Source organism: Paenibacillus hemerocallicola (genome assembly GCF_006265175.1).
In the GTDB taxonomy this organism is placed as follows: Bacteria; Bacillota; Bacilli; order Paenibacillales; family NBRC-103111; genus Paenibacillus_AB; species Paenibacillus_AB hemerocallicola.
This window is the reverse complement of record NZ_VDCQ01000020.1, coordinates 1-57,671: the sequence shown is the minus strand read 5'-3', so window position 1 is coordinate 57,671 and position 57,671 is coordinate 1. Positions and strand designations below refer to the sequence as shown.

Below are 57,671 nucleotides of genomic sequence, written 5' to 3'. Positions count from 1 at the left end.
TCGAAATATCCGCCAGAATGTAGGGGTAATCCGCTGCGTTGCTCGGCAGATCGGTGGTGCGAATCAATCGGCCCCACGGATCGGTCTTGCCATCCAATGGTTTTGTGGAAAGCAGCACCGTATTCGTTTTGCCGTCCCACTCCACCGCCACGCCGAGAATCTCGCTGACAAACCGCAGCGGGACAAAGGTTCGACCGCCTTGCATCACCGCCTGGGTATCGAAAGCTACGTCTTCGCCATTCACCGTTGCAACCTTACTGCCAATGGTCAACCGAATACGTTGATCGTCCTTTTGAATCGGAACCGATTGGCTCTCCGCCTCCCAGCCGACCTTTGCGCCAAGCGCCTCCGCTACAAATCGGACCGGCACCAATGTCCGCTGGTTGTCATCCACGAACGCCTGCGCATCCGGGAACCAAAGCTTCATCCCATCCATCATGGCACCGACAAACGTGGGCGGTTTGGATGCCGCGCTCGCCGTCAGCGCAAAACCGTTCACCAGCACGGCCATCATTAAAACAAACAGGATTCGTTTTTTCAACCGCTTCACTCCTCGCGTATGAATCTTCTATTTGGTAAAACTTTCTTGTCCCTACATGATAGGGGATCACGTTGTAGCTTGTCCAGATTGCAACCGGAAAACGGCTCCCATTCTATTGAAGGAACAGGAGCCGTTCCGTGCGCCTTATACGCCCGAGCCGAGGGTGAAGGTCAGTGTTGCCGTATAGGTTGTCGCTACTGTGCCGACCGTATCGTTCACATGATAGCTGCTGGAGCCGCTGCTTACCGAAGCGACCGTAACGGATTTCGGCACTGCCAGCGAATAGGAGACGCCAGCGGTATACTCGCCCATGCCGTAGCCCGGAGCGGCCTGAAGCAGCTTGAGCGGCGTGGAGGACAGCGTACCGTTAAAGGCCAGCGGCCCGTGGGTCGGATCAACCGCTTGACCGCTCAGGGCCACGACCGGCGTGCCGACAATGATCGAAACGGCGCTGGCCGGAATTTTGACAGTATACGTCCCCGTGGTCGTCGGGTCGGGCAAGGAGCCGCTCACAAAATCAGTGGACGAAACGGATACCGACCAGCCGGCACCGCTGCCGCGGCTGTCTCGAACGGTAATCGCATTGGAGGCTGTCGAAATCTGATTTGCGGTTACGTCCAGCGTGACCGAGCTGAAGGAAACGGTCGTTTGCGACGATTGATTCGTGCCCGCGATGATAGACACCGTTTCGGCATGGGCGGCGGCAGGAAGCAAAAGCGCCGTTGCCAAGGCAAGGGGAAGCAGCTTACGCATCAATTTGAACATGGATCAGTTCTCCTTTACCAAATAAATGAGTGATCTATATGAACATGCCGCGTCCGGCCGCAGCATGGGATTTTAACGCGATTCCTTGGAACGCCCTCTGTCTGCTCGCCTGCGCCGCCACGTTACGATTCCCAGCAGGAGCAGCAGTCCGGCATACACATAGATGCGCGACGAGCCAAGCCACGGCGAAGGCAACGGAGAGCCGTCCTCCGCCACTTCAATGATCTCGCCGGAGGATGCCGTGCCCCAATGGGTACGCTGTGCCTCATCCGCCACCCCAAAGGGCAGTTCTTTTTGCTCCGTCCTTCCGTTGACCGTCGTGATGACCTCCGCCAGATAAGCGCCCGCAGCCAGCGGCCGACTAAGCTCGGCCCGGTGCTGCGCCACCGTCCCCGCATAAATGGAATCGAAGCGAGCTTCCAGCTCCAGCACCGACTTATCCTCGCCCTGGCGTTTGACCTGCACCGTCATTTCCGGCTTGGACAGGCTGCCTCCCTCGTTCATCAGCAGGATGGATAAAAAGCCGCGCCCATTCTCCAGCCCATATGTGACCGAATTCGGAATCGCCTGCGGCGGCTTTGCCTCGTCCAGCTTATAGCTCAGCACAACCTGCAAGCCGGTCTTGCGAACCATGCGGGTCACAAACTGCGTTTGTTCGTTGTCCGACGCTGCGAGCGTCGGCCCCTGATCGTCGTAAACGCCGATCACCGAAACGTATTGCCCCGGCTCGACATGCTCCGGGATACGCATGTTAACGGTATAGCTTTGCGTCTCGCCTGCCCGGAGCGTGATCGGACGATCTGGTGTCTTATACCAGGCCGACGAGCCAAGCTCCGGGTCATCCGGCAGCGTAAAATCCTTGCCTCCGCCCAGCGCAGGGACGGCATCGGCCGTGTAGAGCAGGGCTGTGATGTCCTTATCCGTTGGATTGGTGACCTCCACCGTATACTCGCGTTCGTCTCCGGGGACGATCTCTTCCATGTAAGCGCCGAGCTGCGGCTGGATGCGCGCCGGGTCGCCGCTTACGATTAATTGCTGTCCCTCCGCTGGGGCCGAAAATCCCGTTGCAACGCAAAAAACCGTTGCCAGCAGCAACAGTCGAATCCACATCATGCGTCATTCGCTCCTTCGGTTTAGAGTCCGCTGGTCATCGTCAGGGTGAACGTACATGTATACGTTCCGGCCAGCATGCCGATCATGTCGCCCTGCTTATAAAAAGAGGAACCCGCAGACTGCACAACCTGTACGGTCTCCGGCACCGCCAGAGCTAGTGATAGGGCCGTAGTATAGATTCCCGTGCCGTAACCGGCATCCGCCTGCATGATTGGGACTGCGGTCGCCCCCAGTGTATGTCCCGGCAGGTGCCTGGGGCCGTGAACGGCGTCGATCTCCATGCCGCTCGTCACCGTAATCGGCGCTTGCCCGCTTACGGTCAGGCTAGAGGCTGGAAAGCTGACGGTCAGAATGCCGTCTCCGGTCGTCGGATCAAGTCCCGACCTGTAAAACGGCGTGGCGGACAAGCTCAGCGTCCAGCCCACATTATAACCGCGCAAATCCGCAACCGTTATCGGCAAGGTGGCCGAGCTGTTCAAGGAGGGCGGCAAAACCACCGGCGAAAACGAACCGACGCCCTTGGCGTCCACAAGCAATCCTATCACCAAACCGGGGACGGATCGGGAACCACCGTTGTATCCAAGCACGCTGCCCGAGTTATTTCCCCAGCTATAGAGCAAATCGCCGGTTGTTCCGGCCAGCACAAAGTTGGATTTCGTGCTGCCGACAAATTGCACATCCTCCAACTGAACGCGGACCGGCGCGTGGCGGTCCGTGCCGGTCCCGTCTCCCAGCTTGCCGCCCCAATTCGAGCCCCAGCCCCACAACTCGCCATTCGCCAGCCTCGCATGGGTGTAATCGCCACCGGCATGAATCGAAGCGACATTCGATAACGCCGTAAACAGCGTCGGTTCATAGCGTCTGGCGGTATCGCCAAAGCCCAGTTGCCCATACGTATTCACGCCCCAGCACCAGATTTGACCGTTGCTATCCAAGGCAAAGGAGGAATCGTTTCCTGCCGACACGCTGACTATGTTGACCAGGGCGCTCTGCCAATACGGCGTCGTCACCGGCGGTCCGGCTCCGCCGTTGCCAATGCCGCCATAGCTGTTGCTCCCCCAGGCATACACCTGACCGCTCGTTGTCACGGCCAAGCTGTGAGCGCCGCCAGCCGCGACAGCCCGAACCGCAGCCAACCCCGATACCTGCACCGGGGACGTTTTGCCAATCGTTGTTCCGTCGCCAAGCTGCCCCTGCTGATTCTCTCCGGTTGCCCATAACGTCCCGTCCTGCCGGACAAACAGCGCAAACCGGATACCGGCGTCCACCTGAGTCACGCCGGAGAGCGAAAGCATTGTCGGCTCATTTCTTTGCTCCGTGTCGCCAAGGCCAAGCTGCCCCTCCGCGCCGCGTCCCCAAACCCACACGGTGCCACCGGTTTGCAGCGCATAGCCCGATGTCGCGCCGCAAGCAATACCTGTGATCTGATGCAAGGATTGAATGCGGGTTGGAAACGAAACGAATCCACCGCCGGAATCATAACCTAATTGTCGCTGCGGATTGCTGCCCCACGACCAAACCGTTCCATCCGATTTTAGCGCCAGGGCAAAATCGCTGCCGCCGCAAGCCTGGGTATATACAGGCCCGGCCGCTTGCGCGGCGGGCATTTTGACGGCAAGACACAGCAGAATCGCGATTAATACGCGGATATACACATCGGACAGCCTCCTTTCTTGAATACGAGCTATGATGTGCAGGGCAGCGGCATATACCCTTTGCGGGCCGCCGCTTGCTCGCTGGCAAAGACCTCCTCGCGCGGGTAGTCATAGCGGCAGGAGCTGCGGAAATACACCTTCATCGTGCCCTTGCGTGCGCCGATAATGGACTCCTGCTTGAGCACCCGGCTCCCTCCCAGCGCATAGTTGTTGTACTGTTTCGCGCCTATCGGAACGCCCTGCAAAAACGCGAGAACGCCTACGTCGTCGATGCTGTTGCTCCAGTCCTCGTCCGGGATCAGTGGCAGCGTAAACACGTATGAAAATCCGGATCGGGAGACGACCTCGTTGTATTGGTTAATCCGGTACGCCAGCTCGTCCTGCATGGCCCGGACAATCGTGCTGCGGCGAACCTGTTCAAAGCGTTCGGCATCCTGCAAAAGTGGAATCGACGTTTGTTGCCGAATGTCCTGCCGCAAGCCCTCGTGCCAGCTTCCGCTTGCCGCGTCGTAGGCCAACACCTCCTGATCCAGCGTAAACGACAGGCTGTTGCCCGCCGTATCCGCATAAGCATACGGCTGCTTCGCTCCCCAAACCGGCTTCATGATCGTTTTTCCGTCCGCTCCCGTCCATTCCTGCTCGCTGTAGACGTAGAAGCCGTCATACCCGATGATGACAAGAGCGGGAATGAAGCGATGCAGCGTCCCCCGTGCCACCGGATCGCCCGTAACGCCGAAGCCCGCATCAAGCGTTTGGTAAAACGCCGCAACCGCGTCTTCCTTATTGAGCGCCATCCGTTTGTCCGAGCCGTACTGCGCCTCTTTCTGCTGGCTGGCGTTGCCGATCAACTGGCTGGCTGCATCATCCACCGCCGCATCCAGCGCGGCGTCATACCGCAATTCGGCCAGCAGCGTCCGGCGCAGCGCATCCGTCTCGATGCGGTTGATCGTCGCAAACGGAAGAAACAGCAGCGCGCCGACAATGGCCCATTCAATCCATCGCATGGCGCACCGTCCCTCCGTAGGGAATGACGATCTTTTCATTCGGGCTTATCGTGTTGTTCAGCATGTCAAAGATCAGCGTCCCCGCCGTCCGGTTCGTGTTGCGCACCATAACCGAAAAGGAATCGCCTACCCGCATCCGGTATCGGCGGCTCGGATCATCCTTGGCCAGCGTATTGTTGGGGAACAGCACCGGCAAAATCTGCGCGTTGTAGAACGAATCGTAGTGAATCTCGTAGGTGCCGCGGAACGTTTCCGACCGGGTCGGGTCCTCGTAGACCGGCACATAGGTTTTGCCGCCATGCTCCATCTCGACGGCAAAGCTGTTGCCGGTTGCCGCCAACGCGGCCATAAAATCGTTGTACATCGCAGGCGTAATGCCTCCCTTGTCACGCACCGCATCCACAAACGAGGTCGTCGCCCGCATCGCCACCAGCTCGGAAATATCGTCCTGCTGGTCGAAGGCGGCGGAGAGGGGATACAGGTAAAGCAGCAGGAGCGCGATCAGCACCGCAAACAGCTTGAGCAGCGTGTTCATGGCACCCGCCTCAAGACCAGACGCAGCAAACGCCCCTCCGCATCGCGTTCGTATTCAGGCACATATTTCTTCTGCAAAGGAATGCCTGCCATGCGAAGCTGCTCACGTTCCAGCGGCGCTGCGTACCGGATACCGTCGACGAGCATTTCCGCATCGCCTTCCTCCAGCCGAGCAAGCACGTGGAGCACTTCCGCGCCGCTCATTGTGCCGTCGCCGACCGCGGGATTTGCGGTCTGGTGCAGGCTACGATCTTGGGCTTGGCCGGAAACGTAGGCTAACGTATTCAGCGAAGCCCCGTTTTGAAACAGCAGCAGGCCCGTTCCCACCGCCATCAGAAATGCCAAAAAAGCGACACTCATCTCCATCATCGTTCTCGGGGCGTAATCCATCCGGTTTTCCTCCTTTCAGACGGAAACGTCCGGTTTCCCCGGACGCTTCCGGTCCTTCCTCCAGTCTTACTGCTGCCGGAACACGATGCCGCGAATGACATTGCTGCTATCCAGCACCAAACTCGCGCGGAACTTGCCGCTCGGGTTCACGTAGTTGATGTCCGCCTCGTCTACCGTCTGTGCGATCAGGCCCGGAGCCACCCCGACGACGGTGCCGTAGGTCACGTTGTCGAGCGGCACGCTCGTATTGATCGTTTTGCCGTACCATTGCCCGGCGGGATTCTTGCCGGTGAAAATCTGAATGCCGAATTGATCGACATCGCGGAATTTGCGAAGCGCATTGACGACCTGGCTGCCCGACAGCGTCGTATTGTCGTACACGGTAAAGGCCGTTTGCGACAGCTCGGTTTGAATGTTGCTGAAATTGCTTTGCCCCGCCTTGGTGGAATCCTGGGCCGAAGCAAACAGCACCACGGCCAGGGTAATGAGAGCGATGGCGAGGAAAATGCCCGCCGCCATCACCAATGCTTTTTGTGCATTCGACATTGAGTTCGCTCCTTTAATTTGAATAGACAAAAAAGCCTTCCCCTAAGAAAAGGAAGGATGCCTGTACGGCTTACTGAAGGCGTTGAAGCTGTTCGTAATAAGACGTCATTTGATGCAGGCTGACGACAAGGAGCGGGATAACCAAATACCCGAAAATCAGCGTCATCAGGGGGGTAAAGCCGATCCAGCGCCCCCAGCCTGCCTTTTGTTCAATCAATTGCTCATACTCCTGCTTGCGCTGCTCCCGCGCATAGGCCTGCTCCGCTTCGAGATCGTCGAACGCCTGACGGATCGTCAAATGCTGCGATGCCAGCTCCAGCTTCTCCACGGTCCGCACGAACGGTACAAACGGCGCATCTTCCTTGAGCTGCGCCAGCGCCTGCTCCTCGCCCTGCTCAAAGTGGAGCAAGCATACTTGCAACGGCTCCTTGAACACACGGGCAAATTGCTCCATCCAGATCAGCAACTGCTCGACCGACATGCGTTCCATCCCGGCCAGCATGGCGATCACCGCCTGCAACTGATCGACCTCGTGCTTCATCTCCATCCGCCGCATGCGCCGTTCAAACCATCGGATGCCAACGGGCAGCGCAAACCCGCCCCAGCCTGCGGCGATAGCCAATAACACCTCCCACCACAGCAGCCGCGGCTGCTCCAATCGTTCCAGCTTGTCCATCACCCGTCGCGCGGTCAGACGAAGCTCTTCGTCCTGTTCGCCGTTTACCGCCTGCTGGCGAAGCAGGTTTAGAATGATGCGTTCGTTGCGCGGCCTCACCTCCTTTACTTGGTCGATGATACGACGATCCAGCGCTGCGGCTTCCCGCGCCTTGGCTTCTTCCTCGGCCGACAACTGCCCGAACAGCATCCCCGGCTTGACTGGCGCATACAGCAGTTGATGGCGCTCCGTGGCATGCAGGGATACGAACAGCCCCAGCACGGCGGCAAAGGCCAACGCGCCCGCGACCAGTCGCTGCACATAAAACCATTCCAGCCGCAGCGGGGATGCGGTATCCTTGAGTAGCCGGGTCACCCGCTGCTCTTCCCGCGAATCGGGAGTCGGCCCCAGCCGCTGCACGAGCCAGCGTATCCAGGGCCAGCCGTACACGTGTTTTTCCCAGCGACGGCGGCTCGAATGCCGAGCGGCTCCATCCAGTTCCGACAACGCGCGGAGTAGCACATAGGACAGCCAGACGACTACGAGCAGGCTCAGCTTCGCCAGCCAGCCGAGTGCTCCGGCGTAAAAGGCGTCCATCGGCGGAAAAAAGCGGCTTGCCCATGCTTCAATCGGGCGGGTAAAGAGCAGCGGCACCAGCGCAATCACCGTCAGCCCTTGCAGCAAATAACTGAGCCTCTCCCGCCGCAGCAGCTCCAGACTCAGCTCGCCAGACAACTTTTCCAGCCCCTTGAGATACACTGAGCCGCTTTCCGTTTGCCGGTCGCCATGCTCTTTAATGAGATAAGACAATCCGGCCAGCCCCTGCAAATAACGATTGGGGGCCAGCTCCACGTATTGCGCCAGCTTGTCCTCCGCATTGCTGTCCGTCAGCATGTCGTACAGCTCTTGTCCGTGCAGCGCCATTTCATAGGGCGCGCCGTCCGCCGCCTCATAGATCGCTTCCTCGACCATGCCATGGCGATGGTAGTGATGACGCACATCACCGAAGAACGTGCGAAGCTGCCGGAGCAGCCGCAGTTCCAGCCGTTGCACGCCCATATCCGCGAGCACGCCGTGGCCTACCCAAAGCCCAAGCAGCAGCATGCCCCAGGTGAACGGATCGCGCACCATGACGGCAAGCGGGATAACGAGCAAGAGAAGGATGCTCCACACCCGCAAAGCAGACTTGATCGTTTCCAGTCGCAGCTTCCACTCGTCGCCCAACCGAACGATCAGGAGCCGCTTGCGCAGATGATGCAAATAGGCACGCAGTATCGGCACCTGCTCGCACACGCTGTACAACTGTTGCAGGAAACTGTACATCGCTTGTCTGCGCGACGCCTGTCCAGGCTTGCGCAGCGATTCGTAGCGCCGAATGGCGGCAATATCCGAATCACGTCGGGACAGCCATAGGAACGCCGCCACCGCCATCAGGAACAGAACTGTCGATATGCCGAGGAGTGGAGAGAGCCATTCCCGCATCATGACTCCTCCTCCCAATGGCTGTCCAGAAAGGCATCGAAGACCGCCTGATCCGGGCCGTTCAAATAGGTTGCCATGTCCCGGCGGCTTTGCTCGGACAACGGATGAACAGCAACATACCGTCCTTCCCGGTATTCGATCAAGTTCCGGGCAGTGTACAGCGGACGATCCGTCGAGCGTCGGAAAAATTCCAGCACCGTTTCCATAAAGGCGGCCAGCCGCACATCCTTGGTCATCTTGCCGGTGAAGTCAGTCGGATAGTCCGCTTCCTGCGGCACCGGCATACATTCCGTAATCCGTTCAATGTATCTTCGCCCGTCCAAGTCGCGGCGCAGATGAATGTCGAAATTGACGACGCTGACGACCTGCTGCTCCGCCACGCGCTCGCTGCTGAACACGCCGGTCTTGAGCAGGGAATTGCGCAGAGACAGCACGAGATCGCGGAACGTTTTGGCGTGGTGGGTGAACAGCGTAAACAGGGATGCGACCTGCGCCATCTGCACCATCCAGGCCGCAACCGGGTCGGTCGCCACCTCGCCCAAAATGTTCACCGAGCCGTCCGTTTTCTTCTGAATGTCCAGTCCTTGCTGGCCAGTAATCGTTTCCGTTTCGCGCAGGCTGACGATGTTGCGGTTCGGGTAAATCTTGCGCAGTTGCAGCTCAAAGCTCATTTCCTGAACCCGGATCGGTAGCACGGCCGGAATATGGCGCACCATCGCCATCAGCAGGGTCGTCTTGCCGCTGCCCTGCGAACCGGTGATCGCCGTAATCCGCGCACCCGCGACCAAATAGCGGATGAGTCCGATCGGCAGCTCCGCATTTTCGTCTTGAATCAACTGCTCCAGCGTGGCACTCTGCACATCGAATTTGCGCACAAAAAAAGCCCACGATTCCGCAAACCGGGGGCGCAAGACGACGACGCGCGAGCCGTCGCCCATTTCATTGACCTTATAGCCGTTGGCCTCGGACAACTGGCCGGGAAAATTATGCTTGTAGATGATCTGACAGACGCGGCGCAGCTCCTGCTCCGAGCCGAACGAAAGGAAACTCAGATGAATGGACTTGCCCTTGTAAAACAGCCAGACGCTATCGTGCGAACGGGGCAATGCCTGCCATTGCACATCCTCCTCGAACGCCCATTCGCCCTCCCACATCAGCGGCGGCAAACCGGACACCCCGCCGGATACGCCGTCGATTCGCATATCGCGCAGCTCGTCGATGACGCTAAATCCCTTGTAGTGCTGGTAAATCCGCTGCACGACAATGCGCAGCTTATCCTCCACTGTCAACTGGGGAGCGCTTTGAGCATAGATGCTCTGAATGTCTTCCTCCGTGATCCGGTAAGCCTCAAGCTGCCCGTCGTCATCGAAACGTTGCCGATCCAGCTCATACGCCTGAAGCATCTGCTCCAGCGCCCGTAGCCCGAATTGCTGCCTGTAGCGATCCAGCAGGATGTCAAACTGATCTTGGGCAGTGAGGGCATCCGGCTGATGGAACGGCAGCAACAGGTTCAGGTGTTTATTGTCCAATTCGTATTGCTGCATCAGCAAATCGGCGATTACTTGCTTCACGTATTCCTTGTCCCGCAAATCGCCGGAGGTGCAGCCGCGCAGTGCCTTCTTTAGCTCTGCCCGCTTGTTCTTGCGGCGGCGGTATTCTTCCTCGGACAAACCGAAATCGCTGAGATGGCTCGTTGTCATTTCGTGCAAGGTGTCTTTGACGAACGCCGTCATCGCTTCCAGCGTGTACACGGTCTCACCATCTGTTCGCTCCGGCAGGCGGCGGCTCATGCGCATATACAAGAAAAATGCCGCCAGCAGCAGAAGCGCAAGCACAAGCAGGGTATTCAGCAGCGTCATCATGGCGTGTCCTCCTTGCCGCCGAACAGGGGCCGATTAGCGCCAGTCCCCTCCATCAGCGCATGCGCCAGAGCGCGCACCTGCCGAATAAAGCGATGGTTTTCGTGCTGGCGCGACAGGCTGCGATTGCGGAACCAATACTGGAGCCCCTCTCCTTGCTGCACCGCATCCAGCCAGCCGGTATTATGCACGACCGGAAAGGCCGGCTGCTGCCAGCGGAAACGGCGCTGGAGATTGTTTACAGTAAGAGCCGATGCCGGATCGAACTGTCCAAACACCAGCATCGCTTTCAGTCCGTTTAACCGCTCGCTTTCCGGCGATTGAAAAAAGCGTTCCAGCAGCAAGCGATTTTGCGGCAGGCAAACGACGACGAGATCCGCCCGATTCCGCAGCGTCTCTCGCCAGCCCGAAGCCCGCCCGCTGCCGCCGTCCAACAGCACCAGATCGTAAGCGCGCTTGGCCGTATCCAAAAGCGGCTCCAGCCATCGCTCCGCCAGCATGGCAAAGCCTTCGTTCGACTTTGCCGAGCCATGCAGCACGTCCAGCCGTTCCCGCAGCAGCGGCTGCGCATAATCCCGCAGCATCCTCGCTTCCAGCTTCCGGTTTTGCAACAGCCGCAGCAGCGCGTCGATGCCGCTATCCGGCAACCGGGACGGATTTTTTTCCGGCTGGTAAAAGGCCCGCTGCACCACCTCATCCTCCTCGCGAAGAAGGCCGAGGTGCAGCAGCCGGGCCGAGTATTCCAGCCCCAAACACGCAGCCGTTGCCAGCAGATTGGTTGTCGTTCCGGCCTGGCCGGGGAACGGACTCCAAAACACGACGATCATTCCCATGTGCGTTCTCCTTTCTACCAGACTCGCCATCGCTTTTGGGCCATCGCCCAAGCGCGCCGCGCGGCCTTGGCGTCGCATTCGGCAAGCTGTTGCAGCATCGAGAGCAGCCCCTGCCGAAACGCTCCGCTCACGCCGCGAAGGTCAAGGCGGTGTTGATGCTGGTTATGCACATCAACCGTGGCATCACGTTCATCCAGCGGGAAGTGAAAAGAAGGCTCCAGCCACTCCACATGGCGCAGCCGCGTTTCCGCCTGCCACGCGGGCAGTCTGCCCGGCAAGGCCGGAGACAGCCATTCATAAAAAGAGAGCGGCGCTTCCGCTTCGTGCAAGCACAAGCGCAGCAGCAGCTCCTCATTTTTTTGCAGCGACAGCCGCTTGCCGTCCCAGCACCATATCCGTTTGTCATAGCCGGGTAAATCGCGGCCCGTTACCATTTGCGTATGGTCGGTGTCGAGCAGCAGCACATCATAAGCGCCTGCGGTTCCCGCCTGTTCCAGGGCACGCTCCAGTTGCATGGATGTCACATAGCCATAGGCCACATCCATGTCCTCAAACTCCTGCACGGCGCTGCCGGTGAACGCAGGCGGCAGATATCCCTGGACGGCTTGGCCCATCGTGGAATCCACGAGCAGCACCTTCTTGCCCAGGCTGGTCCATAAACGACCGAGCGCCAGCAGCACATGGCTTTTGTCCGCCGAGCCGAGAAATACGATTTTTTTCATAGCCGTCTCCCTTACTGATTTAAGATATCCTCCCAACGGTCTTCTCCCGATGGGGCATTTGTTTCCGGGGTTGCTTCCTTTCCCGTTGAAGCCGGAGGGGGCGTAACGGAACCTGTCGGAACCGAAGGAACCGACGGTTGCTGCGGTGCCTCCTCGGAAGCCGGTGGCTGTCCCACCCCCGACGTGGTGTCGTTGGGTGCCGTCGTCTCCGAGTTCCCGCCCCCTAATGGCGTCTGCGTCTCAAACATGGCATTGCCTTGCCGGGTGGTCGCCCGCTCGTTTTGCAGTTGCTGCTGGACCGTGACATTGCCGCTGGACGCCCTCAGCTTGTCCGATTCGCTGACCGCCTTCAAATTGGTGTCCAAGGTTTGGCGCAGATTGCGAGCCAATTCCGTTTCGGCCGTCTCGAGCAGATTGGGGTCGATCTTCATTAAATCCAGAACCTTCGGATTGGCAGGGTAGTTGACGACAGCCGCCTCCTGCAAGCCCGGCTCGACGTAAGGCAGCGCGTAAAGCCGCGCGCCTTGCAGATACGCATCAATAATGGCGCTGGAGGCTTGCAGAATGTCCTTTTCGTTGATTTCCAGCCAGACCACATTGCCCGACAACTGCCGCACCTTCTTTTTGGACAGCAGCACAAAGTCTTCACCCGTGGGGAAGCCAATTCGCACGTCGATGAACTGCTCGGCCTTGAGATTGGAGGGAAGCTGAATCACCTGAAATTCCTTGAGCCGCACATCCTTTGGAACCGGCTGTCCCTCGTACAGAAAGGAAGCGAGCAGCGGCGTTCCCGGCTCCAGCGCCACCTTGGCATGCTTGCCGATAATCTCCTTCCGATTGGTCAGAATACCGGACGGAAGAAGCTCGGCGGGCATCGGAACCGCCTTGAGATCATCGGCTGTCAGCACAGCGCCAGCCGCAACAGTCCGGCTTGCTACCCACGCCTCCCGACTCTTCCTTTCCTGTTCCTGCTTCAACGTTTCAAGTTGCTGTTCATAGTATTCTTGCAGATGTTGCTGCTGTTGCTTCTGCTCGACATGCTGCACCAGCATGTAAACCGCCGCCGCTATCAGCAGCACCATACTAACCGCAATGGCCCCAATGACCAACGCCTTGCGGTTGCGAGAAGTCCACGACATCGAGAACGACTCCTTTCTTCATTGGAAGGGATGGGACTTTCCTTAGCGGGCTTCGTCTCGCGACCGCGGCTTCTGTTGCTTCTCTGCTTGAAGCAGCGCCAGCTTCTCGGCTGCCCACGTCGGTGTATGCTCCGGTTTCAGGAAGCCCAACAGGTCTTCGCGGTTATAGCGGCATTCATCGCCGGAATAGAGCCTCATCGCGAAAACTGCACGGCCGCGTGAATTTCCTGATGCGCCGAAGCCGCCCGTCACCCAGACCACTTGATGATCCGCCGTGCGAAACTCCGGTCTCAGCCTTTCCGGGCGAATCACAACCAACCTGCCGCTCAGTTCATCCTCGCCCTTGATGGGCAGGCAATGAGCAGATAGAACCGGAGCCATTGGCTCCGTAAGGGCCGAACGCTCGGTCTGGAGCTTCTCGATCTCCCACTGCATCAGCTTGGTAAATTCCTGCATCGCCTGCAGATAGTCCGCATATCCTTCTGCGCCATAATACTGGTCGATGCCAAACAAATTGTTCTGGTCGCAGTAGCAGACCAAATAGGGCTTCTCGGGATTCGTCGCGTCGATGCCCAAAATAACCTCGACCCGGCCAACGGGCAACGCCTGATAAACCTCGTAGTCGCCGGCCATTCGTTTCTCCTGCTCCATCGTCAGTCCCCCCGACTTCGTTTACGTTCAGGCTTCTTTGGCACCGTACCAACGCTTTGTGCCTGCTTGCGAGGCGGCCGTTCTTCCTCCTCAGACGGTTCGCTGTTTGTAAAGCCGGGCTTTTCCTTCATCAGCCGCTCATATTTCCGCCGTTTTCCTTCGGTAAAGTCCATCTTTAAAGCTCCCTTCTGTAAAATGGGCATAAAAAATCCCTCTGTCTGAGAGACAAAGGGCTGTATTAACGGTCGTGTTCCCGTTCTCGCTGTTTCCGGCGATACCAGTTTTCCAATAGTTGCACGAGCAGGTCTTCCTTTTGCTGCTCACTGAAATCTTGCGGAAAAAACTTGTCAATTCGTTCCTTGCGAATCGTCAGTTTTTCCTTCTGATTGGGTTTTTCCTCCGTCATAATGCCAAGGATAACGTCTCCGTTCAACTTACCATCCTGACTCAGCTTCTTCATGCGTTGTGCCTGCGCCAGCGAAGGCGTACAATCCTCGGCTTGCATCGTTTCCAGCAGGGCTTGCTGTTCTTTCTCGGCCAAGTAAGAGATTTCAACGGCAGGACTAAAAGCAATTTGCTTGTCGTCTACCATTTCGAGAATCTGTGGAACGAGTTCGGTTAAGCGGATATAGCGGGATATTTGATTTTTACTTTCTCCGACTTGTTCAGCCAGTAACTCTCTTGATTCTTTTCCGCCCAACTTCCGCCCAAGTTGGGCGGAAGTTATATCGGTACGTTGCCCCTGCCTTTTCATGGCTTCCAGTTTCATTTTGTATGCAAATGCTTTTTCGCTAGGTGAAACATACTCCCGCTGTAAATTACTGTCCACCATAATAATGGTCGCCTGATCGTCGTCCAGTTCGCGTATAATGCAGGGGATCGACTCCATACCGGCCAACTCGCTCGCCTTTTTCCGACGATGCCCGGCAACCATTTCAAAGCCGCCGTCCGTTTTGGGCCGTACCAGAACAGGCACCAGCACCCCGTATTGCTTCACGCTTTCCGCCATTTCCAGCATTACATCGTCCGTCTTTACCTTGAAGGGATGATCGAGAAAGTCGCTAATGTCCGACAACGGGATTTCCTTGATTTGTTCCTTCTGCTGGGCATTCCGGGCTTCTTCTGTTGTAAACAAATCATCGACTGTGGTCAGTTTTATGCTGGCGCGCCGGTCTTCTTTCGCCGTCAATGTCCTGCACCTCCTTCGTTAATGCCACATAAGCCTTGGCGACTTGCCCGTTTGGGTCATGCGCATAAATGCTCTTGCCGCGAGCGCTCGTTTCCGCCGCGCGAATGGAAAGGGGGATTTCCGTTTGAAACACCCGCAGCTTGTCCCCATAGTCCCGACGCAGGACGAACGAAATATCTTTCGCAAAATTGGTGCGACTGTCTACCATCGTGAGCAATACGCCATCCACCACGAGCTTTTTGTTGATCTGGCGGCGAACGCGGGCAACCGTCTGCAATAACTGCGTCATCCCCTTTGCGGGCAAATAATGGGCCTGGACGGGAATAATGACGCTATCTGCCGCTGCCAAAGCATTAATCGTCATCATGCCCATGCTCGGCATACAGTCGATCAAAATGTAATCGTAGTTATCCGTTACAGAGTCGATGTACGTGCGCAGGATGGTTTCTCTGCTCATCGTATTGACGAGCGCCACTTCAACGGCCGACAACTCGATATTTCCCGGCATCAGGTCAATCCCTTCGTGATGCTGTAAAATGCCTTCTTGCGGATCATAGCTTTCTTCCGCCATGCACTTTTGCAGCATCGTCGCCAGCGATACCGGAAGATTGTCAGGCTCCTGGAAACCGAGCGAATCCGTCAGATTTCCTTGCGCGTCGGCGTCCAGCAGCAGTACCTTTTTTCCTTCCGCCGCCAAACCAATACCCAGGTTGACCGCTGTAGTCGTTTTGCCTACACCGCCTTTCTGGTTGGCGAGAGCGATCACTTTGGCCATGTATTCAAGTCTCCTTTCAATAGAAGAAAGCCGGTCGCTCTGAGGAATCCGAGCACCGGCTTTTCAAGAGTATCTATATAAAAAGAGAACACCCCGCAAGGCTGGACTCTTGGATATTCGACCTTGGCGTTCTTCCATGTTTACCTGACAGAATCTCAATGTTTTTGGACAAGCTTGAACGATGTTGCTACGGCAAAGTATTCAATACATGAAAGGTTTCTTGCTTGTACGAAACGATTGCTCAACTCCAGTTCGATTGCAGTCTGTTCCAAGGTCTCGAATTGCTGAATGGTCGATTCGGGATTAAGCATAGAAAAATTTATCCAGCGGACAGCGGTTGACTGCCCTCATAGGCGCAAGATTGCACCTCCTCCAGGATCGCTGCAGGCCGCCCCCATTGCGATGAGCTGTGGCTGGACGGAAGTATCATTATCCCGCCATGCAGGTCATCGCCGAAAATGGAACCACCATTTAGCTATGCTTCACGGAATCGCTCTCATATTATTCTGCGTCTTGAATAGACGAACAGAAACAACATGGTCATGGCGCGTTTGCATACTGGCTTTCCTCTAAAGCTGCATGGGGAATGTACCGGATAAACCTATATTTTATTTTCAAGGAACAGAGCCGAGGGACAACGCTCCCTCTACAAGCCGTTTCATTTTTCGGGCAAAATCGGGTAGTCTGGAGAAAAAGAATTTTGAGGTAGGGTTTTCGAGGGCTTCTCTCTCATTTTCCATCATCATTATGCCAAGCAACGTGTATATGGATTCGGCAGTTTGTCCGGTTACCGACAACATCCTTCTGATCTCCTAACGCAACGACTTCGACCAGCAGCACTTTCTTTCTTGCCATCCCTAGTTAGGTTGATGCCCAGAATAATTGTGGTTGTGGTTTTATCAGTGCGGCCTTTCTGAATGGCAAGAGCGAATGCTTACGTCAAGATGGTTGTCTCTTTTAATGCAAAAAACCGGCTGCACTGATGGTCAGGCAACCGGCTTCAAGGTAGAGCATCTATATAAAAAAAGAGAACGCCGCACCGGGCCTTCTCTTGTGCATTCAAATACAGAGTAACTTCTCTCAATCATCGTTTCGTTGATATTTATTGCCGAAGGGACCGCCATTAACTTGAATAGTATAGTCTTTCTTCCTTAAAACTGACGAATTATTCTCCCTATATTCTTCAACCAACATAAATTTATTTTGGGAACAATACACTTGGCGTTCACATCCAATAATCTGCATGGAATTGTAGTATTTAATTACTTCAAGATCGTAAATAGGAAAGAATAAGTTTTCAACTGGCTCCACAACCTTATGATAGCTCCGCTCACAAAGCGTTATGATTAATTTATTTGAAACTGGAAAAGCAAGTTCTATGCCTTTAGAACCCAGTCCACTGTAACTCATTATATCCTCAGGCATGTGGGCTTTTCTAACCAAAGGCGCATCTGATGTGAAGAATGGCTGGTCGGTTTGATTGACGCCGACAAACCAGATATGCGAGTTGAGTACTGATGAAAATTCTAGCAATTTTTCTGGGTTTAACATGAAAGATAATTGATCAATAACCTCATGTTCCGGGTTCGGCTCTACGAAATATTCCCCAGGTTTATAATTTTTGTCTTCGTTGTACATGCTCAGATCAAATAGCATTTGCGTGATTGTTTTGTTTATTTGCGCGATTTGTCTTCTGGAGTCTCGAGTACGTAAATGCTGCAGAGCCAAGTGGACTGATAAATCTTCACGGTCATTACTAGTTAGGGCTTTTTTGAAGTGGGGTTCTGGAGTAAGCAAAAACTTAGCACACAAGTTATTCAGCAAAGAGTTAAACTTTTGCTCAAACTTGCTAAGTTCCTTTTCAACAAATTGAATATCACGATACTCCGGAGAAAATCGATCCTTTGTCTGATTAAAAATATCTTCAGGTATGTCATAAAAATATGATTCAGCAGCAACGTTCCTTATGTGTGTTTTGTAAGGAGTCTTATTAATTACTTTGTCGTAAACAAAGAGTTGCTCGTTGATTGAGAAACGCTTTAAATATGATTGAGGTACAAAATGCTGATTTTTGACTTTGGACACATGAATCACCACTCAAAGTTTGGGGTAATACCATTCAGTAATTGGCATTTCTCAACAGTATACATTTATCTATTGAGCACAACATCACTTCATTTTGACTAAGACACTCCGTTATAATCTAAATACTGAATCGAAACCGAAATTAGCGAAAGACATCTCTTGTAAAAATAATCATAGTGCCTATGATCTTCAATATCTGTTTTTGTTGTTTCATGGTGCCGAATTCTAAAGTTATTACCGATTTGTGTAAGTTCAAGAAACTCCTTCTCAAAGAGTTCTTGAAAATGGGCTTTTTGACCGCTCATATGATTAATAATCCTGCTTGTAGATTTCTTTTTATCTAATGTAGGGGAATAATAAGTTTTAAGCCTTTCAAAAGCATCCCACAGCTTTTCAACAGCAATTTTAAGGTTACCTTCATCATAATAAATAGCTGCTTCTTGAAGTAACTCTTTGAGACCTGCTTCCTGAATTGGAACTAATGTATTAGTTTTTATTTGAGAATTAAATGTACTTTCAATTTTACCATTATTCAGCTTTAGGGCAATATCATTCAGCCTTAATATTGCATTAACTTGAGCCTCGAAATCAGTATTCTGGTTATACTTCTCAAAAAACTCTATTGCATCGATTACACAATAGGGTGAATTATGGCATACAAAATCTTTTAGGTTATCTGTTTCCACATACTCTCTCTGACTGTTGTAACATTTAGGTATGTAAAATTGCCGAATGTTGTTGAACACTTCTTCGCTTGTCTTAACATTATAGTTCCAACCAGTTTCATCTGTTTTTTGAAAAACTTCATTATGTTTTTCTAGAAATTGATAAATTTGATTTCTTGCGCTTAGTTTGATTGACAGTGACATTCTTTTTTCTTTAATTGGCTTTTGATTTCGTTGAGAAAAAGGGATAAATAGTTTATTTTCTAGCGAATCAAAAAATCTCCAACTGTACACATCACGGTTAGATATTTTTTCTGCTGGATAAATTTCATATCCATCGTTTTGTAGCAATTTGTTAACCCCTACAAGAAACTCTTTCCAATATCCTTTTTCATCCCTTACTGTGGGATGAAATATTTCACAGATAAATTTTAAATATTTTTCATCACTTCCGTTTTTTAATTGGAAGCGCTCGTCCTCAAATACCCAACAAAATGGATAATCATCATTGTTTACTGTATGTTGCCAAATATCTTCCTCAGCATTGTGGTACCTTGTATCTAGACTTGGCATCCCCTTTATATCATATAGTCTCTGGAGAAACTCTATTTCCTCTAACCGTCCAAAGTAATTGTACTGCACTTTTCGCATTTCCCATAGATCAGGTATATCCATCCCGTATTTGAACAAATCGAAAATATCACGTTTGGTTATCTCACTTATGGAATTCATAAATTTGAATGCTACTCCTTTCTTACTCTTGTTGACAGCATAATCTAATCCCCATCATTTACAACTATTCGAGGGTTATATGAGCGCAATCGCCACTTGTCAATTTCATATATGAAGAACATCCCTGGAATATTGGCTATATTTGAAAATGGCAAATCATCTGTTGATTCAACTTTTTCATAGAAATAACCGTCACTCGAAGTAAGAAAACACGCTCCATTAACTTCTCTAAGGTAGAGTTTATCAGGAAGATCGTGTCTCTTCCACGTAAAATGAGGGAAAGATAGTTTTTTAGGTGTTTGTGATTTTGTAGATTCCGAAAGCAACTCCATCCATACCTTTGAACTGTCCGAAAGAGTGTGATCCGATGTTGAAAAGTTCAATAGTGTTTGCTTAATTTCTAAAATACTCTTGTTTTTGAAAACTTCAAATGTGGACATCTCTAAAGCCGCACTTCTCGAACGCACACCTGCCAAATATATGTTCGCGGCTAAATTGTTAGGAAGTCCTAGTTCAACAAACATGGCAAGTGAAGTATATAATTGAACCACGTTCTCTTCTGTTTCATGATCAAATAATTGAGAAACAGCGTATATAATCCATGGCAACGTAAAGCCGTAGTAGTCTTTTGAAATTTCAGCCGCATCTTGTTCAAACGTCATTATTGTAGCGAGCGCATCTCCACTTATCCAAGCGTGACGTATATTATCTAAAACCGCTTGTTCTGGTACGAAGTTCATTAAATCATGTGCTTTTTGAATGCTCCAAATTTCTAGTTCACGAATAATATTATCTATCAACTCAATATCATCATGTTCGCCAACAGAAGATTGAATGAATGTCATAGCAAGATTTCTAAAAAAATCAATATCCTCTAACATAGCTATAGACACTGACAGCGGAACGCCCGAAGAAATTAACTTTTTTCTATCAGTCCTATTTGGTATTCTGCGCAATAGAGCAGTGGTACGTGCTTGTAAAAGGGCTAAGTAAAATTCTTTGTTCTCGCTTTCTGCTTGAATAAGTGCCAGCGAATTTCTAAAGACATCATCAATCCAGTTTATATCGGCATCATCTGTACTAAAATCTTCATGCATTGCGAGAAGCTCATCATCAATGAAGTCAAAAATTCGATTTAACCACTTAGAAAAGTCATCACGAATATTAACATCAATAAAATCATTTGCTATTGTTTCAACAAGTAATGTGAAATCGGTTCCGGTACGATTTGCGTTCCTGCAAATAGCCTTTAAAGCAGCGAGTAATCCACTTCGCACTTCCTCCATTTGACGATTATCAAAATAACTTCGGGCAAGGCGTCTATCATTATTAACTTGCCACTGCGCTCTTGTTGTATCAATTGCATAAAGTATTTTTCCTTCAACATCAGAAAAAGCACGTCCTGCTCTTCCACAAATATTCCAAAAATCTCTATTGCTGATTGCTTCGTCACTATAATATGGAGTTGACACAATCACAGTCGAAATACCTACATTAACTCCTTGACCGAGTGTAGAGGAGGCAATGATTATTCGTGGAGGTTTAGAACGCATAAGCCTTTCAATAGCTATGCGAACTAGTGTAGGCAGTCGATTATTATGACATATGACCCCTTTTCTTGCGGCTGTTAAAACGATATCGTCATTGCCCAGTTCTTCACTACAGACACTTTGAAAAACATTCCATAGAGAATCATCCCATTGATAATCTTCTGGATGCTCTCCCATTGCTATAAGTACACTATTAGCCAACCCATTAATTGAATTGGCTCTTGCGGAATATATCATGACTGTTCCGTTTTGAGCTAATCGAACTGCGGTCGCAGCTACAGCCTCATTCTTATTATTTGGGAAATGGTTCCTTCTACGTCCAAATCCCAAAGGACCTTTTTGGATGAAATTAGGGTTAAACGGTTCGCCTTCACTTTTCCACTCCAACCTAACGCGCTTACCATCCCAAAGTAATAAGCCCAACCGCTCCAAAGCGGGCTTCCAATCTGACCTTGCTACCAAATCCGCGTCGCCTGTAATCCATTGAGCCAGATCATCTGCATTTGGCAATACAGCTGATAAAAGTAACATTCTTATTTGATTTCTTGAAGCAAACTCCTTGATATGCGTAAGGAACATTTCATTTTTAATATATCTTTCTTCTGCACCTAACAAGTGTCCTTCGTCAACAACAATTAACTTGATTTCTTCTTCAAGTCCTGATCCACAACGAATAAGGGCTTTTGCCTTTTCAGGTGTGGCAATAATAACTTGTGATTCATTGATCAGTTCAAAGTCTGTAACATTGGCAGTTGAACCACCGTATAACTGTGAAACAGTAATGCTTAGTGGTCCGAATGTTCTACTTAAACTTTGCTCAATTTCAAAAGCCAAGGAGCGGAATGGTGCAAGATACAAAACTTTTGATAACACATGAGTAGATAAGGTTTTGAGGATAGCGATCTCTGCTATTCTTGTTTTCCCACCGCTTGTACGCAGATTAATAACAGCACCACTATTACCACCAATTGCAAGGGGCAATGCCGCTGTCTGAGATGGCCATATTTCTGTAACAGGGGATCTAAACCCGCTGAGTAAACGGATATATTTTTCAGTTATATACTTTTTGGGGAGAAACGGCGGCAAGATAGACCATAGGGATGAACTTTGAAAAGTAGAAAAGATGATTCTTAACAGTCGAATAACAAGCCAGTATAGCGTCAAACCGCTTTCCGAAGAAAGGTTCAATAACTTTTCTAAAATATCTTTTATTAGTGTAAAGTTCTCTTGATTGCCCGTGTGAATAAAATCAGTAACGATTAAAAAACAGCGTGCAATTTCATGCGAGATTACCCATTCATCAAAATCACGAAGAGATAATTTTTCGGGCACTTGCGTGTATAAAACATCACTTACAATTTGTAGCATAATTTCAAAGTCTTTTTTTATAAAATTAATGATTATTTGTCCAACTGTAAAATCAACATGGATATCATTAAGGACAATAAATGCACGTGAATATTGCTTAGTTGCATATAGCGACATACCGGCAATCAAAAGATTATAGTTTTTCGTCTCAATTTCATCAGAATTAAATTTAAATGCATCTGACAATATCTTTCCGGCCTTTTCTAGCACTACTAACCCTTCATCAGTTTCTGCATCTTCATTTTCTACCAATGAACAACCACAAGAAATCAAACTGTACGCGATATGTGTTGCTTTTTCTGTAAGTGCAGAATCAAAATTAGGGTAATTTTCAGGGCGTTCTCTAACTTCTTGTAAAATTCGTCGTGCATCAGCTTGAGTTACGAGGTTTTCTATTCTGCTTTGTTCTAAACTACGAAGCAAAGATATTGCATAATCTGTAGGTATGCTCATACATTACTCTCCAATCGTGCAAATGCTTGTTGCACAATCGTCTCTGGTGATTCAAAATTTAACGATATCATCAATAAATTATGGAGCTCACTCGAGGCATGGGTATTAACAATTCTTCTCGTATTGTGATTGCTCATCAGAAGACCAACATAATCTATTTGCAGTTGATTTGTTACAAATAATATAGCGCAATTCTGAACCTTCTTTGCCAACTCAGAATTACCAGCTTCGAACAAACGCTCAGCAACAAACATTAATGAAATAGGTAACCCTGCTTTGTTTGAACGTACAAGCCCGTCAACTATATCTACTACAGCTTGCTTATCTGGAACTCCTCTGAACTTTGATTCTCCAACAATAATACGTACCGGATCAGAATCCAAATCAAAAAGCAAAACATCGTCGCCTTTCATTGATTGCTCTACATTTGGATTGTATCTTAATCTATAAATAGGGAGTTCAGCCTCAGTCGTCTCACATAAATACTCTGCTAGAAAAACTTCAGCAAAATTTCCTTTCTGGGTTGAAAGATTCCGTGGATGTGGAGACAGAGGCATTGGCGCACCAATTATCCGTAAAGACTCAATTAAATCTCTACGGCGTTCCAGAGCCTCAGGACTAATGTGATGATTTTGTAATGCTATTGTCATGTGGTCAAGAAAAACATCATGGTGCCCATTTTCTATTAAACATCTATGAGGAACATCGTTAGTAGCGTTTTCATCAGAACATGTGAGTGATATGGAAAATGGATGGTTTTCAGATAGATGTTTATTTATGATTGGCATGACTCCCGTCATCTCCCTATCAGTGGTTCGTGATTAACCACAAGAATCCTCATTCTGTATGCCCTTCTCAAGATAAACCTTCAATAATATATTCCAATTTACAGGTTCTAATATTCGGCAAAGCTCGGGATTTTTCCTTCTTTCCATATCTACTTCGACAAAAGAACCGAACTCAATGTCGACATTCTGCTCAACCTCGGCATGCTTCTCAAGCCGTATGGAAACTGTTCAAGTGAGCATTCGCTTATCTTTTCAGCACCTGATTCGTATATCTTAGCTGAGAAAATTCAAGTTATGCGAAGGCAAAGCAACAAAAGCTAAGTAGGGAAAAGGGGAGAAATCTTACGGGGCAAGGGATTCCGGCATTTCTGAAGGGTCAAAAAATGGTTCGCATAATACGGTGTATTACGAAAGACCACCTTCATTCTGAAGGTGGTCTTTCGATTTTTTCTCTTGATTACCCGATTTCACCCAAAAAATGAACAGGATAATGAAGGCATATATATGGCTTACTCCAATTTGCGTGAAAAACTTGAATTAATCAGTTAAGGAGAACCTTCATGTCACATGAGGAGAATCAATCCATTTTAGAATCCGATCCGTATCTTCTCCTTTTTCAGTCCATGCCAGATGTCGTGACGGTCGAGCAAATGTGTATGATGCTAGGAGGCATCAGTACCAAAACGGGCCGCAAATTACTCCAATCAGGGCGTATCACTCATTTTCGCATCGGTCGGTTTTACAGAATTCCGAAACTGAGCATCATAAATTATTTACGGGAAATCATTACCCCAGCAAACACTTCGACGCTTTAAAGCATTGAAAAATCTTTTCATTTCCTGTTATAATTAAAGCGTCGATGGTAGGTTGCCGGGGCTGCTATCCTGGAGGGATATGAAATGGTAGCAGGCCACCTGCAAGAAAAGAAAGGAAATTATTATATTGTATTGAATTACAAGGATGAGGCCGGCAAGCGAAAAACCAAGTGGATTGCAACAGGGCTGCCAACCAAAGGGAATAAGAAGAAAGCGGAAGCAATGCTGCAAGACGCACGGAAGAGTTTTGAATCTCCTTCAGAATCCGCTGGCTATGAAACAACAGTCACTGAGGAAAAAACAGCACCAGCCGAGTATAGTCCAGCCGGTATTCTTTTCGCCGACTTTATGGAGCACTGGTTGGAAATGATGAAGCATCGTGTCGAAGTCACGACTCATGCCGCTTACACCTTTGGAGTTAATGGTCGCATTGTTCCTTACTTCCGAGAAAAGGGCTTACGACTACTGGAGATTCAGCCAAAGCATCTGCACGACTTCTACCAGTACGTGCTAAAGGAATTCAAGCTCTCAACAAGCACCGTCCAGCACTTCCATGCTTATATCCGTCAGGCGCTGCAACACGCGCTTAAAATGGACATGATCTTAACCAATCCGGCTGATAAAGTCGAGCGGCCCAAAAAGAGCCACTTCACTGGAAGCTTCTATCGGGATCAGGAACTCCATGAGTTATTCGAAGCAGTAAAAGGCGATCCCATCGAGCTCGCCGTTCTGCTGGCCGCTTTCTACGGGTTGAGGCGCGGTGAAATCGTCGGACTCAAGTGGCAGGCGATCAATTTTCAGAATCAGACCCTTACGATCCAGCACACGGTCATTCCTGTATCCTACGAAGGCAAACTAATCACGGTGGTCAAGGACCGAGCAAAGAATAAATCCAGTCACCGTACGCTCCCTCTCGTTCCGGCATTTCAGGAACTGCTTCTGCGACTGCTGGAGGAACAACAGAGAAATAAGCTGCTCTACAAAAAATCATATTCCGATGAATACGCAGATTACATCTATGTGAACAAGTTGGGGGAGCGAATCAAACCGGGGTATATTACGCAACACTTCCCGATTGTTCTGGAGAAGTATGACATGCGAAGAATTCGATTTCATGATCTTCGACATAGTTGCGCCAGCCTTCTGCTGGCAAACGGTGTGGGGATGAAAGAAATTCAAGAATGGTTGGGGCATAGTCATTACTCCACAACAGCAAACATCTATGCTCATCTGGACTACAGCTCCAAAATGTCGTCGGCACAGGTCATTAGCAACACGTTGCAAATTCCCGGCATGCAAAAAAGATCTTGAACATCATCTAAAGAGACGAATTCAAGATCTTAGAAATTTAAGGTGGTGCGGTCGAGAGGACTCGAACCTCCACGGGTGATTAGCCCACACGGACCTGAACCGTGCGCGTCTGCCAATTCCGCCACGACCGCAAATTTTCGCCTCAGCCTGCGCCTCAGATAAAAGAGAGAACTACAGGAGAGAACTTAAGAGTGTAAAGCTGATAAAACCGCGTAACGACGGGCATTTCGGAGAAATACAAGCGGCTCACGCACAAGTACCTGAATCTAGCGCGTCTGCCAATTCCGCCACGACCGCAAATCGATTGGTTGCCGCTCGATGGCGTCAACGAAATTTATAATAGCACGGGCTTGTCCCAACAGTCAAGCAAAACCTTTGCAGCAACGTCCAAGAGCGTCGGCCAGCTGCTATTCCTTGGCCCTGCCAGATCCCTAAGTCCGAGCCGCATATGCCTTCGCCGAACGGACGGTGGCCTCGTACACGGTTTTACCGATCCAGTAGCCGACCGTCGTCGCCGTACCGGCATAACGGAACGGGTCGCCCCGTCCCGTCGCGGCGATCAGCACCGCATCCGTCGAAGTACCCGTGGCAAGCAGCTGACTGTTTCTCGCCTTTACGCCAAGATCCTGAAGAGCCGCCGCCTTAGCCTCGGTCGCGGTAATAACGGCGTTAACCATGGCCGCCTGCGTCAAACGTCCGTCTATGACGACTATACTGTTGATCGTACCCGGATACAGCCGGTCCGTTCCTTCCGTCGTGCCTGCCCGAACCGTATTGCCGAGCCCGGCTGTGACCCACGCGGACACATGCAAACGGCCGACACGCCCATGGCTTTCTCCAGCATCCTCTACGCGTGCTGCCGTCAGCATCGCCACAGCCGACCCGGGATCGAATCCGTTCGATCGCAGGAAGCTTTCCATTTCGACTTCCGGATCGTCGCACATATACGACTTCGGCACTTGACGGTTGACCAGGTGCCGCGCTTTCCCGAAACCGCCTCCCCATATCGAGGAATTCAACGTCTGCAACCAATCTTCCGCTTTTATCGCGATATAGTCCGCATTCATCGTATGTACCTTGCTGCAACGTATGCCGGGAACTGGCCCCGGGCCGATATCCATATTTCGTGCGCTCCCCTACAAAATCGTATCCGGCCGTTTCTCGCTGGCCGGCTGCACCAAATAGTCGCGGGACAGCTTGACTACTTTCCGGTTCGGCCTCCGTACGATGATGGACTCGTCGTCCCAAGCGACGACAATTCCGCGGACGTCATTGGCCGGATCCGCGTCCCGAACGATGCGGACTTTGATACCTTCGATGCGGTAAGCATCCAGTTGCTCGTCCGTTATCAAGCCGATACCCTCCTGTCGCGTTTCGCCCGATTTCCCGTTCTAGAAAAAAAGACCCCAATGCGATACATCCGGGTCTTAAGCACAATGCTATAGTTAGACGGTGTTAACCGACGTGCTCCTTCGAATCGTTTTTCTCGTACCATTCGTCCAGCACTTTGCCCGACATGACGCGTCTTTCGATATATTCCGTCTGTACCGTGGAAAAAGCGGGCTTCCAATCGACATCCAGCTCAATGCAAAGCTTGACGATTGTCAGCAGCTCAGACCAAGCTACATAACGTTTATACCAGAAAAACTGGGGATGCTCGATCATATAGGGGTACAGATCATCAAACTCGGTATGTTTGCAGTCAAGAGCACGTTCGAAATGTACTTTGGATTCCGACAATTTGGTCATCAAAAACTCGCTTGTCATTAGCTCTTTCCCCATATTGTAACCTCCTCCCAGCGACCTTCATCCATTATATCGAAAAAATCGTCAGGATGGAAGGCTCCAATTCCTCTCAGCTTATTCAAATTCGACTTTGCCGTTGTCAAGCGACTTGATTTGCACAATCGATTCGAAGCGGTAGCCTTGCTCCCGTATCGTACGCGCGCCGGCCTGGAAACTCTTCTCCACGACTACGCCGACTCCCGCCAGCTCCGCTCCCGCACGCTCCAAAATGCGGATCAATCCTCGGGCGGCGTCTCCGTTGGCAATAATATCGTCGATCATCAGAACGCGGTCCGTCGCGCTCAGCACGCTTTTGGAGACGAGAATGTCCGTTACGATCCCTTTCGTGAAAGAGGGCACCCGTTCGCACCAGACGTCTCCGTCGGTCGTCAACGTTTTTTTGCGGCGGGCGAACACGAGCGGAACTCCGAGCTCCAGTGCGGTAGCGAAAGCGACGGTAATACCGGACGATTCGATCGTCAGCACCTTCGTTATGTTATGCTCGCGGAAACGTCTGGCAAATTCTTTGCCGACCTCCATGATTAGCTTCGGATCGACCTGATGATTGAGCAGAGCGTCCAGCTGAAGCGTTTGGTTTGACAAGACGATGCCGTGCTGCGCAATAAGCTGCTTCAAGATGTCCATTGATAGTTCCTCCGTTAACATAGTTTGGTCTAACGTACCATATCGGGGAAGCGTGATTCAAGAGTCCGGCAAACGGTTAAATTATAATTGGAAAATAAATCCTATCTTTTTTTATTTTTGTGCAACTTTTTGCTGTTGAAATCCGTCTTAGTTAATATAAGTATCAATGAACGGACCTTAGACGATCCGTTTGGGTAATAATGGGAGTCGTTTGAAATACCGGTCCCATTCGGGCTATAATAAACGATATCTATTGGAAGCCGCAGGTCATCACCCAGTATTGTTTCCGTTTAGATACGGTGAAAGGAAGATCAATTATGATCATTCGTCCAGACGTCCGGTTTTGGGTAGCCGCCGTAATCTTGGGTGCCGTGTGCACCGGATGCAATACAACGAAGCTTGCGGCGGACGAACCGTCCTCGCCGCCTTCCGTATCCGCTCCGCGTTTCGGGCAAGTAACGGCGCCGCCTCCTCAGCTTACGGCGAATTCGTCTACGCTGGCCGTGCATGAACCGAAGGAAGTCGCGACAGAACCGCCACGCAAACAAGAGCCGGCCGAGACTCCTAATCCGCAGCCGACCGTCCCTACGGACAAAAAAGTAGAGACTTCGTCGGATACGAAACCGCCCGAAAGCAAAACGGGCAATGCAACCATCGAGGGGTATAACGTTAAAAAGCCTTCTCTGATGGGGATCCGCCTGACCGATACGAAAGCGGCCGTCAAGCAAAAGTTCGACGAGCCCGTATCCGAATTCGAGATGGACGACGAGAAAGATCCCCTCACCGTTTTCGAATATGAAGGATTCGCCGTCGGCTTCAATACGGCCGGCAAAGTCGAGTTCATCGAAATTACGTCCAAGGATGTCAATGCGGGCCTGGGCGGCCTGCGCCTCGGACAGAAGGTCAAGGACGCCGAGACGGCGCTGGGCAAGCCGGATACGAACACGACCTATGCGCTCCATTATAAAGCGGACGGCACCATTTTGAAGCTCGATATCGATCCGAAAACCGAAGCGATCCAATCGATCAAATTGTTCGCGGACAGCAAATAAGAAGCTTCTCCACGGCGAATGCCCCTGCGTAAGATGTAGCTTTTCTTGGTAAAGAAAGTCGCACTCCGCTTTACGCTATAGCGAAGGTAACTTGCTTTATCGATAAGAAAAACGTCTATCGACGTATTCCGAAGATGAGAAAAAATTCCGAAACGATATGATCGGCAAGTTGCCTCGAAACCTCTTCTGCCGAAGAGGTTTTTTTGCGTGCGACGATAGTCATGACGGATCGTCGGATCACATACCCTTGTACTATACCATGTTTGTACAAAGGAGGTGAATACGAATGGCGTCATGGGTCAGAGCCATGCAAATCGCCTTTACGTATGCGGGGACGATAGTAGGAGCCGGGTTTGCGACCGGGCAGGAAATATTGCAGTTTTTTACCCGGTACGGAGCGGGCGCTACCGCAACGATACTGCTGGCCGGTCTGCTGTTCGTCTGGCTCGGCACGCGGATGATGCTGCTGGCCGGGTCGCTGGGGGCAGCCTCCTACGAAGATTTGAACAAGCATTTGTTCGGACCGAAGGTCGGGGAATGGTTCAGCCTGTTTACGCTCGTAATGCTGTTCGGCATTACGACGGTAATGCTGGCCGGCGGAGGCTCCGTATTTAACGAGCATTTCAATTTGTCTTATCAGAGCGGCCTCTTGATTACGCTGGTCTTCGCTTACCTCGTCATCGCCAAAGGCTTGCAGGCGATCGTGGCGGTCAATTCGGTCGTCGTTCCCCTCATGATACTGTTCTGCGCGCTAGTGGTAACATCCACGATCGGCACTCCGGGTGCGGACAATTGGCTGACCATGACGAGCGACGTTTCGGCCCTGAGTCTGTGGTCCGCACCATTTCTATACGTTTCTTATAACCTTGTTACAGCCCAGGCCGTACTTGTCCCGCTGGGCGCCTCCGTTGCGGACAGGAAGACGATCATACGGGGAGGCGTGATCGGCGGGACGTTGGTGGCGGCGATGCTCGTCGCGGGACACTTCGCGCTTGCCTCGCAGATGCCGGGCATCGCGCAGTTCGAAATACCGATGAGCCGGCTGATCGCCAGACTCGGTGAAAACGTGCAGCTATTGTTCGTTTGCGTCATCTTCGGGGAAATATTCACGACCTATATCGCCAACGTATACGGATTGACCTTGCAAATACGCCAGCGGACCGGTTGGCCGATCAAGCCGATTATTATCTTCATTTTGCTCGGCACGTACTTGATCGGACAAATCGGCTTCAGTACCCTGTTATCGACGCTTTATCCGCTATTCGGCATGCTTGGTCTGATCTGGTTTGTGCGGATGATGATGAGCCGCAGCCGAGCCGCCGGTTAAGCGGAGCACCAATGCGAGTCTGACGAACGTAAACAGCATCCCCATGAACGAGAATACGATCCCGCAAAGCAAATACGCGTAATGATACATCGGAAATTGATCGCGGTCCTTGGCTACTCCCACCAGATCGGTCAGCAGAAAGACGGCCCCGAACCCGAACAAAAACAGCGCCGCATAGTCCGCCACGGTCCAGCGCAAAAACCAGCTCCACGGATTCCCTGCGGCAGCCGCGGGAGCGTTCCCATCCTGCTGCTGGACCTCGACCGTTTTTTTGCGCGACGCGTAGAACGTCCACGCCGTGAAAATGGCGGCTCCGGTTACGAACAGACCGACCAGACTGGCAAATACGGCCAAAGCGATATACATCAAATCTCTCCCTTCAACTCGAATCGATCAAACCTTGGACAGCAAACGCACCAACCACCATGTCAACCCGAAGCTGACGACAGGCAAAGCGAACAGCAGGCAAGTCATCCCGCCCAAAGGCACGTTCGGGACTTTCCGCCATACCACATGCTCCAGCAGACGTTGCCACATCACTTTTTCCATGAACACGACAGCCGATTCCGAGGATGTCACCCGTCCGTTTTCTCCGATTTCGAACTTTCCTTTTTTCCAACCTACCCGGTATGTAAGCTCGCGCTTCGCCGGATGCTTCCGCCGTTCCTCGTCCATACGCTCCTCCGATCCGTACCATTCCGACCTTCGCTTGCACTCGGACATACAGTTCGAAGGCCGGATCCTCTTTTTTGGGGGCCTTGCAATGCCCTTGCATATAGGCTCATTGTACAATAGACGCCCCCTCGTGTCTTCGAAAATTAAGAAATGCTTTTCCGTCGGCTGTCCATTATATGCAAATCGGCCATGAAGCCTCCAAACGGCAAGCCAATGAGCCCGCAAGGAACGATTCCCGCAGTCTAAAAAATCGGTTGACTGGAATCGCTTACAAAGCATATAGTGGGGTCAACTTTTTTCATTCCCGGAAGGAGACGCTCCCCATGTGGCTCGCTTACGCATCCTTGGCCGCCGTTTGCTTCGGCTTCAGAGGAATTTTATACCAATGGACATCGCAAAAACCGATCGAGCGGAACTTGATGCTGCTCGGCGTGTACGTATCCGGAGCCATCGTCTCGATCGCCGCCGCTCTCGCGCTCGGTCAATCTTGGAGCCCGGCCGTATGGACCGGCTTGGTGATGGGCGCCTTCTCCTTCGTCTCCAACGCCTCCATGTACAAAGGCTTCTCTGTCGGGAAAGCGTCGCTTGTCGCCGTGTTCACGGCGCTTACGCCCGTCGTGGTCGCGGCCGTCTCGTACTTCCGCTGGGGGGAGACGCTGAACCTATGGCAAGCGGCCGCTTTCCTAGTCATCGTTGCCGGAATCGTCATCATCCGCTATTCCAATGACTTGTCCTGGCGCAATTTGCAGGGCGTTCAGTGGGCTCTGCTCGCGATGGTCACGTTCGGGATTACCGACTTGGCTTCCAAACAGGCGATGCTGTGGCATGCGGACAAATTGCCTACGTTATTCATCATGTACGCTACCGGCTCCGTATTATTTTTCCTGCTGTGGAGCTTGGGACGTTTGCGCAAAGGAATGCTTGGCGTAGGCGCCAGAAGGGAGGTTGCCGTTGCAAACGTATCCGGCGCAGCTGCAGCGAGCGCGCGGACGGATACGGACGGACGTTTCCCGAAGGCGGACGCAAGGCCCGCGGCATGGTCCATTCGGAAAACGCTCGGCTGGGGCGCTTTCGTCGGATTGAGCAACATATCCGGCATGATCTTTATTTTGCCGGCGTTCCAGCACGGCATTACGGGGTTGGTGTCGGCCGTCGTGGCCACGAACGTTCTGCTCATTTTGCTGTATGCGCGAGTTTTTTTGAAGGAAAGATGGTCGTTCCAGGAGCTGATCGGCATTTTGTGCGCGCTGGCCGGGGTACTCGGCTTGAGGCTGCTTGAATAGCGGCGTCCCATCGGCATTCGCGCCAATGGGACGGGGATAAGTGCACGGTATTCAGCTTCGGGCCGATCGGATTGTTCGGCCCGATTCGTGGCGTCTTCGCCTCACGGGATTACAATTTCCTTGTTGGCCTTGTCTTCCGCATTCCGCAATGCCGTATTGATATCCGTTCCGTCGACCATGACGCTTTTCACGACTTCCCCGATCAACAGCGCGTTGATTTTCGGATCGTATTTGGAGGAATCCGGAAGCGGCGACGGAGATACCTTGAACATGGACTGCAAGTTTTTGCCCTTGTATACGCTGCTGTCTTCGCCATATACTTTGCGGATCTCATCGTTCTTCAACACGGACAGTCGTCCGGCCTTGCTGAACTTCGTCTGCACCTCCTGGCTGTACAAGCTGAGCAGCACCTGATAGGCCGCCTCCCTGTACTTGCCCGACTTGTTGACGACCGCGATCGCGAAATCGACCTCTTTCCCAAGCCCTTGCTTGTCGCTGTAGCTCGGATGGGCGGTCACATTCCAATTGAACGCATCCTTTGTCCCGGCTCTGTCGAAGAAGGTGACCATGGCGGCGACCCAGTTCGGATACATCGCCATCCGCTGCTCCTTGAAGAACAGATCGACCGAATGGCTGTGCTTGCCGTTATCCAAATAGCCGGGAATCGAATAAAACTGCTTCAACAGCGAGAACACTTGGACATGACGGTCCGACGTCAAGGACGATTTGCCCTTCGTTTTATCGAATACGGGCACCCCGTACTGCCAATACATTTGTCTCAGGTCGGGCGGCATAACGCCGATATAATTGGTGCCTCCGTCGCTGCGCGTCAGTTTTTTCCCCAGCTCGAGGAGCTCCTCGTAGGTCATTACGTCTTTCGGATACGGTACGCCGAACTTGTCGAATATATCCCGGTTATGAACCATGATGCCGTAGTTCATATAAAAGGGAAGTCCGTAGAGCGCCTTCTGATCCCCGAGCTTCTGCAATTGCTGGAACACGGCCGGCTCGAGCTGTGCCGTATTCACTCCATATGTTTTGAACATCTGCGTCAAATCTTCCGGGATATCGGCTTCGAGCATCGTCGCCAAGGAAGCGTTGCTGACCAAAACCATATCCGGAGCCGTTCCCGCCGCGAGCAGCTTGTCGAGGGTATCTACGGTTTTCTTCAAATTGATTTGCGGGTGCTTGGCTTTGACAGGCTCCACGAAAAACTTTTGAAATTGTTCGTCCGTGGTGCCCGTATTTACGTCGAGCACCAGCAGCTCCGCCGCGCCCCCTTTGTAATCGGTCGAGTTGGCTTTCGGTACGGAAGCGTCCGGAGCCGCCTTATCCTTATCGTTGCTTGGTCCTTGGCTGCATGCAACCAGAGTACCCGTAACAATCGCGATGAATGACAGCGATGCCATGCGAAGTTTGTTCAATTGAATATGACCTCCTGAATAAATATCGTTTGAAAGGCGCAAGCAAGCAAATGAAATCGCTTTCCAAAACATTTAAAATGCATAAGCTGATCCAGAGTGAACGATTGTACCTCCTTTCCGCGTTCTGTTGTCGCATCGTCACGGTCCTGCTTCCGGCCCAATCGCACTGTTGTATAGATATGTATTATACAGGAGTCTTTTTTATCCCACTGGACAATATTGTATATCGACAGGAAAATAACTTGCTTTTTGAGGAAACCAAAAGCGGAGGCAAGCGGGGGCTTTTCAACGGCAAAGCGTTTGTAATCGGGAAAGCCCGCCGACCGTCATTAACGCGGTACGGCGGGCTTGCTGCCAATATCTTCACAATCGTATGACTTGCAGCGGAGCAATAAGGTCTGACGCTGTACGCACGACGTGCTCATGGCAGGTGAACAGGAGCAGCTGCCTGCGTTCGGCAAGCGACGGCAGCAGCTCCAGACACAGGCGGAGACGCTCTTCGTCGAAGTTGACGAATACGTCGTCCATGACGAACGGCAAGGCGGCAGCCGGAGCGGTTTCGTCGGCCAACGCAAACCGCATCGCCATATACAGCTGTTCCGCCGCCCCGCGACTCAGCTTTGCCGAATCGACCGGCTCGCCGTCGCGGTTGACCGCTACGAGCCTCTTCTCGCCAAGCGGAGCGATAATCCGGGCGTAACGGCCGCCGGTCATCGCATTCAGATAGCCGGACGCACGGCGGAGGACGGCCGGCTGCCGCTCCGTCTCGTACAGTGCGCGCGTCCGGCCGAATAACGCCGTAGCGAGCGCCAAAACTGCCCAGCGGCGAGAATGCTGCTCCAGCTCCGTCGCGGTCTCCTGTACCCGCTGCAGCCGCTCGGCATGCTCCTCTCCGCTCTCCATCTTCTCCATCTCGTTGCGCAGCCGGCCCCTTCTGTCTCTCAGCCCGTCGAGCCGTCGTTCCGTATCGGATTGCAGCCCGGCTAACCGCTCCAGCTCGCTCTCCAGCTCTTCGGGCGGCCGAAGGAGCGACTGCTCCGCTTCCTGGCGCAGCTCCGAGCCGAGCATCGAATCGAGGGCAGTCGCCAGCTCCTCCCGCTCCCGCTCGAGCGTGGCTCTCTCTTCCCTCAACCGGACGCGCTCGCGGAACCGCTCCTCCGTATCCGCTCCCGCATCTCGCCACAGCTCGGCGATCCGGGTCCGGACGCCCTCCAGCTTCTCCCGGCATAGCTGCGTCTCGGCTGCCAGCCTGTCGCGCTCCTTGGACAGCCGTTCACGCTCCGACAGACTCGACTGCTCCTCGTCCGCCTCGGCTTTGCGGCGCTTCAGCGCATACAGCGGATCGCCGTCGATTCGGCCGCCCAGCGCTTCGGCTTCCCGCTCGAAGGACTCGGCTTCCGCCTCCATAGCGTTAATCCGGCGTTTGACCGCTTCCCGCCGCCGCAGCAGCTGTTTTCCTTGCTCCGCGATCAAATGCCACTCCAAGGCGCCGTCCGGACTCAAGCCGCGGGAAATGCCCCGCTCCCGAAGCCAGCTCTCCCAGTCTTCCTTCCATTCGGCGAGACTGTTCTCCGCCTCCCGGTGACGGCGGGAAGCCGCTTCGTTCTTCCCGAGCGAGAGTGCAGCCGCCTCATCCGCTTCGCCCATCGCTTTCTCCAGTCGCTCCAAAACGCTCCGCGTTTCCAACCATTGCTCGGCTGCCTGTCGCGCTTCGGATAACCAGCTCTCCGGGAGACTGGCTTCGGTATCGGCCGTTGCTCCGTTTGCCGCGGCGGCATATTCCGGAAATGTCAGCCTCCAAGCTAAAGTTTTATCCAGGACCGACCGTTCCAGTTGATTCAACTGCCGCCGAATCGATTGCTTTTCTTCCGAAAAGGGGACTGGTTGTCCGTTTTCTCGCCCCTCAGGCGCAGTGCCGTTCCGCGCTCCCGGCCGCATCAGAACGGCCGTCGAGGCGAACAGAAGCAGGGTGACGGCGGCCATAGCTTCCTGTCCCTGCATCCACAGCAAGCCCGGAACGATCAAAGCGGCCGCTACGGGCAATGCGGGACGCCATCGGTAGAAGCCGCCATTGCCGCTCCGTTCCGTCGCCTGCTTGCTTCTTGCCCTACCGTCAAATGCCGGCTCGCGAAACAGCCGGTAATCCCGCTCGCGCTGGCCCAGATGACGCAGCTCCTGCCGCAGCCTGCTCCATTCCGTGTAGTCGGAGCCGAGCTGGGCGAGCTTGCGCTTCATCGCCTCGGCGGACGGCTCCCACCGGGCTTCGCCATGCCCGGATAAGCTCTCGGCCCGTTCGTAAGCGGAACGAGCAACGACTGCAGCCTTCCCGGCTTCTTCCAGCTCCCGAGCCGTCCGTCCGGCATCGGCACGGAGCAGCTCCTCCTCTTTGCGCAGCTCGTCCCATTTCGCTTTGGCCTCACGTACCGTTTCCCGGTCGGCAACCGAGAGCGGATATGCTATCAAATCCGCCTCCGTCCAACCGTTTCCGAGCTGCTCCAGCACAAGCTCCGCAGCTCTTTCATCCGCCTGCGCCTCACTCCGCAGTCCGCTCAGCAGAGAGCGCGCTTCCCTATAAGCCCCGGCCCGCTCCAGCATCGACTCCAGCTTCTGCCTTTCCGCCACAAGAGCTTCATCGACGCGTATAGACTCCAGAGCGAGTCCGGTTGCGCGAAGCTTCGCTTCCCTTTCTCGCAGCTCTTCGCCCAGACGTTCGCGATCCGCATTCAGAACCTCGAAGCGGGATAGGGCGTCATGGGGAAAGGCGGCAAAAAGCGGCAGCTCACCGAGCTTCCGCCCGACGGCCTGGAGCCTCAGCCCGTGCTCTCTCGAGCGAAGCCATCTATCGGTTCTCAGCGCCGCATCCCTGACGCTTCGCAGCGTATCGTCAGCCGAACGGATATCCCGCTCCAATTGGTCGGCTTCTTCTCCCCAGGAGATGTACTGGGCCAGCTTCTCCTTGCTGCGCCTCAGCTCGGATCGGCCCTCCTCCCACCGTTTGACGAGCAAGGCGACTTCCTGGTTTTTGCCTTTGGGCCGGTACAGCTTATCCATTTCCTGAACGATCCGGCGTTCCGCCGCGACGACAGAGCTTCCTTGCGCGCCCCAGCCGGCACTGTACAAATATCCGGCCACCTCGTCCGATTGCAGCGACCCGAGCTCCTGAAGCTCGCTCAAGCCAAAGGCGAACACGCTGCGAAACAGCTCGCCCTGAACGCCTCCCAGCAGCTCCCGGAGCAGCGCCTCGTCTTGGGCTCCTCCCGTTTCCGCCGATCGCGACGAACGCTCAACGCCGTCCGCTTCGTGCAGACGTGTCACCTTGACCTTGCCGCCTCCGCTTCTTCCCCGTCCGCCGGAATCGATTTGGAACGACCTCTCGACGCGATACGAGCGGCCTTCGCCAAGCTCCAGAGTCAATGCCCCTCCGTACATGCCGCCGGCATGCGGCTCGTACAAGTTGGAGGATACGGTTCGCGGAGGCAGGCCGAACAGAACGGCCCGTATAAATCCCATGATCGTACTTTTGCCCGCTTCGTTCGGCCCGTAAAACAGCGTAATCGGCCCCTCCGGCGCGAACCGCCGGTCCCGCAGCGTACCGAAGGCGTCGATCCGGATATCCCGGATGTTCATTCGTCCCATCCCTCCTCCTCGGCTACCAGGCTGATCGCCATTATCTCGGCAGCCTTCAGCCAGTCTGCGCGCTCCTCGCCGAGCAGCCCGGCCATTAGCGCCCCGGCTTTCGGATGGGCGAGCAGCGGGGCAAGCGCCTCTTCGCAGAAAGCTTGCAGCTTGACGTCGTCTCCGGCCAGCTCTTCCGACAGCTGCATCAGATCGCCGAGAAAACCGCTGCGGCCTGCCGCAAGCCGCATATCCAACTCCGATCCCGAACGCACCTGCACGGATTCGATCCATACGAACGGCGCTCCGTCTTCTCCTTCGGCTCTTCTCCTCTGCGCTTCGCGCAGCTCCTCCGTCAGCTCCCGGACCGGACCATGGCGCCGCAGCGCCCGGTGAAGCGGTCCCCTTCCTTCCAAGCGGAAGCGGACGATCGAAGGCCGGCCTCCGGCCTCTTCCTCGCATTCGCGCATCCGCTCCTCCAACCGATCTCGCAGCTCCTGCTCGGAAGTCATTCCCTCGATCGAAATATCGGCGGCAAACCAGCGTACCGCATCCGCAGCGCGAAAGGAGAGCGACGTCCTGCCGGATTCGGCCACGTCGACGACATAACAGCCTTTCGCTCCCGTCTCCCGCACGCTTCGTCCCTGCAAATTGCCCGGGTATACGATCGGCGGTCTGTCGTTCAGCACCCGTCGCGAATGGATATGGCCGAGAGCCCAATAATCCATCCCGGTACGGATCAACTCCTTGACCGAGCATGGCGCGTAATTGTCGTGCCCGGGATCGCCGTCCGCATTTGCGTGCAGCAGCCCGATATTATACCCTCCCGTCCGAGGGCTGCCGTATCGGGAAAGCGGATTTTCGGTCACCGAGGCGGTCGGATACGACCATCCGTGTATGTAGGCCAAATCGCCGCGAAGCGGGTCGCTCGCCGGGAAGCATTCCGCTTCGGCCGAAGAGAAAAAGCGGACCGAATCCGGCCAGCGCAGCTTTGCCTTGCGCCCGTCGTCCGGGTCGTGATTGCCGTGTACCGCATATACCGGAATGCCCCGCTCCGCGAGCGTCTCCACCGCGCGTTGAAACCTGAGCTGCGCCCTTAGCGAGCGGTCGGCCGAATCGTATACGTCTCCCGCGATCAGGACGAAATCCGCCCGCTCGTCTATCGCGATCCCGACGAGCCGCTGCAGCGCATCGAACGTCGATTCCCGCAAAGGGTCGCGAACGGACGGCGGCAAAGCGGACAAGCCTTTGAACGGGCTGTCCAGATGAAGGTCTGCCGCATGAATAAACCGGAAAGCTTTCAACGAGCGCACCTCCTATCCGTAATAGCAAACCGTTTCTCATTCTCATTCCATTGTACAAAGGATAACGGACACGTACAAGCGTTCCCTTTTTCGAGTATAATGGGATCATAAGAAAGAACCTCCCCGTTCGATGGTCGAATCGAAACGGCGAGGCTCCATGTTGCCAAGTAAATTATGGATGCTGACGGCTATTCATCATCTGAAAACGGGACGCGGCTGAGCGAGCTGTACAGCTGCTGCAGCTGGCCGATGACGCGGCTGAGCGAGTAGGTGCTCTTCGCCTTCAGCCAAGCGGACCGGGCCATCTGGTACCGGTAATCCGGGTCGGACATCATCTTCTCCAAGGCGTCGGCGAGAGCCTGCGGGTCGTTGACCGGGACGAGCAGGCCATTCACGCCGTCCTCGATTTGCTCGGCCACTCCGCCTACGTCGGTGCCTACGAGCGCCAGACAGCAGAGCGCCGCCTCTGCAAAAACGGAGCCGAACGCCTCGGCTCTCGACGGCAGCACGAATATATCGAAGAAAGGCATGAATTCTTCCGGGTGGAGCATGTAGCCATAAAAAATCGTTTCGTCGTAAATGTTATGTTCCACGGCCAGTTGCTCCAGCTCTTCGCGAATCGGCCCGTCCCCGATCAGGTGAAGCACGAACGGATGGCCGCGCCGCTTCAATTCGGAGCAAGCCTGCAGCAGCACATCGATTCCTTTCGCCGGCACGAGACGGCATACCGAGATGAGCTGGGATACTGCATTATCATGTGACACAGGCCGGAATCTTCTCTCGTCGAAGCCGTTGGGAATTACGCCGATGGAGTCGCCGTTGCGGACGAAGCCTGACAAATACCGCTTGAACGAATGGGACACGGTCACGATCCCGTCCAGCTTATGCTCGAGCTCCCCGTACAGCGAAGTCAAAAACGTTTCCTCCGGCCCGCCCGGCGCGATTTTGCCGTTCAAGGTCAATTCCTTCTCGTAGCTGGAGTGGATCGTCACGAGCACCGGAGTGTCCGGAAACAATTGCTTCATGACAAGGCCCGCTATCGGATGGTGCGCGTGTATGAGATCGTACGATTTGCGTATGCGCATCCGCGTCCACCAGACGTAATCCTTGTACGTTTGCATATATTTGTCGACGACCGGATTTCCGGCGAATGGCCGCCAGTCGAACGTCTCGAACGCGACGTCTTCCGTTCCTTTGGAGCGGACCCGCTTCGGCAGCGAGAACAGCTCCATTTCCCAGCCCTTATCCGTAAACGCTTCCTGAATGTACGGTACCATGGACGATACGCCTCCGGGCTGCTCCGGAGGAAAAAATAAAGCTTGCAGTATATTCATTCGTCTCTCCCATTTCTGCTTATTCGCTGGTGCTTGCTATTGTTGAACCATCAGGCAGAACGATTCATCGATGTTCGCTCATTCTGATGTTATAATGGAGTCGAATCGACTCGAATCACGGAGGCTAATTTGAACGTATCGGAACTGTTCGTCGGAGCGTACGCCCGCATTTATACATATAGCGGCATACTCGTCGTACTCGCCATGATCCTCGTCATGTCCGTCCGGCTGTTTACAAGCCGCCGCCGCAAAGCGTATGTATCGCTTACGCTTTCCGTAGCCGCATTCATCGTTCATTACGCGATGATGATCAGCATGTCGCTCTCCATCGACGGTCCTCGAGGATGGGGCGGCTTGGCGGCGCAAACGCTGCATGTCGTCGCGTTCATTATGATCAACCGGGCCATCTATCAACTTTATAATTCCACAAAAAAGCGCCATCACCTTTATTTTTATTTTTCCCTGCTTGTCACGATGCTTCTCGCCGCGTTTCAGACGAACGTCCCTCGGCTGTTCGAAGGGTCTCCGGAGCAGCTGGCGGCTCTCGGGCGCATCGGGCTTGATTTGTACTTGCTGCTGCTCGTTTTCGTGTTCTTCATAGGCGTACCTGACCGGATCGGACAAACCGCCACTTACAAAATCGGACTATCCGTCTTTTTTATCGTCCATCTGGCGCATTTGATCAACCGGTATATGCTGGAAAGTCCTTTATCCGCGCTTACGCTGACGGAGCTGTATTTGCCCCTGCTCTATTATATTATTCTGTTCGTGCTGTTGTTTGAACGGATCGTCGAATTGATGCAAGCCAGCTATCGTACCGCGATAACGGACGGCTTGACGGGCCTGTACAACCGGCGGTACATGCTGAGCAAGGCGGCGCAGTACATGCGCCACGGCTACGCCGTTTCGCTGCTGTTCAGCGACATCGACAATTTCAAGAAGCTTAACGATACGCAGGGCCATCATGCCGGCGACGAAGCGCTGAAGGCTGTCGCCAGAATCATGCTGGAGGAAAGCGAGGATATCGGCCTTGCCGGGCGGTTCGGCGGCGAAGAGATGGTCCTGCTTGTTACCGATTCATCCGTCGATATTGCCAAGCTGTCCGAGAAAGTAAGGGCGCGCATCGAATCCGAGGCCGGCGTCACGGTAAGCATCGGCTACAGCAAATCGCGGAACGGAATAACCGCGGAGCAGCTTATCGCCCAAGCCGACCAGGCTATGTACAAAGCGAAAACGACGGGCAAAAACAAAGTCGTAAAATATGTGCAGAGCAAGGGCGCCGCGGCAAATTAGTAGCAGGGGCTTGAGCCTCGCAACAGCTTCGGCGCCTCGTCGCGGCATCGCCGTGAACCGCACTTTTCATCAAGCTACGAATCGAAGGAGAAGAACGATGACCACGCTTCCGCAACCTTTTATCGACCAAATCCGCAACCAGCTTGGCGAAGAAGCCGAGTCGTATTTGCAAAGCCATACCGAAGACCGGACATACGGTCTGCGCTTGAATCCGTTGAAGCTCGGCGATAGGAAAGCCGATGATCCGTTTCTGCTCTCTATAAAAGAGCGGTTCGGGCTGTCGCCCGTCCCATGGTGCCGGGATGGCTACTACTATGACGATGCGACAAAGCCCGGCAAGCACCCTTTCCACCAAGCCGGACTATTGTACATCCAGGAACCGTCAGCCATGTCCTCGGCCGAGATGCTGAATCCGCAGCCGGGCGATACCGTGCTTGATCTGGCTGCCGCTCCCGGCGGGAAAACAACGCAAATCGCCGGCCTGCTCGACGGAGAAGGACTGCTTATAGCGAATGAAATTCACCCCGCGCGGGCGAAAATTTTATCCGAAAACGTCGAGCGGCTGGGCGTTCCGAATGCTATCGTCACGAGCGCCGCACCGGACGCGCTGGCACGAAAATTCGTCGGGACATTCGATAAAATTATGCTCGACGCGCCTTGCTCGGGCGAAGGCATGTTCCGCAAAGACCCGGATGCGATCCGCGAATGGTCTCCCGATCATGTCCGCATGTGCGCTGTCCGTCAGCTGGACATCCTGGATTCGGCAGCGATCATGCTCAAGCCGGGAGGAATAATCGCCTATTCCACCTGCACGTTCAACCGATCGGAAAACGAGGATGTGCTCGCCGCCTTTACCGCCAAACATCCGGCATTCGCCTTGCTTCAAACCGAACGTCTCTGGCCTCATCGCATTCGTGGGGAAGGCCATTTTGTAGCGCTGCTGCGCAAAGGCGATGCCTTATCCGAGCGCAGAGAACGGGACCGCGGCGGCAAAACGCCCGGCCAGAAGGATAAAACCGTACGCGAAGCCATGCGGCTAGCCGACGAGTTGCTCCGGGATATCGCACCGGGCTTCCCGCTCCCCTCGGGCGAGCCCGCTCTTTTCGGTGAACAGCTGTATTGGCTGCCGGCGTCCCGGGATTATCCGATTCGCGCCGACGCTTTGAACGGCATAAAAACGTTGCGGCCCGGGCTTCACTTGGCCCATATCAAAAAAGGGCGCGCCGAGCCGGCTCATTCGCTCGCCATGGCGGTAACGTCCGACATGTGCCGGAGCGTCCTTGACTTGGCAGCGGAAGCCCCGGAGCTGGAGGCGTATTTGAAGGGCGAGACGATTCCGGCGAAGGACGGCACGTCCGGCTGGACATTGGTTTCGGTTGAAGGATACCCGCTCGGATGGGGCAAGGCGAGCGAAGGGCGGTTGAAAAATCATTTTCCCAAAGGACTGCGGAGAATGGGCTAATGCCCTACACTCATGGCAAAAAAGACGGGCATTCCCAATTGGAGGGGATGTCCGTCTTTTCGTTTCGTTTAGTGTATGATCTCCGTCTCGAACAAAATCTCGTCGATCGGCTCATTATTCACGAGCATCGTCAGGTTAAGCGATTCGTAGTCTTTTTCCTTATCCAGCTCGTGCATGAGCAGCGAACCGATAAACTCGCTGTCGATCGTGCTGCCCGGATCGCGGAAATCGATAAAGCCGGTCAGCTCGCGGCTGCTCACATCGACGGTTGCCTGCCCGATCGGCAAACCACCGTGCGACTGCTCATACAAGTCGTAGGTGAGCGTATCGCCGTCATCCCTTACGAGAATGACCGAATATTTCCTGGCTTCCTCCGAACTATACGTTTCGTCGTCGATGAAAACATCCGGCTCGAGCAGATCCTCATGGGTCAGCTCGATCGTCTCGATCATTTCCCCGTCAACTTTCATTTCGATCAAAAATGTATCCACTTCATCGGAGTCGAAATCGGAGACGAGCAGATCGGTAATATGCTCGAGCTCTTCATCCGTCGGCTCGACCTTCCAATCGACTTCGGCAATAACATCGGCACCGCGCAACCGGACGAACGCCTCGGCCAGCCATTCCTGATCGCTGTCGTAGATATGGTACTCGACCCGATTGCGGCTTTCCCCGACAATCACCAATTCGATATTGTTCCCGGAAAAGCCGGAGTGCATTTCCATCGTCTCGATACCGTTCGGATCAATATCGTCCAGGCGCGTCTCGTCTTCTTCCCCGGATATTTGTTCGTAATAGTCCGATTCGTCCGTGAACGATTCGATCACTCCGAGCTGATGTCCTGCCGTAATAATATGGTCGTAACCGCTGCACGTAACGATCACTTCGCACTCTTTGGCTGCCAAGGCGTCCATCAGGTGCTCTACATAGTTTTGGGCGGCGCTTACCGCTTCCGCCTTCCGACTGCCGCCAAGTGATTCGAGATCGAGTTGAACGGAGCCGGAAATGCGCCCGCCTTCGCGGTATACGAGCGTCATCGCTCCGACGAACCGACCGTCGAGGAGCAGCTCGGTAACTTCTCCGCCGACCGTTTTAAGATCGGGCCTTAACGTGATCATTGCCATGGACTCGGTTTCTCCTTTCGGGCTGATTCCAACTTCCCCCTTATTATCCTGATGACGCCCATTTTCTATGCGCCGGGGCAAATGTCCAATCGGATGTGGGACCATCACAATATGATGGTGTATGCCGAATGCGAAATCCACCTAGAGCAACAAGCGATCAGCGGCTGCACAACGACTGGCGCATTCGGGAAATACCTTCAAATGGGGAGGAATCGCAATGTCTGGTGTTGGAGGTTTAGTTACGTCGACCGCCGTTATTCTCGTGCTGTTCATCCTGTTGGTCATCGTATCCCGCCCGTTTATCTACTAATAACAAGGGAACGAAGCCAGCCCCTTAACAAACCAATAGAATCAAGGGAGGAATTCGAATGTCCGGAGTTGGAGGCGCATTTACGTCCACTGGCGTTATTCTCGTACTGTTCATCCTGTTGGTAATCGTATCCCGTCCGTTTATCTACTAATTGTCGCACCTGAACCAAAAAAAGGGATTGGCGCTTCGCGGCGCCAGTCCCTTTTTTTGGAGCCAAAACGGCTACCTCCCCAAACAATACCGGCTAAGCGCCAAATGAACGCCGTCCTCGTTATTGGATGCGGTCACGACGTCGGCTTCCCGCTTCACCTCGTCCGGGGAATTATCCATGGCGACCCCGAGGCCGGCGAAACGGATCATCTCCAAATCGTTGAAGTAATTGCCGATTGCCATCACTTGCGAACGTTCGATACCTAGCGATTCGGCCAGCCGTTTAAGCGCGTTCCCCTTCGTCGCTTCCGGATGCATGATGTCTATAAAATAGTCTCCGCTGCGCAGCACGGTCAATGGGAGCGACATATTCCGCCAGTCTTCCTCTACGCGGTTTATTGCACCTTTATCGCCGAATACGGTGAATTTGACGGGCGCTTCGCCCAGCGCAAGAACATCGTCCAGCCGATCCGGCTCCAGCATGAACTTGCGGTACATCGCCGCCTCCGTTTCGCTCAAATCCGTTTCAATATATAATCGGAACGGCGTACACACATCCAGATGGATTTTGCGTTCCCGGCAATATCGGACAAGCTCGGCCAATTGCTCGACGGCAAACGGAAAATGGTGGACGATCCGCTTATCGCGCGAGCTTATCGTCGCCGCTCCGTTGTGCGTAATAAGCGTACCCTCCAAACCGAGCTCCTCCATCAGCGGGAGCGTGTTGACCGGCGAACGGCCGGTACAGAGCACAATCGTAGCCCCTGCTTCATACACGTCCCTGACCGTGCGCTTCGTCCGCTCGGTCAGCTCGTAATGATCGTTCAGCAAGGTGCCGTCCACATCAAGCGCAATTAGTCGGTAATTCACGTTCTCTGGTCAACCCCCATCGATCTGTCGCGACTTCGCATCGTTAAACCGCTCGATTGCATCTCCAAGCGCCGCGTCAGTCATTTTCTCGTCCCTTCAATTGCTTCAGCTCGTCCTCCGTCAGCTCCCGGTATTGTCCGACGGACAGATGCTCGTCCAGCAGCAGCGGCCCCATGGCGATCCGCTTCAAGTAAACGACCTTCTTGCCGACCGCCTGAAACATTCGCTTTACTTGATGGAACTTGCCTTCGGTGATCGTCAGCTCGATTTTGGACACGCGTCCCGCGGCCGGATCGCCCTCCTTCAGAATGACGAGCTTGGCCGGCATCGTTACATAGCCGTCGTCCAGCTCGACGCCCTTCTCGAATGCGACGGCATCCGCTTCGCCAACGCTGCCATCTACTTCGGCGAAATAGGTTTTCGGTACATGCTTGCGCGGTGACAGCAAGTTATGGGCCAGCTTGCCGTCGTTCGTCAGCAGCAGAAGCCCTTCCGTGTCTTTATCGAGCCGGCCGACCGGAAAGGGCTCGAAATGGACGTATTCGTCCGCCAGCAGATCGACTACCGTCCGGTCGCGCGAATCTTCCGTAGCGGAGATGACGCCTTGCGGCTTGTTCAGCATCAGATAGACGAATTCGCGGAATTCGACCCGTTCGCCGTCGACCGTGATCGTCTCCAGCTCGGGATCGACCTGAAGTCCGCTATCCTTGACCGTTTTGCCTCCGACCTGCACCGCGCCCTGCTTGACCAGCCTTTTAATTTCGCTTCGCGTGCCGTAACCCATATGCGCCAATATTTTATCGACCCGTTGCTTTTTGCCCAATCAAGACCACCTCCATCCCGGCGGATATTCGTTTTTCAGCATGCCATCCATCCATTTGCCCCATCCGAGCGGATAGCCGTCGACGCATACGAGACAGTACCCTTTGGCTTGCAAATCCGGGCGGCTCCGACGAAGCCGCTCTTCGGAAATTTGCAGTGTCTCGCCCTTCAAGTACCGGATAACTTCAGGCTCGCCCGTGACGAAGTCAATCGAGCGAACCGAGTCGGTATCGCGCTTCATGCCCATCGCAAGCGCATGCGAGGGCTCGAACCGGTCTCCGCGCAGCGTTCCCACGAACCAGCCCGGGCGGGCGACCTTCAGTCCGTCCAAGTCCGGCGCTTCCTCGGGGCTCAAATAAACATAGTCCCGTTGAAGCTTCACATTACCGGACAATTCGGCATTCAACTGTCCGGCCGCGAAAGACCGGAACAAATATTCGCCGTCGGATGCAGAGGCAACGCCAGACCTTGAAGCTCCCTCCGGTCTTCCGCCATTCGCGCTTCTGCCGTTAATGCGTTGCTTGCCGTCCGTTCGACCGGCCTTTTCCTCGAATCTGCGCTTCATCCGGCTGTCCGACTGCGCATTGCGATCATATGATTTTTTCGGACGGGTAAACATCGCTTCCGATTCGGGATCCGTTCTGCCGCAAGTACGCTCCAATACCGCAGCGAAATGCCCTTCGCCGGGCAGTTTATGCGGCCACAGCCTGACGGTTCCCTCCACCGTCCGAGAAAGCTCGTCCAGGCGACCGCCCTGAACTTGAGCGATCCAATCCGGCCGTCCCGGTGCAAATCCGTGCTGCGGAGGTATAGAAACTACCCGGAAGCCAGGCCGCTCACGCAAAAATGCTTCGATGATTTGTTCGTTCTCTTCCGGAGAAAACGTACAGGTAGAGTAGACGAGTCGTCCGCCCGGCTTCAGCATGTCCGCGGCCTTCGCCAGTATACCGCTCTGCATATCGGCATAACGGCGGGGCGAATGCTCGTCCCACCCTTTGACCATACTATCGTCCTTGCGAAACATCCCTTCGCCCGAGCACGGCGCATCGACCAATATTTTATCGAAAAAACCGGGCATGGCAGGAGCGAGCCGTTCCGGCGTCTCGTTCAAGACGATGGCGTTCGTAATTCCGTACAGCTCTACATTTTTGACGAGCGCTTTGACCCGGTCCGGCTGGTTATCGTTCGTAACGAGCAGCCCCTTGCCCTCCAGCTTGGCCGCGATTTGCGTCGTTTTGCCGCCCGGGGCGGCACACAGGTCGAGCACTTTGTCGCCCGGCCGGACGTCCAACAGCTCTACCGGGGCCATGGCGCTCGGCTCCTGCACGTAATATAAGCCGGCGTGGTAATACGGATGCTTGCCGGGACGCTCGGTCTCCGGGATATAGAAGCCTCCCTTGGCCCACCGGATTGGCGACAGCGGGAAAGGCGACATTTCTTGGAACCCGTCAACAGCCATTTTCAGCCCGTTTACCCGGATTCCTTGAAGCCGCGGCTGTTCGTACGAATCGAGGAAAGCCGGATATTCATCTTGTAGCAGACACTCCATTTTTCTCATAAAGAAGTCGGGCAATTTGGCCATCTTATGCTGTTCTCCGCTCTTTCATCCCGATCAAGTTCAAAAAATGATCAACAATTCCCACCCGCTTCCGGAAGGAAACGAAGGGGGACGGGTAGAATAAGTAATTTCAATCATACTATCCGGGGTGAAATCGTGAAGAAGCTGTTGATTTATTTAGGTGTTATCGTCGGACTTTTCGTCCTTCTTTTCATTGTAAATCATCAAAGCGAAAAGGCCAAGGAAGAAGCCCGCACAAGCAAAATCGATACGGCGACGAACGAGAAATCGAAGCAGCTGTACGGAGTCGACGCGGCCAAGCTGAAGCCCGAGACGCTGGCCCAGTTAAACGACGCCAACTACCAGAACATCATCAAGCCGGCCGATCTGAAAAACGAGTTGAACGCGAAAAAGGATATGTTCGTTTACTATTTCCAGACGACTTGTCCGCATTGTCTCGTCACGACCCCGGTGCTGAACCCGATCGCCAAGACGGCAGGCGTCGATCTCAAGCAGCTGAATCTATGGGAGTACGAAGCCGGCTGGAACGAGTTTAAAATTACGGCTACGCCTACGATCGTCTATTACAAGGGCGGCAAGGAAGTGCTGCGCATGGAAGGCGGCATCAGCAATAACGGGCAACCGGGCTATTCGGAGGCCGACTTCAAGAAATTTTTCGAGGACGCCAAGAAAAAATGACGGCGGCAATCGCGGCGCATCCCGAATCCGGGGCGCCGCTTCTTTTTTCTACGACAGCATTATCCGCATGCAGTCCGGAGAGCTCTCGATGAAGCGTGAGCAGCGTGTGGCCGGAAATAGAGGAACCGTATTCCGCTATTGTCCCGTATTCCATTACTCTCTTGAAGATAACGGAAGAGACTTCCTTTATTTCGGTCTTTCGGGGGGGAAACGATCGTGAACAGCGGAATAGCGGAACGGTTTTCCCTTATTTTGCAATCCACAGGGGTACTCGGGTAAATAGCATACTCCAGTTCCGCTAATTGTCGGATCATCCAATTTCCGCAAGGCACCGGCAAAGGCGGCAAGCCTTTCACCGACCATGCGGTACATGCATTTTGTCCGCGAATTATGTGTCGCAGTTTTTGTTCATGCCGACCCCGGATCGCCCCCGCCGTTCATCTCAAGACCCTTTTACAGGCGGAAATTCCTTAAGCTCCTCGACCATCGCGGTCAAATCGCTGTGGACGATCGCGATATCGAGATCGTAAAATTCGAACGGTTCCTCTTCAATGCCCAGCAGCTTGTCCAAATAAGCGTTGGAATCCGCGATCAGCTTGCCAAGATCGATGCCGAGCGTAAACTTCGGATAAAACTCCAGCTTTTCGATCCCTTGGGAAAACAGCTTGATCGCGCCGCCCACGTTGCCGTTGCGGTGGTGGTACAAAGCTACCGCAATTTGGAGCAGCCCTTGATGCAGCGGATTGCGGCCTTCCTCCATCCAGAGCTCCTCCATGACTTCGTGGCACTCGAAATAGTCGCGCTCCACATTGAAGTAATACAAAAATTCCACATACAACACATCGTAACTGATCATAACGGCGCCTCCATGGTCGTCAACGCAACTAGCCCGCGGCTATCCGGCCGAAGCCGGGAGACGGGCTTGAACTGCTCGACTTTCGATAATGATCCTGGACTAGAGGGACGGGTCCGACTTCTTGGCCCGCAGCACCGCTTCTTCTACCTGAACAGCCAACGCGCGCATCCCCATAATCTCTTCCGTTTCCCACAATTCGTTGAACTTCAACTGGAAGCTGGCCGCCTCTCGCACGCGGTGGTAGTAGTACAAGTCCTGGATATGGCCCAGCACCTTCGATACCAGGTTCGAATTGTCCTCGAACAGCTTCTGGGCGTCCATAATTTCGTCGCGGATGCTGGACATTTCCTGGTCGAGCGCATGGGCGGCCTCTGCCGCTCTTTGCAGTCTGTTCTTGACGTCCTCGGGCAGTCTCTCCCTATGCTTGTAGCTCAACGAATGCTCGATCGTCGCCCAAAAATTCATCGCCAGCGTCCGGATCTGCACTTCGGCCAGCACCGTCTTCAGCCCCAGCGATGTTTGTACGGGATATTCGACGATAATATGGTAGCTGCGATAGCCGCTTTCCTTGTAATTCGTAATGTAGTCTTTCTCGTATACGACCGACATGTCCTTCCGCTGCCGGATCAACTCCGACAATGTCCGGATATCCTGAATGAATTGGCACATGATGCGGATGCCCGAAATATCCTCGATTCCTTGCTCGAGCCGGTCCATCGGAACCTGAAGCCGCTTCGCCTTCTCCAAAATACTCGAAATGCGCTTCACTCTTCCCGTCACGAATTCGATCGGGGAATATTCTTCCCGGGCTTTCATTTCCGTACGGAGCGTTTTGAATTTCACCTTCAGCTCCTCGACCGCCTGCTCGTATGGAATCAAAAACTTTTTCCAATCCCTGCTATCCATACGCACGCCTCCTGAACCGTTGTCATGCTTTCGCATCCGCACCGACCGCTTGAGAAATGTGCGTAAAACCGTCGCGCTTCAGCAAGCCGAGAAGACCTTCGTTCAATTCGCGCAGCAAGCCCGGCCCTTTGTATATAAGCGCCGTATAGACCTCGACGAGGCTGGCGCCGGCCCGTATTTTTTCATATGCGTCTTGCGGCGTAAAAATACCCCCGGAGCCTATGATCGGCAGCTTCCCTCCGGTCAGCCGGTATACGCTGCGGATCACTTCCGTCGAGCGGGCCTTCAGCGGTTTCCCGCTCAATCCTCCGGTCTCTTTGGCGTTTGCGTGGCCGAGCCCTTCCCGTCCGATCGTCGTATTGGTCGCGATCACGCCCGATACTCCGCTCGCCACAAGAGTCTCAACCATATATTCGAGCTCGCTCCCCGTTACGTCCGGGGCGATTTTGACGAATACCGGCTTGCTTGGCAGCTTCAAGGCCGTTCTCTGCTTCTCCATCTCGTCCTTGACCGCGGCTATGAGGCTTTGCAGCTCCGCGCCATGCTGCAAATTGCGCAGTCCCGGCGTATTCGGGGAACTGATGTTCACGACGAAAAAGTCGCCGTAGGGATACAGCCTGCGGATACACGTGCGGTAATCTTCCTCGGCCTGCTCGTTCGGGGTATCTTTGTTTTTGCCGATATTGACCGCTATCGGAATACGTTGGCGGCCCGCCTGCCGTAAATGGGCGGCCATCGTCTCCGCGCCCACGTTATTGAAGCCCATCCGGTTAATGAGCGCTTCGTCGGGCGGCAGTCGGAACAGTCTTGGCTTATCGTTGCCCTTTTGAGGTCGCGGCGTTACCGTGCCGACTTCCATGAAGCCGAAGCCGAGCGAAGAAAAGCCCCCCACCGCCTTTGCATTTTTATCGAGCCCGGCGGCCAAGCCGACCGGATTCGGAAACGTCAGTCCGCACAACGACACGGACGTCTCCGGACGACTGGCTACGCCGTACAGCGAATGCAGGAGAGCGGTCATGCCGGGCACTCGGCTGGCGGCTCCCAGCCCGTCCACCGTTATATGGTGGGCCTTCTCGGGATCGATCTGAAACAATACAGGTTTTGCCAAATTCCGGTAAAGCATGGAAGTACACTCCGTTCTGTCGTAGACTCTATCGATCAGTTTATCCGTTTCTGAAGGAAAAAGAAAGTGCCGAGTTGCCGTGATCCGATTTATTCGCACGCCATGTAAACCCTTTCATTGCACTGGGCGATTTGTTATAATATTCTGAAAAGCTTCTTCGCTCCACAGTCCCGTCAGTACCTACTAATTTCGGAGGAAAGGTTGATTCCAGTGGCGAACCGGAAACCGAACTACATGCAGCGCAGACGGAAAGATACGGTAAACAGAAAAGCGGTTATATGGGTAGGCTCGATCATCGGCGCGATCGTGCTGCTGATGATCGTCCTGCTCATTTGGAACCCCTGATCGTTTGCAGAGAAGCAGACGGAACAGCTGCTGAGCTTGACGACGGCACGAAAAACTACGACAGCATAATCCGCATGCGACCTGGATGCTTTTGATGGGCGTGACATGACGTTGCCCGTGAATAAAGGAACTATATTCCGTTATTGTCCCCAATTCCGTTACACTCTTGAAGATAACGGAACAGGCTTCCGTTATCACGGTCTTTCGGGGTGAAAATGATCGTGAGAAGCGGAATAGCGGAAAGGTTTTCCGTTATTTTGCAATCAACACCAGTACTCGGATCAATAGCATACTCCAGTTCCGCTATTTGTTGAATTCGCAGTCCCGCAATAGGCCGGCCATATCAGCCTGCGTTCACCAACCAATCATGCGGTACATCCGCTCTCCTGTAAGGGAATTATGCTGTAGTAGAAAAAAAGCGCTCGTCAGAGCAGTCCGTTCCATCTGCATGCACAGACGAACGGATTGCTCCGCGAACCCTCTTCGACACGAATGCACTTCAGCGAGTTTGCTTCGTTCAGAATCCCTTCTCATACGTTCCAAAGGAAATTTACTACCCTGCGACGATGCAAAGCTGTGCGCCGTCGGCACGGGTTTTTCGTCGTTTCGTCAGTCCAGCCATTTATACGTTTTGTTCGGATTCGTCTCGTCCGTCGTGGACGGAACCCGCAATGGCGTTTCGGAGCGGTACGTTTCGGCCGGGATGAGCAGGTTTTGCCCGATGATCACTTTAGTCCCTTTCGGCACCATGTCGAACAGCTCTTCCACGTCCGGCTTCAGCATACGGATGCAGCCGAGCGATTTGTCCTTGCCGATGCTCGAGGGCTGGTTCGTGCCGTGAATCGCGTACAGCGTGTCGGAAAGCGTCATCCCGCGGCTTCCGAATGTGCCGTTGTCGCGGCCGTTCGGATTGCGCACCTTCTCCGTGATCGAAAACTCCCCCTCCGGAGTCCGTTCGCCGCCGAGCCCTACCGGGTAGCTGCGCAGCAGCACGTTTCCGCTCACCAGCGCCAGCGTATGGGTCGTCTTGTCGACCAGGATGCGAAGCGGCTGCTGCAACGCTTCCGCACCCGGCAATAGCGAGGGTCCGCCTGCCTGCTCGGCGCCGGCTGCAGCGGCGGAAGGAGATAGGCCCCCGGGCGCTTCGCTCCCTCCTTGCCGGTCCGCAGCCAAACGTTCGAAATAAGCCTTCATGGAGGGCGTATAGCCCGACATCCAATTATCCGGATAGTTGCGGACCATCTGGTCGATGTTGTCCGGCCTTTTTCCGTTTACGGCCTCGTAAGACGAGATCGAGGAACGGACGATCAGCTGCTGCAGTTGGTCGTTTTGCCATTCGGCGTATTTCGCCGCGGATACGGCTCCGTTTGCCGGCTCGCATCGGCATGTACCGGCATCGTAATACGTAAGGCGGGTGCCGGCAACCGTCTCCGAATGCTCGACCGTTACGATCGGCTTGGCGGGGACGGGCCACAGCAGCCATTTCCGCTCCATTATCCACTTCGGCTCGGCCAGCAGCAGCATATCCGCTTTGTTCGCCGCTTTATTCTGAAACCGTTGCAGCAGTTCTCCGATCTGGCTTGTGCGATTTGCTCCCGAGCTTCCCGATACGGCGTATATGACATCAATGCTTCCCGGCGAATAGCCCGGTACGCCCACAGTTTGCTGTCCATAAGCACCGGCAATTTCTTCGGATGCAGCGGCTGCGGAGGCTTCGGTAGCGGAGCTTTCCAACCGGTCCGGTTGAAACGGGATATGGCTGCCGAGCAGCAGCAATAAACCGATTATGGCGGTCTTCCACGTTGCCGGCTTGCGCTTTCCTTTTGGGCCCGCGCTTGCATCGGCCTCCTCGGTCGTTTCAAGCTCTTTCTCGTCCGCTCCCCCGAATACGGTTCCATCCTCGAACGCCCGGTACACCTCTCCCGCTTGGGCGAAGCAGTAATTGGCCTTTCCGATTTCGCCCTTGGCAACGTATTGGCGGCCCAATAAATACCAGGCCATTTTATTGGTCGGATGCTCTTTGATATAGTCTTTTAAATATTGAGGATCTTCCGGTGGCGATTCCATCCGCTTTCCCTCCTCTTTTTCCCGAGAGCGTAGGCCGCCGGACGGCCATCCGACATTTTCTACTTTGTATATCGGCCGCTCCGTTGCGGTTTTGAAGGGACCGTGCGAAAATGGTGCTTCGGTACGAGGTTGTCGGGCGTGGAGCGAAAAAAAGAAAGAAGCCTGTCGAATCGACGGCTTCCATCCTGTAAGCTGATTGTATTATTTTGCAAGCTTGTCGCGCAGTATGACCGTACGCGTCGCGTTATCCCACTGCACGTCCAGGCCGAGCTCCTCGGCGAAAAACCGGACAGGGACATAAGTGCGGTCCTCTTTAATATACGGGGGCGCATCGATCGTTTTCGTTGTCGCCGAACCGTTTTTTACGATTTTTTGCACTTCGGCTTTTCCGATCGTCAACCGGACCGTTGCATCGCCTTTGCTCAAATCGACGGTTTGTTCCGTCGTTTGCGGATTCTCGTCAAATTTGACGGCGAACCCTAGCGCTTCGGTAATGATGCGTACCGGCACCATCGTCCGGTCGTTGCTTAGCTCCGGCTGAGCGTCGAACTCGATTTTTTTGTTGCCGTACACGACCTTGATCGTACCGTCTGCGGTTATACCGGCCGGCAGGTCGTAGAAGTCGATTTTGCGTATTTTATTATTGTACGCATCCGCCACCAGCAAGCTTCCATCGCCGAGCACCGCTACGTCCGACGGATGGTGCAGCTCCGCATTGCGTTCCGTTCCATCCGCGCTTCCCCCGTATCCGTCCTTCTCCCCGGCGATCGTCTTGACTACGCCGTCCTTCAAATAACGGATCGAATGGTTCAAGCTGTCCGCGATCAGAAGACCGCCGTCAGGCGTAAGCGCGAGTCCTCTCGGGAAGTTGAATTTCGCTTGCGCGGCTGCGCCGTCGGCGAAATCTCCCGATACATACAGCTCCGACTTCGCATACTGGACGGAAGTGCTGCCGGCAACGGTCGTCACCGTATTCGACGTCAAGTCGACGTACCGGATCAGTTGGTTGCCGGAGTCGCTGACGTACAGGTTCCCTTTGGAATCGATGACAATGCCGGTCGGTTCGTTGAATTTCGCCGTCGCCAGCGGCCCATCCGCATATTCGCCGGCCGGTACGACTTGGCCCGGCACCACTTCCACAACCCGCTTCGAAGGAGCGTTCAGCGTCGTAACGGTTCCGTCAGCCGTTATTTTGCGAATCTCGTTATTCAGCGTATCCGCGACATACACGGTTCCGTCCGAAGTTGCCGCGACGTCCTGAGGAAACTTGAACGAAGCCTCTTTTCCTTTGCCGTCCTTGTTGCCGAACACGCCGTTGCCGGCTAGAGTCGTGACGTTTCCGTCCTTATCGATTTTACGGATCGCATGATTTTTCTCATCGGCGACATAGATGTTGCCCTTCGTATCGGCGGCCAACCCTTTCGGCTGCTGGAAGACGGCCGTATTCTCCTTGCCGTCCAGCAATCCGCCGATCGGGTAGTTATAGGCGTCCTTGCTGATCGTAATGCCGGCGAACGAACTGATCTCGTTGCCGGACAGCTTCCGGATCAGCTGGCTTCTCGCGTCCGCGATCAGAACCGAACCATCGGCCAGCGGCAGCAAGCTCCATGGAGCGCGGAACGTCGCCTCCGCCGCTTTTCCGTTCGTTTCGCCCAAGTCGCCTTTCCCTGCCGACGTCGATACTTGGGATAACAGCTGCCCTTCTCCGCCGACTACCGCTTTATCGATGCCTGCTCCGAAGGCCGTCGCGCCGGTCAGGAGCATCGCTGCGGCCAGCAACGGCGAGGCTATCAGTTTGAATGTTTTTTTCATCGGCTTCTCCTTTGCTCATAAACCCAGCGATCTAGGAATAAGAAACTCCAAAAGTCTCGATACGTCGAACGGCTCGTTGTACTCATCTTTCAATTTATCCGCACGCGTTGCTACCCATACTAGATCCTGCAGCCCGAATATGGAAGATTCCGAACCGGGTCTAAGCAGCTGGACGACCGGCAATTCCGCTTTCGTATCATCGTCGGGACTAAAAGCTACGGAACCGGCCGGAATAATCCGAAATGGAGACGGGATACCTGCTTGCCAATAAAAGAATAGCGGAAACGTAGCGATTTCGGTTTCCATTTCTCCCAGAAACGACACCCTTCCTTGGCTGTCCGATACATAGATCGTCATGCTCGGAACGGGAAACTCACCTTCCCCTTCCCCCCACTTCATGGCAAATACCGGTTGACGGGAGAGCGATTGATCCATTTCCGGCAATGATTTCTTCAAGGCCAGCGTGTATACATTGTCGGAAGTTACGACCGTCGCGCTATAGTTATCATACGCCGTTATGATTCTTTCATCTACCCCATCATTGACGGAAATAAACGGATAATTGTTGCTCATGGCGTAATAGAACAAAACATTGCCGGCCGGTTGCTCCACGACAAAATCGTCAAGGCTTTCTCCAGGGCCTTCCTCGGGGCTTTCTTCAGAAAACCATTCATACATGAAACTGTCTACGTTTGAATAGTAGTCCAAGTCCGCATCCTTGGCGATCACCTTGAAAATTCGGTAGTCGGAAAAAGGCTTCTGGCCGATCATATACGCTTTTTCTATTTCATCATTTTTGCTTACTAGAGCATAAACCCGATTCCCCGCCCCGATAGGAACGTTCGAGACGATCGCGCGCCCGTCGATAATATCCGCGCTGCCCTTTATCGCCATACTGCCATCCCCGATTGATAGATGATCATACAAACTGGACTCGCCGGCAAAGTAAATATCGAATGCGGATGCGGTTTCAACATAAAATTGTTGATCGTCGTCAAATCCGCCCATGAACATGATATCATCCGATTTTTTATAAAAAATTCCGGTCGCATAACGGTAAGGGATCAAAGCCAGCTTTAGTTGACTGCCTTTTGAAAACTCTACGCCACTGAACTTTACCGCTCCCCCCGATACCTCTTCCGGACTCAGGGAAGCTTTACCTCCTTGAAGCAGGACGGCCGTTTTTCCGTTAAAGTCCGTTGGCACATGAAGGGTTACATCGTATTTGGCATATACGTTGTTCAATACTGTTGTATTCCCCGCAATGCACGATACAGTATCGGGATTGTCGCCAATGCCGTAGACAGAAATATAAACTGAAGATGTAACGGGAGGGATACAGTTCGAACCGACAGAAGCATTCGCACGAGTGGAGAGACCGATGCCGACCAAGAGGGCGAGCCCCAAGGTCAGCATCATCGTCATAAACCATTGCGATTTGAACATTCTCATTCCGCTCATAGCATCGGTACCTCATTAACTGTAAATGAATATTCCGGATTAACAAGCTTCAATGTCTCAGGATGTTCGCTGTCGCCAACAATATTCGCATCTTTGTCTACGACGATCACCCGTTTAATGCTCACAGTTCCGGGCCCTATCAAATCCGGAGTCAAGTTAAGAGTGAAAAGCGATTTTCTTTCCGTAAACGCCGGAAAATTGTCTACTGGCGTCGTTCCATTCGAATACTGTGTTGCTACATAAGTAAAAGTACGAATGCCGGAATCCATTAATTCGGAATACGCGGACACGCTTGTTTCAGGATTGTTGAATATCGCTTCGTTCGATACGGCATCCTCATTTGAATACGCGTTCGTATACTCCAAGTGAACCTCTATGGCATAGAGTTTATCGAAATTGTTTAGCTTAATTTCAACAACTGATGGGAATCCCGGGCTTGAAATTAGCATTTCAACTTCCGGAAGCGCAACGGTAAAGGAACTTTCGGAGGATTCCGCACCCTCGTTTCCTGCGGCATCCCTCGCTTTTACCTTAAACGTATGGAGACCTTCGGCCAAGTCCGCCGTCGGCGTATAACTCCAATTGCCCGAGCCGTCTACTGCAGCCGTTACGTCACTGCTATCCAGCTTGATGGCAACGCTGCTGCCGACTTCGGTCGTTCCTTTAATTACCGGACGCTTGCCGATGACAGTCGAGTTGTTCGCCGGAGCCGTCACTACCGGCACTCCCGGCGGAGTCGTATCCACCGT

General features: G+C 53.4%; 54 protein-coding genes and 1 tRNA gene (1 of these 55 running past the window's edge). 11 read left to right on the top strand and 44 right to left on the bottom strand.

The genetic code is table 11. The features are described 5' to 3' along the window. From FE784_RS15885 to FE784_RS15785, 22 genes are all read right to left on the bottom strand, one after another. A protein-coding gene (locus FE784_RS15885; RefSeq protein ID WP_246132043.1) for a copper amine oxidase N-terminal domain-containing protein crosses the window boundary here: on the bottom strand, positions 1 to 541 show its start. The gene continues 572 nt to the left of window position 1, outside the view; the window shows 541 of its 1,113 coding nt (coding positions 1–541); the start codon lies at positions 539 to 541; its stop codon lies off the left edge, out of view. A gap of 144 nt (positions 542 to 685) precedes the next feature. Continuing rightward, positions 686 to 1,306, bottom strand: coding sequence for a WxL domain-containing protein (locus FE784_RS15880; protein ID WP_139603202.1), 621 nt, complete (start codon positions 1,304 to 1,306; stop codon positions 686 to 688). 72 nt (positions 1,307 to 1,378) lie between these two features. Next, on the bottom strand, positions 1,379 to 2,419 hold the full coding sequence (locus FE784_RS15875) for a hypothetical protein (protein ID WP_139603200.1): 1,041 nt from the start codon (positions 2,417 to 2,419) through the stop codon (positions 1,379 to 1,381). A gap of 20 nt (positions 2,420 to 2,439) precedes the next feature. Continuing rightward, positions 2,440 to 4,074, bottom strand: a complete 1,635-nt coding sequence (locus tag FE784_RS15870) for an RCC1 domain-containing protein (protein WP_139603199.1) — start codon at positions 4,072 to 4,074, stop codon at positions 2,440 to 2,442. Positions 4,075 to 4,103: 29 nt separating this feature from the next. Beyond that, entirely contained in the window at positions 4,104 to 5,078 is a 975-nt protein-coding gene (locus FE784_RS15865) for a hypothetical protein (protein ID WP_139603197.1), read from the bottom strand. Then, positions 5,065 to 5,613: a hypothetical protein gene (locus tag FE784_RS15860; RefSeq protein WP_139603196.1), complete on the bottom strand. Its 549-nt coding sequence runs from the start codon at positions 5,611 to 5,613 to the stop codon at positions 5,065 to 5,067. Before FE784_RS15860 ends, FE784_RS15865 begins: the two co-directional genes overlap by 14 nt. Continuing rightward, positions 5,610 to 6,002 carry a hypothetical protein gene (locus FE784_RS15855; protein WP_139603195.1) on the bottom strand — a complete coding sequence of 131 codons (393 nt, stop codon included), beginning with the start codon at positions 6,000 to 6,002 and terminating at the stop codon, positions 5,610 to 5,612. The genes FE784_RS15860 and FE784_RS15855 overlap by 4 nt, the downstream gene beginning before the upstream one ends. A gap of 66 nt (positions 6,003 to 6,068) precedes the next feature. Further along, complete coding sequence (locus tag FE784_RS15850; protein WP_139603194.1) at positions 6,069 to 6,548, bottom strand: ABC transporter permease; 480 nt, start codon at positions 6,546 to 6,548, stop codon at positions 6,069 to 6,071. Positions 6,549 to 6,618: 70 nt separating this feature from the next. After that, positions 6,619 to 8,688: a hypothetical protein gene (locus FE784_RS15845; protein WP_139603193.1), complete on the bottom strand. Its 2,070-nt coding sequence runs from the start codon at positions 8,686 to 8,688 to the stop codon at positions 6,619 to 6,621. Further along, positions 8,685 to 10,547, bottom strand: a complete 1,863-nt coding sequence (locus FE784_RS15840; protein ID WP_139603192.1) for an ATPase, T2SS/T4P/T4SS family — start codon at positions 10,545 to 10,547, stop codon at positions 8,685 to 8,687. Before FE784_RS15840 ends, FE784_RS15845 begins: the two co-directional genes overlap by 4 nt. Further along, positions 10,544 to 11,377 (bottom strand): hypothetical protein, encoded by an 834-nt coding sequence (locus FE784_RS15835; RefSeq protein WP_139603191.1) that lies wholly within the window; start codon positions 11,375 to 11,377, stop codon positions 10,544 to 10,546. Before FE784_RS15835 ends, FE784_RS15840 begins: the two co-directional genes overlap by 4 nt. Before the next feature lie 14 nt (positions 11,378 to 11,391). After that, entirely contained in the window at positions 11,392 to 12,099 is a 708-nt protein-coding gene (locus FE784_RS15830) for a hypothetical protein (protein ID WP_139603190.1), read from the bottom strand. Positions 12,100 to 12,110: 11 nt separating this feature from the next. Then, a complete protein-coding gene (locus FE784_RS15825) occupies positions 12,111 to 13,238 on the bottom strand; it encodes an SAF domain-containing protein (RefSeq protein ID WP_139603189.1) in 1,128 nt (375 codons plus the stop codon). A gap of 42 nt (positions 13,239 to 13,280) precedes the next feature. After that, the gene (locus tag FE784_RS15820; protein ID WP_139603188.1) at positions 13,281 to 13,889 is read right to left on the bottom strand and encodes a hypothetical protein; all 609 of its coding nucleotides are present in this window, start codon (positions 13,887 to 13,889) and stop codon (positions 13,281 to 13,283) included. Positions 13,890 to 13,891: 2 nt separating this feature from the next. Further along, the gene (locus FE784_RS40900; protein WP_176706263.1) at positions 13,892 to 14,062 is read right to left on the bottom strand and encodes a hypothetical protein; all 171 of its coding nucleotides are present in this window, start codon (positions 14,060 to 14,062) and stop codon (positions 13,892 to 13,894) included. 65 nt (positions 14,063 to 14,127) lie between these two features. Further along, complete coding sequence (locus tag FE784_RS15815; protein ID WP_139603187.1) at positions 14,128 to 15,078, bottom strand: ParB/RepB/Spo0J family partition protein; 951 nt, start codon at positions 15,076 to 15,078, stop codon at positions 14,128 to 14,130. Next, a complete protein-coding gene (locus FE784_RS15810; protein WP_139603186.1) occupies positions 15,026 to 15,853 on the bottom strand; it encodes a ParA family protein in 828 nt (275 codons plus the stop codon). The genes FE784_RS15815 and FE784_RS15810 overlap by 53 nt, the downstream gene beginning before the upstream one ends. Before the next feature lie 614 nt (positions 15,854 to 16,467). Continuing rightward, complete coding sequence (locus FE784_RS15805) at positions 16,468 to 16,653, bottom strand: hypothetical protein (RefSeq protein ID WP_139603185.1); 186 nt, start codon at positions 16,651 to 16,653, stop codon at positions 16,468 to 16,470. A 280-nt stretch (positions 16,654 to 16,933) separates the two neighbouring features. After that, on the bottom strand, positions 16,934 to 17,938 hold the full coding sequence (locus tag FE784_RS15800; RefSeq protein WP_176706262.1) for a DUF4238 domain-containing protein: 1,005 nt from the start codon (positions 17,936 to 17,938) through the stop codon (positions 16,934 to 16,936). Between the two features lie 98 nt (positions 17,939 to 18,036). After that, positions 18,037 to 19,335 carry an AbiJ-related protein gene (locus tag FE784_RS15795; RefSeq protein ID WP_139603183.1) on the bottom strand — a complete coding sequence of 433 codons (1,299 nt, stop codon included), beginning with the start codon at positions 19,333 to 19,335 and terminating at the stop codon, positions 18,037 to 18,039. Between the two features lie 44 nt (positions 19,336 to 19,379). Next, positions 19,380 to 22,706, bottom strand: coding sequence for a DEAD/DEAH box helicase (locus FE784_RS15790; protein ID WP_139603182.1), 3,327 nt, complete (start codon positions 22,704 to 22,706; stop codon positions 19,380 to 19,382). Next, positions 22,703 to 23,494 (bottom strand): Hachiman antiphage defense system protein HamA, encoded by a 792-nt coding sequence (locus FE784_RS15785; RefSeq protein ID WP_176706261.1) that lies wholly within the window; start codon positions 23,492 to 23,494, stop codon positions 22,703 to 22,705. The genes FE784_RS15790 and FE784_RS15785 overlap by 4 nt, the downstream gene beginning before the upstream one ends. A gap of 560 nt (positions 23,495 to 24,054) precedes the next feature. Here FE784_RS15785 and FE784_RS41935 point away from each other — a divergent pair. Both FE784_RS41935 and FE784_RS15775 read left to right on the top strand, forming a co-directional pair. After that, positions 24,055 to 24,309: a helix-turn-helix domain-containing protein gene (locus tag FE784_RS41935; protein ID WP_139603181.1), complete on the top strand. Its 255-nt coding sequence runs from the start codon at positions 24,055 to 24,057 to the stop codon at positions 24,307 to 24,309. Between the two features lie 84 nt (positions 24,310 to 24,393). After that, entirely contained in the window at positions 24,394 to 25,620 is a 1,227-nt protein-coding gene (locus FE784_RS15775) for a tyrosine-type recombinase/integrase (protein WP_139603179.1), read from the top strand. Between the two features lie 43 nt (positions 25,621 to 25,663). Here FE784_RS15775 and FE784_RS15770 read toward each other — a convergent pair. The 5 genes from FE784_RS15770 to FE784_RS15750 form a co-directional block, all read right to left on the bottom strand. Further along, a tRNA-Leu gene (locus FE784_RS15770) sits at positions 25,664 to 25,751 on the bottom strand. 300 nt (positions 25,752 to 26,051) lie between these two features. Beyond that, a complete protein-coding gene (locus FE784_RS15765; RefSeq protein ID WP_139603178.1) occupies positions 26,052 to 26,741 on the bottom strand; it encodes an adenosylcobinamide amidohydrolase in 690 nt (229 codons plus the stop codon). 15 nt (positions 26,742 to 26,756) lie between these two features. Then, positions 26,757 to 26,972, bottom strand: a complete 216-nt coding sequence (locus FE784_RS15760) for a hypothetical protein (RefSeq protein WP_139603176.1) — start codon at positions 26,970 to 26,972, stop codon at positions 26,757 to 26,759. A gap of 103 nt (positions 26,973 to 27,075) precedes the next feature. Continuing rightward, on the bottom strand, positions 27,076 to 27,402 hold the full coding sequence (locus FE784_RS15755; protein WP_139603174.1) for a hypothetical protein: 327 nt from the start codon (positions 27,400 to 27,402) through the stop codon (positions 27,076 to 27,078). Between the two features lie 78 nt (positions 27,403 to 27,480). Next, positions 27,481 to 28,050, bottom strand: a complete 570-nt coding sequence (locus FE784_RS15750; RefSeq protein ID WP_139603173.1) for a xanthine phosphoribosyltransferase — start codon at positions 28,048 to 28,050, stop codon at positions 27,481 to 27,483. 317 nt (positions 28,051 to 28,367) lie between these two features. Between FE784_RS15750 and FE784_RS15745 the strand changes: the two genes are divergently transcribed. Together FE784_RS15745 and FE784_RS15740 are read left to right on the top strand one after the other, a co-directional pair. Further along, positions 28,368 to 29,102: a hypothetical protein gene (locus tag FE784_RS15745; RefSeq protein ID WP_139603171.1), complete on the top strand. Its 735-nt coding sequence runs from the start codon at positions 28,368 to 28,370 to the stop codon at positions 29,100 to 29,102. Between the two features lie 286 nt (positions 29,103 to 29,388). Continuing rightward, positions 29,389 to 30,429: a YkvI family membrane protein gene (locus tag FE784_RS15740; RefSeq protein ID WP_139603170.1), complete on the top strand. Its 1,041-nt coding sequence runs from the start codon at positions 29,389 to 29,391 to the stop codon at positions 30,427 to 30,429. Here FE784_RS15740 and FE784_RS15735 read toward each other — a convergent pair. Continuing rightward, entirely contained in the window at positions 30,361 to 30,795 is a 435-nt protein-coding gene (locus FE784_RS15735; protein WP_139603169.1) for a hypothetical protein, read from the bottom strand. The two genes, FE784_RS15740 and FE784_RS15735, sit on opposite strands and share 69 nt — an antisense overlap. Positions 30,796 to 30,822: 27 nt before the next feature. After that, positions 30,823 to 31,104, bottom strand: a complete 282-nt coding sequence (locus FE784_RS15730; protein WP_139603168.1) for a hypothetical protein — start codon at positions 31,102 to 31,104, stop codon at positions 30,823 to 30,825. Positions 31,105 to 31,427: 323 nt separating this feature from the next. Here FE784_RS15730 and FE784_RS15725 point away from each other — a divergent pair, with 323 nt between their 5' ends. Further along, positions 31,428 to 32,387, top strand: coding sequence for a DMT family transporter (locus tag FE784_RS15725; RefSeq protein ID WP_139603166.1), 960 nt, complete (start codon positions 31,428 to 31,430; stop codon positions 32,385 to 32,387). Positions 32,388 to 32,488: 101 nt separating this feature from the next. Here the strand turns inward: FE784_RS15725 and FE784_RS15720 are convergent, their stop codons facing one another. The 4 genes from FE784_RS15720 to FE784_RS15705 all read right to left on the bottom strand — a co-directional run bounded on the left by FE784_RS15720 (position 32,489) and on the right by FE784_RS15705 (position 40,064). Further along, the gene (locus FE784_RS15720) at positions 32,489 to 33,811 is read right to left on the bottom strand and encodes an ABC transporter substrate-binding protein (protein WP_176706260.1); all 1,323 of its coding nucleotides are present in this window, start codon (positions 33,809 to 33,811) and stop codon (positions 32,489 to 32,491) included. A 363-nt stretch (positions 33,812 to 34,174) separates the two neighbouring features. Further along, complete coding sequence (locus tag FE784_RS15715) at positions 34,175 to 37,438, bottom strand: AAA family ATPase (RefSeq protein WP_176706259.1); 3,264 nt, start codon at positions 37,436 to 37,438, stop codon at positions 34,175 to 34,177. Further along, positions 37,435 to 38,730 carry a metallophosphoesterase family protein gene (locus FE784_RS15710; RefSeq protein ID WP_139603162.1) on the bottom strand — a complete coding sequence of 432 codons (1,296 nt, stop codon included), beginning with the start codon at positions 38,728 to 38,730 and terminating at the stop codon, positions 37,435 to 37,437. Before FE784_RS15710 ends, FE784_RS15715 begins: the two co-directional genes overlap by 4 nt. 188 nt (positions 38,731 to 38,918) lie before the next feature. Continuing rightward, positions 38,919 to 40,064, bottom strand: a complete 1,146-nt coding sequence (locus tag FE784_RS15705; protein ID WP_139603161.1) for a glycosyltransferase family 4 protein — start codon at positions 40,062 to 40,064, stop codon at positions 38,919 to 38,921. 129 nt (positions 40,065 to 40,193) lie between these two features. Between FE784_RS15705 and FE784_RS15700 the strand changes: the two genes are divergently transcribed. Together FE784_RS15700 and FE784_RS15695 are read left to right on the top strand one after the other, a co-directional pair. After that, positions 40,194 to 41,357 (top strand): GGDEF domain-containing protein, encoded by a 1,164-nt coding sequence (locus FE784_RS15700; protein WP_139603159.1) that lies wholly within the window; start codon positions 40,194 to 40,196, stop codon positions 41,355 to 41,357. Positions 41,358 to 41,454: 97 nt separating this feature from the next. Beyond that, positions 41,455 to 42,819, top strand: a complete 1,365-nt coding sequence (locus tag FE784_RS15695) for an RsmB/NOP family class I SAM-dependent RNA methyltransferase (RefSeq protein ID WP_139603158.1) — start codon at positions 41,455 to 41,457, stop codon at positions 42,817 to 42,819. A 68-nt stretch (positions 42,820 to 42,887) separates the two neighbouring features. Here FE784_RS15695 and FE784_RS15690 read toward each other — a convergent pair whose 3' ends face one another. Beyond that, positions 42,888 to 43,943 carry a hypothetical protein gene (locus FE784_RS15690; RefSeq protein WP_139603157.1) on the bottom strand — a complete coding sequence of 352 codons (1,056 nt, stop codon included), beginning with the start codon at positions 43,941 to 43,943 and terminating at the stop codon, positions 42,888 to 42,890. Between the two features lie 217 nt (positions 43,944 to 44,160). Here FE784_RS15690 and FE784_RS15685 point away from each other — a divergent pair, with 217 nt between their 5' ends. Together FE784_RS15685 and FE784_RS15680 are read left to right on the top strand one after the other, a co-directional pair. After that, positions 44,161 to 44,253, top strand: a complete 93-nt coding sequence (locus FE784_RS15685; RefSeq protein ID WP_139603156.1) for a sporulation protein YjcZ — start codon at positions 44,161 to 44,163, stop codon at positions 44,251 to 44,253. Positions 44,254 to 44,311: 58 nt separating this feature from the next. Further along, positions 44,312 to 44,404: a sporulation protein YjcZ gene (locus tag FE784_RS15680; RefSeq protein ID WP_139603155.1), complete on the top strand. Its 93-nt coding sequence runs from the start codon at positions 44,312 to 44,314 to the stop codon at positions 44,402 to 44,404. A 71-nt stretch (positions 44,405 to 44,475) separates the two neighbouring features. Here FE784_RS15680 and FE784_RS15675 read toward each other — a convergent pair whose 3' ends face one another. The 3 genes from FE784_RS15675 to FE784_RS15665 form a co-directional block, all read right to left on the bottom strand. Continuing rightward, a complete protein-coding gene (locus FE784_RS15675; RefSeq protein ID WP_139603154.1) occupies positions 44,476 to 45,273 on the bottom strand; it encodes a Cof-type HAD-IIB family hydrolase in 798 nt (265 codons plus the stop codon). Between the two features lie 76 nt (positions 45,274 to 45,349). After that, complete coding sequence (locus FE784_RS15670) at positions 45,350 to 46,096, bottom strand: pseudouridine synthase (protein ID WP_176706258.1); 747 nt, start codon at positions 46,094 to 46,096, stop codon at positions 45,350 to 45,352. Then, on the bottom strand, positions 46,097 to 47,677 hold the full coding sequence (locus FE784_RS15665) for an RsmB/NOP family class I SAM-dependent RNA methyltransferase (protein WP_139603153.1): 1,581 nt from the start codon (positions 47,675 to 47,677) through the stop codon (positions 46,097 to 46,099). It abuts the gene before it with no gap. A 132-nt stretch (positions 47,678 to 47,809) separates the two neighbouring features. On the opposite strand from FE784_RS15665, the gene FE784_RS15660 reads away from it, so the two are divergent. Beyond that, positions 47,810 to 48,352 (top strand): thioredoxin family protein, encoded by a 543-nt coding sequence (locus FE784_RS15660; RefSeq protein WP_139603152.1) that lies wholly within the window; start codon positions 47,810 to 47,812, stop codon positions 48,350 to 48,352. A 442-nt stretch (positions 48,353 to 48,794) separates the two neighbouring features. Here FE784_RS15660 and FE784_RS15655 read toward each other — a convergent pair whose 3' ends face one another. From FE784_RS15655 to FE784_RS15645, 3 genes are all read right to left on the bottom strand, one after another. Next, complete coding sequence (locus FE784_RS15655) at positions 48,795 to 49,208, bottom strand: DUF309 domain-containing protein (RefSeq protein WP_176706257.1); 414 nt, start codon at positions 49,206 to 49,208, stop codon at positions 48,795 to 48,797. 99 nt (positions 49,209 to 49,307) lie between these two features. Continuing rightward, a complete protein-coding gene (gene yjbM, locus FE784_RS15650) occupies positions 49,308 to 50,114 on the bottom strand; it encodes a GTP diphosphokinase (RefSeq protein WP_139603151.1) in 807 nt (268 codons plus the stop codon). Positions 50,115 to 50,136: 22 nt separating this feature from the next. Beyond that, positions 50,137 to 51,237 carry a quinone-dependent dihydroorotate dehydrogenase gene (locus tag FE784_RS15645; RefSeq protein ID WP_139603150.1) on the bottom strand — a complete coding sequence of 367 codons (1,101 nt, stop codon included), beginning with the start codon at positions 51,235 to 51,237 and terminating at the stop codon, positions 50,137 to 50,139. A gap of 201 nt (positions 51,238 to 51,438) precedes the next feature. On the opposite strand from FE784_RS15645, the gene FE784_RS40895 reads away from it, so the two are divergent. Further along, positions 51,439 to 51,582, top strand: a complete 144-nt coding sequence (locus FE784_RS40895; RefSeq protein WP_176706254.1) for a hypothetical protein — start codon at positions 51,439 to 51,441, stop codon at positions 51,580 to 51,582. 609 nt (positions 51,583 to 52,191) lie between these two features. Here the strand turns inward: FE784_RS40895 and FE784_RS15640 are convergent. From FE784_RS15640 to FE784_RS15625, 4 genes are all read right to left on the bottom strand, one after another. Further along, entirely contained in the window at positions 52,192 to 53,649 is a 1,458-nt protein-coding gene (locus FE784_RS15640; protein WP_139603149.1) for a L,D-transpeptidase, read from the bottom strand. Positions 53,650 to 53,850: 201 nt separating this feature from the next. Then, entirely contained in the window at positions 53,851 to 55,461 is a 1,611-nt protein-coding gene (locus tag FE784_RS15635) for a stalk domain-containing protein (RefSeq protein WP_139603148.1), read from the bottom strand. A 15-nt stretch (positions 55,462 to 55,476) separates the two neighbouring features. After that, the gene (locus tag FE784_RS15630; protein WP_176706256.1) at positions 55,477 to 56,880 is read right to left on the bottom strand and encodes a hypothetical protein; all 1,404 of its coding nucleotides are present in this window, start codon (positions 56,878 to 56,880) and stop codon (positions 55,477 to 55,479) included. A gap of 38 nt (positions 56,881 to 56,918) precedes the next feature. Further along, on the bottom strand, positions 56,919 to 57,671 hold a 753-nt coding region (locus tag FE784_RS15625; protein ID WP_218103780.1), incomplete at its 5' end, for an Ig-like domain-containing protein.

Excerpts from the sequence above, each read along its gene's own strand:
- FE784_RS15880 (WP_139603202.1), bottom strand. The coding sequence starts at position 1,306 with ATGTTCAAATTGATGCGTAAGCTGCTTCCCCTTGCCTTGGCAACGGCG.
- FE784_RS15875 (WP_139603200.1), bottom strand. The coding sequence starts at position 2,419 with ATGATGTGGATTCGACTGTTGCTGCTGGCAACGGTTTTTTGCGTTGCA.
- FE784_RS15865 (WP_139603197.1), bottom strand. The coding sequence starts at position 5,078 with ATGCGATGGATTGAATGGGCCATTGTCGGCGCGCTGCTGTTTCTTCCG.
- FE784_RS15860 (WP_139603196.1), bottom strand. The coding sequence starts at position 5,613 with ATGAACACGCTGCTCAAGCTGTTTGCGGTGCTGATCGCGCTCCTGCTG.
- FE784_RS15855 (WP_139603195.1), bottom strand. The coding sequence starts at position 6,002 with ATGGATTACGCCCCGAGAACGATGATGGAGATGAGTGTCGCTTTTTTG.
- FE784_RS15850 (WP_139603194.1), bottom strand. The coding sequence starts at position 6,548 with ATGTCGAATGCACAAAAAGCATTGGTGATGGCGGCGGGCATTTTCCTC.
- FE784_RS15845 (WP_139603193.1), bottom strand. The coding sequence starts at position 8,688 with ATGATGCGGGAATGGCTCTCTCCACTCCTCGGCATATCGACAGTTCTG.
- FE784_RS15840 (WP_139603192.1), bottom strand. The coding sequence starts at position 10,547 with ATGATGACGCTGCTGAATACCCTGCTTGTGCTTGCGCTTCTGCTGCTG.
- FE784_RS15835 (WP_139603191.1), bottom strand. The coding sequence starts at position 11,377 with ATGGGAATGATCGTCGTGTTTTGGAGTCCGTTCCCCGGCCAGGCCGGA.
- FE784_RS15830 (WP_139603190.1), bottom strand. The coding sequence starts at position 12,099 with ATGAAAAAAATCGTATTTCTCGGCTCGGCGGACAAAAGCCATGTGCTG.
- FE784_RS15825 (WP_139603189.1), bottom strand. The coding sequence starts at position 13,238 with ATGTCGTGGACTTCTCGCAACCGCAAGGCGTTGGTCATTGGGGCCATT.
- FE784_RS15820 (WP_139603188.1), bottom strand. The coding sequence starts at position 13,889 with ATGGAGCAGGAGAAACGAATGGCCGGCGACTACGAGGTTTATCAGGCG.
- FE784_RS40900 (WP_176706263.1), bottom strand. The coding sequence starts at position 14,062 with ATGGACTTTACCGAAGGAAAACGGCGGAAATATGAGCGGCTGATGAAG.
- FE784_RS15810 (WP_139603186.1), bottom strand. The coding sequence starts at position 15,853 with ATGGCCAAAGTGATCGCTCTCGCCAACCAGAAAGGCGGTGTAGGCAAA.
- FE784_RS15805 (WP_139603185.1), bottom strand. The coding sequence starts at position 16,653 with ATGTTGTCGGTAACCGGACAAACTGCCGAATCCATATACACGTTGCTT.
- FE784_RS15795 (WP_139603183.1), bottom strand. The coding sequence starts at position 19,335 with ATGAATTCCATAAGTGAGATAACCAAACGTGATATTTTCGATTTGTTC.
- FE784_RS15790 (WP_139603182.1), bottom strand. The coding sequence starts at position 22,706 with ATGAGCATACCTACAGATTATGCAATATCTTTGCTTCGTAGTTTAGAA.
- FE784_RS15785 (WP_176706261.1), bottom strand. The coding sequence starts at position 23,494 with ATGCCAATCATAAATAAACATCTATCTGAAAACCATCCATTTTCCATA.
- FE784_RS41935 (WP_139603181.1), top strand. The coding sequence starts at position 24,055 with ATGTCACATGAGGAGAATCAATCCATTTTAGAATCCGATCCGTATCTT.
- FE784_RS15775 (WP_139603179.1), top strand. The coding sequence starts at position 24,394 with ATGGTAGCAGGCCACCTGCAAGAAAAGAAAGGAAATTATTATATTGTA.
- FE784_RS15765 (WP_139603178.1), bottom strand. The coding sequence starts at position 26,741 with ATGGATATCGGCCCGGGGCCAGTTCCCGGCATACGTTGCAGCAAGGTA.
- FE784_RS15755 (WP_139603174.1), bottom strand. The coding sequence starts at position 27,402 with ATGGGGAAAGAGCTAATGACAAGCGAGTTTTTGATGACCAAATTGTCG.
- FE784_RS15750 (WP_139603173.1), bottom strand. The coding sequence starts at position 28,050 with ATGGACATCTTGAAGCAGCTTATTGCGCAGCACGGCATCGTCTTGTCA.
- FE784_RS15745 (WP_139603171.1), top strand. The coding sequence starts at position 28,368 with ATGATCATTCGTCCAGACGTCCGGTTTTGGGTAGCCGCCGTAATCTTG.
- FE784_RS15740 (WP_139603170.1), top strand. The coding sequence starts at position 29,389 with ATGGCGTCATGGGTCAGAGCCATGCAAATCGCCTTTACGTATGCGGGG.
- FE784_RS15735 (WP_139603169.1), bottom strand. The coding sequence starts at position 30,795 with ATGTATATCGCTTTGGCCGTATTTGCCAGTCTGGTCGGTCTGTTCGTA.
- FE784_RS15730 (WP_139603168.1), bottom strand. The coding sequence starts at position 31,104 with ATGGACGAGGAACGGCGGAAGCATCCGGCGAAGCGCGAGCTTACATAC.
- FE784_RS15725 (WP_139603166.1), top strand. The coding sequence starts at position 31,428 with ATGTGGCTCGCTTACGCATCCTTGGCCGCCGTTTGCTTCGGCTTCAGA.
- FE784_RS15715 (WP_176706259.1), bottom strand. The coding sequence starts at position 37,438 with ATGAACATCCGGGATATCCGGATCGACGCCTTCGGTACGCTGCGGGAC.
- FE784_RS15705 (WP_139603161.1), bottom strand. The coding sequence starts at position 40,064 with ATGAATATACTGCAAGCTTTATTTTTTCCTCCGGAGCAGCCCGGAGGC.
- FE784_RS15695 (WP_139603158.1), top strand. The coding sequence starts at position 41,455 with ATGACCACGCTTCCGCAACCTTTTATCGACCAAATCCGCAACCAGCTT.
- FE784_RS15690 (WP_139603157.1), bottom strand. The coding sequence starts at position 43,943 with ATGGCAATGATCACGTTAAGGCCCGATCTTAAAACGGTCGGCGGAGAA.
- FE784_RS15685 (WP_139603156.1), top strand. The coding sequence starts at position 44,161 with ATGTCTGGTGTTGGAGGTTTAGTTACGTCGACCGCCGTTATTCTCGTG.
- FE784_RS15680 (WP_139603155.1), top strand. The coding sequence starts at position 44,312 with ATGTCCGGAGTTGGAGGCGCATTTACGTCCACTGGCGTTATTCTCGTA.
- FE784_RS15665 (WP_139603153.1), bottom strand. The coding sequence starts at position 47,677 with ATGGCCAAATTGCCCGACTTCTTTATGAGAAAAATGGAGTGTCTGCTA.
- FE784_RS15655 (WP_176706257.1), bottom strand. The coding sequence starts at position 49,208 with ATGATCAGTTACGATGTGTTGTATGTGGAATTTTTGTATTACTTCAAT.
- yjbM (WP_139603151.1), bottom strand. The coding sequence starts at position 50,114 with ATGGATAGCAGGGATTGGAAAAAGTTTTTGATTCCATACGAGCAGGCG.
- FE784_RS15645 (WP_139603150.1), bottom strand. The coding sequence starts at position 51,237 with ATGCTTTACCGGAATTTGGCAAAACCTGTATTGTTTCAGATCGATCCC.
- FE784_RS15640 (WP_139603149.1), bottom strand. The coding sequence starts at position 53,649 with ATGGAATCGCCACCGGAAGATCCTCAATATTTAAAAGACTATATCAAA.
- FE784_RS15635 (WP_139603148.1), bottom strand. The coding sequence starts at position 55,461 with ATGAAAAAAACATTCAAACTGATAGCCTCGCCGTTGCTGGCCGCAGCG.
- FE784_RS15630 (WP_176706256.1), bottom strand. The coding sequence starts at position 56,880 with ATGATGCTGACCTTGGGGCTCGCCCTCTTGGTCGGCATCGGTCTCTCC.